Annotated in this window: 39 protein-coding genes; 21 read left to right on the top strand and 18 right to left on the bottom strand. The window is 68.3% G+C overall.

Annotated elements, in window-relative coordinates:
* The 3 genes from ACE3TU_RS01825 to ACE3TU_RS01815 all read left to right on the top strand — a co-directional run.
* On the top strand, positions 1-1,823 hold a 1,823-nt coding region (locus tag ACE3TU_RS01825), incomplete at its 5' end, for an alpha-2-macroglobulin (protein WP_374619455.1).
* Position 1,824: 1 nt separating this feature from the next.
* Entirely contained in the window at positions 1,825-3,954 is a 2,130-nt protein-coding gene (gene pbpC / locus ACE3TU_RS01820) for a penicillin-binding protein 1C (protein ID WP_374619452.1), read from the top strand.
* Between the two features lie 92 nt (positions 3,955-4,046).
* Entirely contained in the window at positions 4,047-5,174 is a 1,128-nt protein-coding gene (locus tag ACE3TU_RS01815) for a glycosyltransferase (protein WP_374619450.1), read from the top strand.
* Between the two features lie 69 nt (positions 5,175-5,243).
* Here ACE3TU_RS01815 and ACE3TU_RS01810 read toward each other — a convergent pair whose 3' ends face one another.
* Positions 5,244-6,290: a cytochrome-c peroxidase gene (locus ACE3TU_RS01810; protein ID WP_374619447.1), complete on the bottom strand. Its 1,047-nt coding sequence runs from the start codon at positions 6,288-6,290 to the stop codon at positions 5,244-5,246.
* Between the two features lie 199 nt (positions 6,291-6,489).
* On the opposite strand from ACE3TU_RS01810, the gene ACE3TU_RS01805 reads away from it, so the two are divergent.
* The 12 genes from ACE3TU_RS01805 (at position 6,490) to ACE3TU_RS01750 (ending at position 15,696) form a co-directional block, all read left to right on the top strand.
* The gene (locus tag ACE3TU_RS01805) at positions 6,490-7,038 is read left to right on the top strand and encodes an SRPBCC domain-containing protein (protein ID WP_374619444.1); all 549 of its coding nucleotides are present in this window, start codon (positions 6,490-6,492) and stop codon (positions 7,036-7,038) included.
* 2 nt (positions 7,039-7,040) lie between these two features.
* Positions 7,041-7,847 carry an alpha/beta fold hydrolase gene (locus ACE3TU_RS01800; RefSeq protein WP_374619441.1) on the top strand — a complete coding sequence of 269 codons (807 nt, stop codon included), beginning with the start codon at positions 7,041-7,043 and terminating at the stop codon, positions 7,845-7,847.
* An 11-nt stretch (positions 7,848-7,858) separates the two neighbouring features.
* The gene (locus tag ACE3TU_RS01795) at positions 7,859-8,203 is read left to right on the top strand and encodes an ArsR/SmtB family transcription factor (RefSeq protein ID WP_374619439.1); all 345 of its coding nucleotides are present in this window, start codon (positions 7,859-7,861) and stop codon (positions 8,201-8,203) included.
* A gap of 29 nt (positions 8,204-8,232) precedes the next feature.
* A complete protein-coding gene (locus ACE3TU_RS01790) occupies positions 8,233-8,877 on the top strand; it encodes an SRPBCC family protein (protein ID WP_374619436.1) in 645 nt (214 codons plus the stop codon).
* Positions 8,878-8,906: 29 nt separating this feature from the next.
* Positions 8,907-9,407, top strand: a complete 501-nt coding sequence (locus ACE3TU_RS01785) for an SRPBCC domain-containing protein (protein ID WP_374619433.1) — start codon at positions 8,907-8,909, stop codon at positions 9,405-9,407.
* Positions 9,404-9,844, top strand: coding sequence for a YdeI/OmpD-associated family protein (locus ACE3TU_RS01780; RefSeq protein ID WP_374619430.1), 441 nt, complete (start codon positions 9,404-9,406; stop codon positions 9,842-9,844). Before ACE3TU_RS01785 ends, ACE3TU_RS01780 begins: the two co-directional genes overlap by 4 nt.
* Positions 9,845-9,950: 106 nt before the next feature.
* Positions 9,951-10,847, top strand: a complete 897-nt coding sequence (locus ACE3TU_RS01775) for an alpha/beta fold hydrolase (protein ID WP_374619427.1) — start codon at positions 9,951-9,953, stop codon at positions 10,845-10,847.
* Between the two features lie 142 nt (positions 10,848-10,989).
* Complete coding sequence (locus tag ACE3TU_RS01770) at positions 10,990-11,349, top strand: GntR family transcriptional regulator (RefSeq protein ID WP_374619424.1); 360 nt, start codon at positions 10,990-10,992, stop codon at positions 11,347-11,349.
* Positions 11,342-12,223, top strand: a complete 882-nt coding sequence (locus ACE3TU_RS01765; RefSeq protein WP_374619422.1) for an ABC transporter ATP-binding protein — start codon at positions 11,342-11,344, stop codon at positions 12,221-12,223. The genes ACE3TU_RS01770 and ACE3TU_RS01765 overlap by 8 nt, the downstream gene beginning before the upstream one ends.
* Positions 12,220-13,101 (top strand): hypothetical protein, encoded by an 882-nt coding sequence (locus ACE3TU_RS01760; protein ID WP_374619419.1) that lies wholly within the window; start codon positions 12,220-12,222, stop codon positions 13,099-13,101. The genes ACE3TU_RS01765 and ACE3TU_RS01760 overlap by 4 nt, the downstream gene beginning before the upstream one ends.
* A gap of 85 nt (positions 13,102-13,186) precedes the next feature.
* Positions 13,187-14,614, top strand: coding sequence for a mannose-1-phosphate guanylyltransferase/mannose-6-phosphate isomerase (locus ACE3TU_RS01755; protein WP_374619416.1), 1,428 nt, complete (start codon positions 13,187-13,189; stop codon positions 14,612-14,614).
* A 164-nt stretch (positions 14,615-14,778) separates the two neighbouring features.
* Positions 14,779-15,696: a VOC family protein gene (locus tag ACE3TU_RS01750; RefSeq protein WP_374619413.1), complete on the top strand. Its 918-nt coding sequence runs from the start codon at positions 14,779-14,781 to the stop codon at positions 15,694-15,696.
* Positions 15,697-15,702: 6 nt separating this feature from the next.
* On the opposite strand, the gene ACE3TU_RS01745 is transcribed toward ACE3TU_RS01750, so the two are convergent.
* The 10 genes from ACE3TU_RS01745 to ACE3TU_RS01700 form a co-directional block, all read right to left on the bottom strand.
* A complete protein-coding gene (locus ACE3TU_RS01745; RefSeq protein WP_374619410.1) occupies positions 15,703-16,548 on the bottom strand; it encodes a sugar phosphate isomerase/epimerase family protein in 846 nt (281 codons plus the stop codon).
* 175 nt (positions 16,549-16,723) lie between these two features.
* Positions 16,724-17,857: a Gfo/Idh/MocA family protein gene (locus tag ACE3TU_RS01740; RefSeq protein ID WP_374619408.1), complete on the bottom strand. Its 1,134-nt coding sequence runs from the start codon at positions 17,855-17,857 to the stop codon at positions 16,724-16,726.
* Between the two features lie 165 nt (positions 17,858-18,022).
* Complete coding sequence (locus tag ACE3TU_RS01735; protein ID WP_374619405.1) at positions 18,023-19,069, bottom strand: TIM barrel protein; 1,047 nt, start codon at positions 19,067-19,069, stop codon at positions 18,023-18,025.
* 193 nt (positions 19,070-19,262) lie between these two features.
* Positions 19,263-20,336: an ABC transporter ATP-binding protein gene (locus tag ACE3TU_RS01730; RefSeq protein WP_374619402.1), complete on the bottom strand. Its 1,074-nt coding sequence runs from the start codon at positions 20,334-20,336 to the stop codon at positions 19,263-19,265.
* A gap of 10 nt (positions 20,337-20,346) precedes the next feature.
* On the bottom strand, positions 20,347-21,453 hold the full coding sequence (locus tag ACE3TU_RS01725; protein ID WP_374619400.1) for an ABC transporter ATP-binding protein: 1,107 nt from the start codon (positions 21,451-21,453) through the stop codon (positions 20,347-20,349).
* Positions 21,446-21,682 carry a hypothetical protein gene (locus ACE3TU_RS01720; RefSeq protein ID WP_374619398.1) on the bottom strand — a complete coding sequence of 79 codons (237 nt, stop codon included), beginning with the start codon at positions 21,680-21,682 and terminating at the stop codon, positions 21,446-21,448. Before ACE3TU_RS01720 ends, ACE3TU_RS01725 begins: the two co-directional genes overlap by 8 nt.
* Positions 21,679-22,635 carry a carbohydrate ABC transporter permease gene (locus ACE3TU_RS01715; RefSeq protein ID WP_374619396.1) on the bottom strand — a complete coding sequence of 319 codons (957 nt, stop codon included), beginning with the start codon at positions 22,633-22,635 and terminating at the stop codon, positions 21,679-21,681. The genes ACE3TU_RS01720 and ACE3TU_RS01715 overlap by 4 nt, the downstream gene beginning before the upstream one ends.
* Positions 22,636-22,836: 201 nt before the next feature.
* Positions 22,837-23,727, bottom strand: coding sequence for a carbohydrate ABC transporter permease (locus ACE3TU_RS01710; RefSeq protein ID WP_374619458.1), 891 nt, complete (start codon positions 23,725-23,727; stop codon positions 22,837-22,839).
* 215 nt (positions 23,728-23,942) lie between these two features.
* Positions 23,943-25,253 carry an ABC transporter substrate-binding protein gene (locus tag ACE3TU_RS01705; RefSeq protein WP_374619394.1) on the bottom strand — a complete coding sequence of 437 codons (1,311 nt, stop codon included), beginning with the start codon at positions 25,251-25,253 and terminating at the stop codon, positions 23,943-23,945.
* Between the two features lie 312 nt (positions 25,254-25,565).
* The gene (locus tag ACE3TU_RS01700; RefSeq protein WP_374619391.1) at positions 25,566-26,237 is read right to left on the bottom strand and encodes a TetR/AcrR family transcriptional regulator; all 672 of its coding nucleotides are present in this window, start codon (positions 26,235-26,237) and stop codon (positions 25,566-25,568) included.
* A gap of 122 nt (positions 26,238-26,359) precedes the next feature.
* On the opposite strand from ACE3TU_RS01700, the gene ACE3TU_RS01695 reads away from it, so the two are divergent.
* The 4 genes from ACE3TU_RS01695 (at position 26,360) to ACE3TU_RS01680 (ending at position 30,750) form a co-directional block, all read left to right on the top strand.
* Entirely contained in the window at positions 26,360-27,550 is a 1,191-nt protein-coding gene (locus ACE3TU_RS01695) for a Tm-1-like ATP-binding domain-containing protein (RefSeq protein WP_374619388.1), read from the top strand.
* Positions 27,551-27,552: 2 nt separating this feature from the next.
* Positions 27,553-28,383 (top strand): phosphoenolpyruvate hydrolase family protein, encoded by an 831-nt coding sequence (locus tag ACE3TU_RS01690; protein ID WP_374619386.1) that lies wholly within the window; start codon positions 27,553-27,555, stop codon positions 28,381-28,383.
* 107 nt (positions 28,384-28,490) lie between these two features.
* On the top strand, positions 28,491-28,901 hold the full coding sequence (locus ACE3TU_RS01685; protein ID WP_374619384.1) for a cupin domain-containing protein: 411 nt from the start codon (positions 28,491-28,493) through the stop codon (positions 28,899-28,901).
* Between the two features lie 79 nt (positions 28,902-28,980).
* Entirely contained in the window at positions 28,981-30,750 is a 1,770-nt protein-coding gene (locus ACE3TU_RS01680) for an adenylate/guanylate cyclase domain-containing protein (protein ID WP_374619381.1), read from the top strand.
* On the opposite strand, the gene hrpB is transcribed toward ACE3TU_RS01680, so the two are convergent.
* The 5 genes from hrpB to recQ form a co-directional block, all read right to left on the bottom strand.
* A complete protein-coding gene (gene hrpB / locus ACE3TU_RS01675; RefSeq protein ID WP_374619378.1) occupies positions 30,751-33,195 on the bottom strand; it encodes an ATP-dependent helicase HrpB in 2,445 nt (814 codons plus the stop codon).
* A 40-nt stretch (positions 33,196-33,235) separates the two neighbouring features.
* Positions 33,236-34,126: a PAS domain-containing protein gene (locus ACE3TU_RS01670; protein ID WP_374619375.1), complete on the bottom strand. Its 891-nt coding sequence runs from the start codon at positions 34,124-34,126 to the stop codon at positions 33,236-33,238.
* Between the two features lie 45 nt (positions 34,127-34,171).
* Positions 34,172-37,018, bottom strand: a complete 2,847-nt coding sequence (locus ACE3TU_RS01665) for an EAL domain-containing protein (RefSeq protein ID WP_374619373.1) — start codon at positions 37,016-37,018, stop codon at positions 34,172-34,174.
* Positions 37,019-37,187: 169 nt separating this feature from the next.
* Entirely contained in the window at positions 37,188-38,426 is a 1,239-nt protein-coding gene (locus tag ACE3TU_RS01660) for an aminopeptidase (RefSeq protein ID WP_374619370.1), read from the bottom strand.
* Between the two features lie 65 nt (positions 38,427-38,491).
* Positions 38,492-40,297, bottom strand: a complete 1,806-nt coding sequence (gene recQ / locus ACE3TU_RS01655; RefSeq protein ID WP_374619368.1) for a DNA helicase RecQ — start codon at positions 40,295-40,297, stop codon at positions 38,492-38,494.
* Between the two features lie 209 nt (positions 40,298-40,506).
* Here recQ and ACE3TU_RS01650 point away from each other — a divergent pair, with 209 nt between their 5' ends.
* The gene (locus ACE3TU_RS01650; protein WP_374619365.1) at positions 40,507-41,709 is read left to right on the top strand and encodes an MFS transporter; all 1,203 of its coding nucleotides are present in this window, start codon (positions 40,507-40,509) and stop codon (positions 41,707-41,709) included.
* A gap of 12 nt (positions 41,710-41,721) precedes the next feature.
* On the opposite strand, the gene ACE3TU_RS01645 is transcribed toward ACE3TU_RS01650, so the two are convergent.
* Together ACE3TU_RS01645 and ACE3TU_RS01640 are read right to left on the bottom strand one after the other, a co-directional pair.
* Positions 41,722-42,735 carry a lactonase family protein gene (locus ACE3TU_RS01645; protein ID WP_374619362.1) on the bottom strand — a complete coding sequence of 338 codons (1,014 nt, stop codon included), beginning with the start codon at positions 42,733-42,735 and terminating at the stop codon, positions 41,722-41,724.
* Between the two features lie 124 nt (positions 42,736-42,859).
* On the bottom strand, positions 42,860-43,906 hold the full coding sequence (locus ACE3TU_RS01640) for a low specificity L-threonine aldolase (RefSeq protein WP_374619359.1): 1,047 nt from the start codon (positions 43,904-43,906) through the stop codon (positions 42,860-42,862).
* 149 nt (positions 43,907-44,055) lie between these two features.
* Here ACE3TU_RS01640 and ACE3TU_RS01635 point away from each other — a divergent pair.
* On the top strand, positions 44,056-44,722 hold a 667-nt coding region (locus tag ACE3TU_RS01635; RefSeq protein WP_374619357.1), incomplete at its 3' end, for an alcohol dehydrogenase catalytic domain-containing protein.

Below are 44,722 nucleotides of genomic sequence, written 5' to 3'. Positions count from 1 at the left end.
TCAACCTGAGCCCGCCGCGCTTCCTGCGGCTCGACGACAGCTCGCGCCTCCTCGTCGAGATCGACAATGTCGGCGGGCCGGCCGGAACCTACGAAGTCGAGCTGCTGCCCGGCACCGGCCTCGAGACCGATGCTCCCCGGACGACGGTCGACCTGGCTGTCGGCGACCGCACCGCGCTCGAGCTCGGCCTCCGTGGCACCGCGCTGGGAGATCAGCCGCTCAAGCTGATCGTCACCGATCCCTCCGGCAATGCCCTGGTCAAGGACCTCACCCTCGGCGTGCGCGCCAGCGCGGCGCCGGAAACGGCGAGCAGGCTGATCCCGCTCGAGCCGGGTGCTTCGGTCACGCTCGACGCGGCCGAGTTCGCGGACATGCTGGCCGGTACCGGCACATTGACCTTCGCCGTCGGCCCCATCGCCCGGCTCGACGTGCCCGGCCTGCTGCTGTCGCTCGATCGCTATCCCTATGGCTGTGCCGAGCAGGTCTCGAGCCGCGCCTTCCCGTTGCTCTATCTCAACGAGGTCGCGCAACTGCTCGGGCTCGGCACCGACGAGGCGCTGGACCAGCGCATCCGGGATGCCATCGCCAACGTGCTCGCCAAGCAGACCTCCGCTGGCAGTTTCGGGCTCTGGGGACCGCTCTCCAGCACCGATCTGTGGCTCGATGCCTATGTGACGGAGTTCCTGCTGCGCGCCGAGGCCGAGGGCTACGCGGTGCCCGACACCGCCATGACCATGGCCCTCGACAACCTCTCCAACCAGCTGGCCTACGCCTCCGATTTCTCGAGCGGCGGCGAGGCAATTGCCTACGCGCTCTACGATCTCGCACGCGCCGGCCGGGCTGCCATCGGTGACTTGCGCTACTACCTCGAGGCCCGCCTCGAGGCTTTCACCACGCCGCTTGGCAAGGCCCAGCTGGGCGCCGCGCTCGCCCTCTATGGCGATCGCACCCGCGCTGCCACCGCGTTCAAGGCGGCGGTCGAGGCCCTCGATGCCGCCGAGGCCCGGCACAGCTACCGGGTCGACTACGGGAGCAAGCTGCGCGACACCGCGGCTGTTCTTGCGCTCGCCGCGGAGTTCAAGCCCTCGGGCGTCGATCTGGCGGCGCTCACCGAGCGGCTCGCCGACCAGCGCGAGCTGGCCCGGTACACCTCGACCCAGGAAGATGCCTGGACGCTGGTCGCCGCGGCCGCCCTCGCCCGCGAGGCCGAAAGCGGTGCCGTCACCATCGATGGCGAGGCCCTCGATGGCACGGTCTATCGGCGCTACCAGCAGGAGTATTTCGACGGCGCCGGGGTCACCATCGCCAATACCGGCAACCAGCCGACCGAGATCAAGCTCTCCGTCACCGGCATCCCGGCAACGCCGCCGCCGGCGCGCAGCGAGGGCTTCACCATCGAGCGTACCTACTACCGGATCGACGGCACGCCGGCCGATCTCGGCCTTGTCGGCCAGAACGACCGCTTCGTCGTCGTGCTCTCCATGTCGGCCACGACGCTCGGCTCCGGCCAGTATGTCGTCGCCGATCCGCTGCCGGCCGGCTTCGAGATCGAGAACCCGGATCTCTCGGCCGCGGGCGGAGTGGGAGAACTCAGCTGGCTCGCGGTCAACGTGCCGGATCACGTCGAATCGCGGACCGACCAGTATGTCGCGGCGTTCCGCTACTACGCCGACACCAGCGCCTTCTCGACCGCCTACATGGTCCGGGCCACCACCCCCGGCAGCTTCGTGATGCCCGGCGCCACGATCGAGGACATGTATCGGCCGGAACTGCGTGCCAACACGGCCTCCGGCACCATCGAGGTCGGCATCCCCGGGCCGTGACATGGGCGGACGCGTTGACGGACCGCCGCCTCGGCCCGGGTGGAACCTCCGCCTGCTGGCCGCGGCGGCCCTGATCGGCCTTTGCGGCGTCGTCGCCGGCGCCGGCAATGCCGGTCTCGGCCGGCTGGCGGCCATCCGGGCCGACCTGCCGCCGACGCCCGACCTCGCGGAGCTGCCGGTTTCGCCGGTGGTCGTCGACCGCGAAGGGCAACTGCTGAGGCCCTTCACCACCGCCGACGGTCGCTGGCGCCTGCCGGTGACGCTGGCCGAGGTGGACCGGCAGTTCGTCGACATGCTGCTGGCCTATGAGGATCGGCACTTCGCCGTCCACCACGGCATTGAATGGCGCTCGATGATGCGGGCCGCCGCCCAGTACGCCCTGGCCGGCCGCATCGTTTCAGGGGGGTCGACGCTGACCATGCAGGTGGCGCGGCTGATCGAGGGCGAACCGACGCGCAACCTCGAGGGCAAGCTGCGCCAGATGGTGCACGCTGATGCGCTCGAGGCCCAGTTGAGCAAGGACGAGATCCTCACCCTCTACCTGGCCCTCGCGCCCTATGGCGGCAATATCGAGGGTGTGCGCGCCGCCAGCCTCGCCTATTTCGGCAAGGAGCCGACCCGTCTCAGCGCTGCCGAGGCGGCCCTGCTCGTCGCCCTGCCGCAATCGCCCGAGGCACGCCGTCCGGATCGGGCGCCGGACGCGGCAAGGGCCGCGCGCGATGCCGTGCTCGACCGCGTCGCGTCCGCCGGGGTGATTTCCGCCGAGGAGGCTGAGCTGGCCAAGCGCGAGCCCGTTCCGCAGCTCCGGCGCGAGTTCCCCAAGCTCGCCGCCCATGTCGCCGACACGGCGGTCCGGATGCATCCGGGGGCGCGCGAAATCGGCCTGACCATCGATCGCCGCCTGCAGGCGGCGCTCGAACGACTCGGCTCGCGGCGGGCCAGGGCTCTCGGCCCCGAGGTTTCGGTCGCCATCGTGGTTGCGGACCAGGCAACCGGCGACATTCTCGCCTCGGTCGGCTCCGCCGGCCTGCTCGAGGCGGCGAGCGACGGCTTCGTCGACATGACCTCGGCCGTCCGCTCGCCAGGCTCGACGCTGAAGCCACTCATCTACGGGCTGGGCTTCGAACTCGGCCTGGCCCATCCGGAGAGCCTGATCGAGGACCGGCCTACCGCCTTTGGCGGCTACGTGCCGGTCAATTTCGACGGGCTTAACCGCGGCACCGTCAGCATCCGGCAGGCCCTCACCGAGTCGCTCAATATCCCGGCGGTTATCGTGCTCGACGCCGTCGGCACCCCCCGCATGATCTCCCGCATGCGGCGTGCCGGCGCCGAGCCGCGCTTGCCGGGCAATACGGCACCGGGTCTCGCCATCGGTCTGGGTGGCGTCGGCGTCACCCTGCGCGATCTCGTTTCGATCTATGCCGCGATCGCCCGCGGCGGCACTCCGGTCCGGCTCCACGACGGCGCCAGTGATGTCCCTGGCCTGTCTGCCGATGCCGCTCCGGTGCTCGATCCGGTGGCGGCCTGGTACATCGCCGACATCCTGGCCGGGGTCCCGCCGCCGCTCAATGGCACGCCGGGGCGCATCGCCTTCAAGACTGGCACCTCCTACGGCTATCGCGACGCCTGGGCCGTCGGCTTCGACGGCAGCACCGTGATCGGCGTCTGGGTGGGGCGTCCCGACGGCGAGCCGGTGCCGGGGATCGCCGGCATGGTGGCGGCCGCACCCATCCTGTTCGAGAGCTTCGATCGCCTGGGCCGGCCGCTGGTCGCACTGCGCGACGCCCCTGCGGGTGTGCTGTTCGCCGCCAATCCCGACCTGCCGGGCCCGCTCCGCCGCTTTCGCCATCCTGATGACATGAAGGTCAAGCGCGACGCCGCGCCCGAGATCGCCTATCCCGTCGATGGCGTCGACGTCGACCTGGGCCTCGCCGCCGGCAGCGAGCGGTCCCTCGTGGTGAAGGTCCGCAACGGGTCGCCACCCTTCACCTTCTTTGCCAACGGCGCCCCCTTCGGACGCACCGCCTTCGCTCGGCAGAACAGCTGGACGCCCGACGGGCCGGGCTATGTCACGCTCTCGGTGGTCGATGCCAGGGGGCGTTCCGACCGGGTGACGGTGTTTCTCGATTGAACCGCCGCCGGGCGTACTGTTCCCGTCTGGAATAAATCAGGCATTCATGGCAAATCCTGCGGTGACCCCGGGGGCGGGTCGGCCGGTGATCGATGCGGGTACTGCACTTCTTCAAGGAATACGCGCCCGACAGCGTGGGCGGGACGCAGAGTGTCATTCGCGATATCGCCTACGCGACTGCCCCGCTCGGCATCGAGACCACCGTCCTGTCGCTGAGCCGCGACCCCGAGCGCAACTCCGTTGTGATCGAGGCGCACCGGGCCGAGAAGGCTCGCCTCGATTTCGAGGTGGCGTCGGCGGGGTTTTCGGCGTCGGTGTTTCCGGCCTTCGCGCGGCTCGCCATGCGCGCCGACCTGGTCCACTACCACTTCCCGTGGCCGACGATGGACCTCGTCCACTTTCTCACCCGGCACCGCCGCCCGAGCGTTGTCACCTATCACTCCGATATCGTCCGGCAGCGCCTGCTGGGCACCGTCTATCGCCCGCTGATGCACGCCTTCCTCGGGTCGGTCGACGCCATCGTTGCCACCTCGCCGCACTACCTCGCCTCGAGCCCGGTGCTGCCGCGCTACCGCACGAGGACCAGCGTCATCCCGCTCGGCGCGCGCGACACCGCCGGGATCGCGGTTCCCGATGCGGCCATTGCCGCCTGGCGCGCCCGGCTCGGCGAGCGCTTCTTCCTGTTCGTCGGCGCGCTGCGCTACTACAAGGGTCTGCCGCATCTTCTCGATGCGGCTGCGGCGACCGGCTATCCTGTGGCCATCGTCGGCACCGGAGTCGAGGCGGCCGCCCTCGCCGATAGCGTCCGTCGTCGCCGGCTGGCCAATGTGCATCTGCTCGGCGCTCTCGGCGATGCCGACAAGCTTGCTCTGCTGCGCGCCGCGTATGGCTTCGTGTTTCCCTCGAACCTGCGCTCGGAGGCGTTCGGGGTCGCCCTGCTCGAGGCGGCGGCCGAGGGCCTGCCGCTCATCAGTTGCGAGATCGGCACCGGCACCAGCTACGTCAATGTCGACGGCGAGACCGGTTTCGTGCTGCCGCCGGATGACGCCGCGGCCCTTGCGGCGGCCATGACGCGGCTGTGGCAGGACCCGGCGCTTGCGACCCGGCTCGGTCGCGGCGCCCGTTCCCGCTACCTCGCCCTGTTTACCGCCGAGGCCATGGGCACGGCCTATGCGCAGCTGTATCGCCGGCTCGTGCCTGTGCCGCCGAACTCCGCCTGAAAGCAAGATGGGCACGACACCCCAGAGTGTCGTGCCCCAGTCGACCGGGTTCGTCGGGCAGCCCGGCCGTTACTTGACCTCGCCCGACGGGCGCGGCGTGGCGTTTGTCTCTGCCGGCAGCACCGGGTAGGTGATCTCCGGCATCGTGCCCGTCAGCGAGTGGAGGAACGCCACGATCGCCTCGGAGTCGGCGTCGGTGAGTTCCTCACCCAGCTGGGCACTGCCCATCACGCTCACCGCTTCACCGAGATCCCAGACCTTGCCCGAGTGGAAGTAGGGCGCGGTCAGCGCGATGTTGCGCAGCGGCGAAGCGCGGAAGACATACGAGTCGTCGGCGGTTGCCGTGACCGCGAAGCGGCCCTTGTCGCCCTCCGGCAGCACGTCGGCACCCGGCTTCTGCACCAGACCGAACGGATAGTAGCCGTTGCCGCCGACATTGATGCCGCTGTGGCACGAGGCACAGCCCTTGTCCATGAACAGCGCCAGCCCGACCTTCTGCTCGTCCGACAAGGCGGCGTCGTCGCCGTTCAGGTAGGCGTCGAACGGCGCCGGGGTGATCAGTGTCGCCTCGAAGGCCTCGATCGCCTTGGCCATGTTGTCGAACGTCACCGGGTCGGCTTCACCGGGGAATGCTGCCTCGAACCAGGCCACATATTGCGGCATCGACTTGAGCGTCGTCACCACCTGGTCGGGGGTGTTGGCCATCTCGACGCCGGCCTGCACCGGGCCCTTGGCCTGTGCCTTCAGGTCTTCCGCCCGGCCGTCCCAGAACTGGGCGATGTTGAACACCGCATTGAGCGCCGTTGGCGCATTGCGCGGCCCCTTCTGCCAGCCATGCCCGATCGATGTCTCGAGGTTGTCGTCGCCGCCTGTCGCGAGGTTGTGGCAGGAATTGCACGAGAATACGCCGGAGGCCGAGAGGCGCGTGTCGAAAAACAGGGCTTTGCCGAGCTCGATCTTCTCCGGGGTGATCGGGTTGTTCTGCACTGCAGGGATTGTAGACGGCAGGGGGCTGAAGATGGACAGCGCCTGATCGCGCAAATCATCGGCAACAACAGGTCCGATTCCGGTGAGCGCCACTGTCGCCATCAACAGTGCATTGATCAAAATCTTCATTGTCATACCTCGAATCTTGCCCCAGCGCGAACGTTCGCGCCACGCTGAATACTAGGATTTCGTCGAGCGCCGCGGCATTGATCTGGATCAACGACAGCCGGGCGGCGCAGGGACGTTCCGATGCCCGGAGCGCGGTTGACACGCCGCCGGCGAGCATGTATTCAACTATCTAGTTGATAACCGAAAGGTTGAATACGAGATGGACTTCCCCCTGCACATCGGGGCCGCTTCGACCGATACCGCAGCGCTGGTCACGCCTGCCGACATGCCGCTGCTCGTCGTTCGCCGTCGCTTCCGTGCGCCGCGCGAGCTCGTCTGGCGCTGCTACACCGATCCGGTCCACCTTGTGCGCTTCTGGGGCCCGAAGGGCGCCACCAACCCGGTGAGCAAGGTCGATCTGCGTGTTGGCGGAGCCTGGCGGCAGGTCATGCGCTTTCCCGCCGGCAACGAGTATGGCTACACCAGCATCTTCCTCGAGATCGTGCCGCCGCGGCGGCTGGTCTGGCGCGACGCCCCGGACGGCAGTCGCTTCGGCGACCCCTTGCCCCCCGCCACCTTCGTCACCAGCCTCGACCTCGACGAGGCCGACGGTCAGACGACCCTGACGGTGCATGTGACCTTCCCGACGCCCGGCGAGCGCGACGCCGCCATGGCTCGCGGCTTCGCCCGAACCATCACCGATTCCTTCGACAAGTTCGCCGCCTACGTCACAACGCTTGCTCCGGCAGCTAGCCGGCAGGAGTCCTGATCATGCCCACCTTCACCTCTGCCGACGGTACCGAGATCGCCTACGATGTGCGCGGCAGCGGCGCCCCGCTGATCCTCGTCGACGGCGCCTTCTGCGGCCGCAACATGGGTCCCATGCCCAAGCTCGCACCCCTGCTGGCGCCGCACTTCACCGTCTACAACTACGATCGGCGGGGTCGCGGCGACAGCGGCGACGCTCCGAACTACAGCGTTGATCGCGAGTACGAGGACCTCGCCGGCCTGATCGCCATCGCCGGCGGCTCGGCCGGCCTCTACGGCACGTCCTCGGGCGCCGGGCTGGCGCTGTTTGCCACGGCGCGCGGCCTGCCCGTCACCCGCCTCGCCATCTTCGAGCCGCCGTTCACCGATGTCCCCGGCGGCAAGCCCATGCCGGCCGGCTATCAGGCCGACCTGGAGGCCCTCGCTGCGGCGGGCCGGCGGGCCGATCTCATCAGGTACTTCCTGGTCCGGATGATCGGCATGCCATCCCTCATGATGCCGATCATGCGGTTCAACCCGGGCTGGAAGGCGATGCTGCACAACGCCCTCAGCCTGCCGCACGACGCCGCTATCATGCAGGGCTACGGTTTCCCGTTCGAGGCCGCCCGTGCCATCCGCGTGCCGACCATCGTCATGGCCGGCGACAAGACCTTCAGGCAGTTGCGCGAACCGGTGCGGCTTGCGCGCGAGACCATCCCCGGCGCCCGCTTCGCTTCTCTCCCGGGGCAGAGCCACGATGCGTCGGCCGAGAGCGTTGCGCCGGTCCTGATCGAGTTCTTCGGCGCCGATGCGGCGCGGGCCGCGGCCTAGGAGGGACCCAGATGACCGACCGGCTTTCCGCCACCTTCTCCGCCCTCGCCGATCCCACCCGCCGCGGCATCCTCGCCCGGCTGGCGCGTGGCGAGGCCACCGTCAGTGAACTGGCCGAGCCCTACGACATGTCGCTGGCCGCCGTGTCCAAGCATCTCAAGGTGCTCGAGGGCGCGGGCCTGGTCAGCCGGGGCAGGGAGGCGCAATGGCGTCCCTGCCGGCTCGAGGCTGCGCCGTTGCGCGATATTTCCGACTGGGTCGAGGCCTATCGGCGCTTCTGGGACGAGAGCCTGGACAAGCTCGACGACTACCTCCGCGCGCTGCAGCAGGGCGATCCGGAGGGCCCGGCCAACTAGCCCAGAGCCGACGGCCCGGAGGGCCGATCATGACCGACAACATCATTCCGTTCCGCCGCCGCGGACGGACACGGCAGAGGCCTGCCCGCCGCAGGCCCGCCGACCGGAGGGTCCTGCGCTGGTTCTGGACCGGCACGATGGACCGATTGACCGACTACCTCGTTGAACTCAAAGCCAAGGAGACTACGATGACCGACCTCGAGATCACCGCCCCGCCGGGCGAGCCCGTCATCTACATGACCCGCACCTTCAATGCGCCCCGCGCCCTCGTCTGGAAGGCCCTGTCCGAGCCCGAGCACGTGGTGCGCTGGTGGGGACCGCATGGTCACAAGAACCGTGCGCTCGAGTTCGATTTCCGCGTCGGCGGCAAGTGGCGGATCGAATCGACCCTGCCGGACGGCCTGGTGATCACGTTCTTCGGTGAGTTCCTCGAGATCGAGAAGCCGGTGAAGGTGACGCAGACCTTCTCGTTCGACGGCCTGCCGGAGGGCGTTCACAGCATCGACACCGTGACGCTCGAGGATCATGGCGACAGGACCGTCTACCGTGCGAAGTCGATCGCGCCCGACCTCGCTGCGCGCGACGGCATGATCGCCTCCGGCATGGAAGTGGGGGTCGTCCAGGGCTTCGAGCGCCTCGATGCGATGCTCGAGGAGTTCAAGGCCGGCGCCTGAGCAGCGCTGCTACCGAGGGAGAAAGCACCATGCTGAGCGATCTCGCAGCCACCCCGGACGACCGCCGGCTCGAACTCTCGCGCGAGTTCGATGCCCCGCGCGACCTCGTCTGGAGGGCCCTTTCCGATCCCTACCACCTGGCGCAGTGGTGGGGACCGAAGGGCTTCACCAACCCCGTCTGCGACATCGATCTGCGGCCCGGCGGCAATTGGCACCACGTCATGCGCGGACCGGACGGGCGCGACTATCCGAGCGACAGCGTCTTCATAGAGGTCAGCCCGCCCGAGCGCATCGTCTATCGCAACGCCGCCTCCACCGACCCGGTGTTCGCGGACAATCCGCCTCCGAGCTTTGTCAGGGTGATCACGCTGATCGATCTAGGTGGGTCCCGCACGAGGCTCACGCTGGAAGCCTTCTTCGACACCGCCGCCAACAGGGACGCGGTGGTCCGCCGTGGCTTCCGCGAGGGCGTCATGCAAAGCTTCGACAAGCTCGCCGATCATCTTGGGACGGAGGGAGGCCCCGCATGAAGTTCACCACGACGCTTGTTCAGATCGGCAACAATACCGGCATCGAGGTTCCGCCCGAAGTGCGCGACGCCCTCGGGGGTGGCAAGACTCCCCTGGTACAGGTCACCCTCAACGGCTTCGGCTACAAGAGCAAGATCGCCGCGATGGGCGGCCGGCTGCTGGTGTCGGTCAGCGCCGAGGTGCGGCAGAAGGCCGGCGTAAAGGGCGGCGAGACGCACGAGGTCGAACTGGTGCTCGATACGGCGCCGCGCGTCTACGAAGCGCCCGCTGACCTGCAGTCGGCAATCGACGACAGGCCGGCAGCACAGGCGGCATGGGACCGTATAGCGCCCAGCCAGCGCAAGGCGCACATCACCTCCGTCGAGGGGGCCAAATCGGCGGAGACCCGCTCGCGTCGCATCGAGAAGGTGATCGAGATGCTGCTCGCGCCGAAATAGCCGTCTCGCCGGTCACCGGTTCGCCGGGCCACCTCCCGCTTCCCTCCTCCTCGCCGGTGCAATCGCTGTTGCACCGAAGGGCTTCGCTCACCCCCAGGAGACGCGCATGAACAGACGAACATTGCTTGCCTCCGCCTTCGCCGCCAGCTTCATACCGGCCCTGCCGTTCACCTCTGCCCTCGCCCAACAAGGAAGTTCGATCATGACAGCACCTGCCAGTTCCGGCTTCGCCCCCGTCAACGGCGTCGAGGTCTACTATGCCACCTACGGCTCCGGGGAGCCGCTGGTGCTGCTGCATGGCGGCCTCGGGCAGATCGAGATGTTCGGGGCGCTGATCGATCGGTTCGCTGCGACGCGCACCGTCATCGGCATCGACCTGCAGGCCCACGGCCGCACCCCCGCCATGGCGCGCCCGATGTCCTTCGCCGCCATGGCGACCGATGTCGCCGGAATCATCCGCCATCTCGGCTACGAACGGGCCGATATCGTCGGTTACTCGATGGGTGGTGGCGTGGCGCTGACCCTCGGGCTCGATCATCCCGAGGTGGTCGACCGTCTGGTGGTGCTCTCCGCACCCTTCGCCTATGCCGGCTGGCACAACTACAACCGCGACGGCATGCGGGCCATCAGTTCGGCCCTGACCGAACAGATGAAGCCCTCGCCGATGTACCAGATGTTCGCCGCCGTGAATCCGGATCCCGAGCGGAACTTCCCGATCCTGCTCGACAAGATGGGCGCCTTCATCGGCAATGACTACGACTATTCCGGCCGCATCCCGTCCCTCGCCGCGCCGACCATGCTCGTCTACGGCGACTGGGACGCGGTGCGCACCGCCCATGTCGCGCAGTTCTTCGAACTCCTCGGCGGCGGCCGGCAGGACGCGCTCTGGGACGGTTCGGGGATGAACCGCAACCGCCTCGCCATCCTGCCCAGCGTCACCCACTATACCATGCTCGAGGCGCCCGGACTCGCCGAGATCGTGCTGCGCTTCCTCACCCGCTAGCCGTCGCTTCGCCAGCTGTCGTTTGCGCCTCTTCCGCCCGCCGGCGGGAGAGGCGCAATGACATTGTCCGCTGGCATCACGGGTGCTCTTGACAATCCGTCTTAGTGTGTTAGATATGTAGCACACCAGCAAGGCGTCTTGCATGACACAGTTCAACGATAGCCAACCGATCTTCCTCCAGATCAGCCAGAGGATTGCAGAAATGATACTCAACCAGGCCGCCCGGGAGGGCGAGGCACTCCCCTCCGTGCGGCAGATTTCCGCCGACCTGTCGGTCAATCCGCTGACTGTCACCCGGGCCTACCAGTCGCTGGTCGACCTGGGCGTGGTCGAGTCCCGCCGCGGCATGGGCATGTTCGTGCAGCAGGGCGCCCGGGAGCGGCTGCTCGCCCACGAGCGCGACAAGTTCCTCACCGAGGAATGGCCGCGCATCCGCGCCCGCATCTCGGCGCTCGAACTCGATCCCCAGCAACTCCTCGCCAAGGGCGGTAGCGATGAATGATCTGGCTCAATCCACGGCTGCTCCGATCGTCACGGCGCGCGGCCTCCGCAAGCGCTTCGGCAATGCCGAAATCCTCCACGGGCTCGATTTCGATATCCCGCCAGGCCGCATCTACGGCCTGGTCGGCCACAACGGCGCCGGCAAGACCACCACGCTGAACGCCATTCTCGGCCTCACCTCCTACGAGGGCACCGTGCGCGTTCTCGGCGAGGATCCGTTCGAGAAGCGCGCCCGCCTGATGCAGAACGTCGCCTTCATCTCCGATGTGGCGAGCCTGCCGCGCTTCCTCAGGGTGCGCGAGCTGTTCGCGCTGCTCACCAACATCCATCCCAACTTCAGCCAGGAGAAGGCCCGCGGTTTTCTCGAGGGCACCGACGTCAAGATGGACGCGCGGATCAAGAACCTCTCCAAGGGCATGATCGCCCAGCTGCACCTCGCCGTGGTCATGGCGATCGATGCTAGGCTCCTCGTTCTCGACGAGCCGACGCTCGGCCTCGACATCACCTACCGCAAGCGCTTCTACCGGCGCCTGCTGGAAGACTACATGACCGAGGAGCGGACCCTGCTCATCACCACCCATCAGGTGGACGAGATCGAGTTCATGCTCAGCGACATCATGTTCATCCGCGAGGGCGAACTGATCCTGCACATGCAGATGGAGACGGTCTCGACCCGTTATACCCAGCTGATCGTCGATCCGGCCCATGCTGCCCAGGCTCGCGCGCTCGGCCCGATCTACGAAGAGACCCGCTTCGGCCAGACGGCCATGGTGTTCGACGGCGTCGATCGCGAACGGCTCGCCATCCTCGGCACCGTTTCCACCCCGACGCTCTCCGACCTCTTCGTCGCCCTCATGCAACGCGGTGAGAAATGAAAACCCTGACGGCCCTCATTCGCCGCGAGTATCTGGAGCACCGGGGAGCCTTCCTCTACGCTCCGACCCTGATCCTCGTCGTGCTCCTTGTCATCACCGCCTCCGGCGTCGCCTTCGGCCGCTTCCAGCTGGATGAGCGCATGGCCCTCCTGCCGGCGCTCAAGGTCTTCGAGTTCGGTACGCTGGCGCTCAGCGCGCTCTGGGCGTTCTACCTGATGGTGGCGCTGTTCTTCTACTATGCCGATGCGTTCAGCGCCGACCTGCGCAACAATGCCATGCTGTTCTGGAAGTCCATGCCGGTCAGCGATTTCGGCATGATGGCGAGCAAGATGCTGACCGGGCTCAGCCTGTTCCCGCTGCTCATCCTCGCCGCCATGCTGATGACCGCGCTGATCGTCTTCGGCGGCACGACGCTGTCGGCTCTGACCCTGGGAAGCCCGGTGCCGTCGCTCCTCGCCTACCTGTCGAGCCTCGTGCAGATCGGTGGCTTCGTTGTCGTCGCCCTCGCCCTCGCCCTGCTCTGGTACGCCCCGTTCTTCGCCTGGGTGGGGCTGCTCTCGACCCTGTTCCGGCGCTGGTCGATCCCGCTGGCCTTCCTGATCCCGGGCCTCGCCGGTCTCGCCGAGAACCTGCTGTTCCGTAATGCCGGCCCCGAGGGCGGGTATCTGCTGAGCTACCTGCAGCGTCGCATGCAGTTCGGCGACAGCCGCATGGAGGTCGGCGACGGCTTCCTCGCCGCCGGTCCGTTCGACTCCGGCCAGATGCTGGGCCGGCTCGTCTCCAGCATCGACTGGACGCAGTTTGCCGGAGGGCTGATCGTCACCGCGCTGCTGGTCTTTGTCGCAAGCGAGTACCGGCGGCGGTCGGTCGCCAGCTGAATCGTGTTCACCGCTTTCGGGGTTGGCGCTGGCAACGCCAACCCCTTCTGCTAGATAGATTCCCGGAGTGAACGGAGGACTTGGCATGGCGACGACGATCGTCCCGGTGATCCTGGCGGGCGGGCAGGGGACGCGCCTGTGGCCGATGTCGCGCGCGGCGCGGCCCAAGCAGTTCCTGCCGCTGGTCGGCGCCACCTCGCTCTACCAGCGCACCCTCGAGCGGGTCTCCGATCCGGCCCGCTATGCCCCGGCGGTGATCGTCACCAATGCCGAGTACCGCTTCCTCGTCGCCGAGCAGGCAGAGGAGGTGGGCGTTGCCACCTCCGCGGTGCTGCTCGAGCCGGTGGCCCGCAACACCGCCGCCGCCATCGCCGCCGCCGCCCTGTTCGTCGCCGACAGGTTCGGTCGCGATGCCGTCATCCACGTGCTCGCCTCCGATCATGCCGTCGAGGTCGATGACAACTATCGCTGGAGCCTCGAGGTCGCCGCCGCCGCCGCCCGCGCCGGCCGCCTCGTCACCTTCGGCATCGCGCCCGGCGCCCCCGAGACCGGCTACGGCTATATCGAGGCCGGCGCCCCGCGCGAGGGCGGTGCCGTCGAGGTCGCCCGCTTCGTCGAAAAGCCGGATCGGACCCGCGCCGCCGAGATGCTGGCGAAGGGCGGCTACTACTGGAATTCGGGCACCTTCATGCTCGGCGTCGACAGTTTCCTCGCCGAAGTCGGCCGCCTCGCCCCCGAGACGCTCGCCGCCGCCTCCACCGCGGTCGAGGCCGCACGAGCGGACCTCGACTTCATCCGTCTCGATGTCGAGGGCTTCTCGAGGGCCCCCAATATCTCGGTCGACTACGCCATCTTCGAGAAGTCCGATCGCGTCGTCATGGTCCCGGTCAGCTACGCCTGGTCGGACCTCGGCTCCTGGGACGCCGTCTGGAAGGCCTCGCCGCGCGATGCCGGCGGCAATGTCAGCCGCGGCGACGCCACGCTCTCCAACACCACCAACAGCCTCGTCGTCACCGAGAAGGCGCATGTCGCCGTCGAGGGCCTCGACGATGTCGCCGTCATCGCTTCGGAAGACGCCATCTATGTCGGGCGCCTGTCGGACGCCCAGAAAGTCGGCCCGATGGTCAAGGCGCTGCGGGCCAATCCGCAGACCACCGGCCTCACCGAAATCCATCGCACCGCCTACCGGCCGTGGGGCGGCTACTCCTCGATCCTGAGCGGCGACCGCTTCCAGGTGAAGCGGCTGTTCGTCAAGCCGGGCAAGAAGCTCAGCCTGCAGAAGCACCACCATCGGGCCGAGCACTGGATCGTCGTCACCGGCACCGCCGAGGTGACCATCGATGGCACCGTGACCATGCTCACCGAGAACCAGTCGATCTACCTGCCGCTCGGTTGCGTGCACCGGCTCGCCAACCCGGGCAAGATCACCCTCGAACTGATCGAGGTGCAGACCGGCTCCTACCTCGGCGAGGACGACATCATCCGCATCGAGGACGAGTTCGGGCGGGCCTGAGGGCCGGACTGCCGCGGGCGGGGCCCGGTTCCCGAACCGGCATTGTCGCACATTGTCGAACGATCCCTTCGCTGCTTCGCCCCGGCCGGAGCCATGTTCGCGCGCCGCGTTCGGCCCTATATGAACTGCACCGCAGGGCCGCAGCGCCTCGCCGAAAGGACACCATGATCACCGTCGAATCGCAGCGCGCCGTCCGCTCCGCCCCCATGCTTCCGGTCGCCACCCGCCTCGGTGCCGTCCGCATCGCGGTCACCGACCGGAACAGGGCCCTGGCCATCTGGCGCGACGTGGTCGGGCTCGAGCTGCTCGCCGAGGATGCCGAGGCGTTGCACCTGGGGGTCGGCACCGACGAACTGATCACGCTCGAACTCGGGGCCGCCCATCCGGTGCTCGACCGGAGCCTGGGGCTCTACCACGTCGCCATCCATGTCCCCACCCGTGCCGCGCTCGCCCAGATGGTGGTGCGCGCCCTGCAGCGCCGCGTCCGCATCTCGCCCACCGATCACCTGGTGTCCGAGGCGGTCTATCTGTGGGACACCGACAACAACGGCATCGAGATCACCTTCGAGACGCCCGGGCGCGGTACGATCGGCGACGGCGAGGACGGCTTCTACGTCCGCACCCGCGACGGCACGCCCCATTCCGGCCGCGAGGCAATCGACCTCGACGACCTGCTCGGCGAACTCGGCGAGGCGCCTGTGCTCGAGCCCACGGTTCGGCCCGGCACGCGCATCGGTCACATCCACCTGCACGTCAACGACCTCGACCAGGCGATGCGCTACTATCGCGACGGCATCGGCTATGGCGGGCTGTTCATCATGCGCCGCTTCGGCATGGGCGATCTCGGGCTCGACTATCCGCCGCACACCATTGCCTTCAACATCTGGTCCGGCCCCAGCGCCACCCAGCAGCCGCCCGGTCATGCCGGCCTGCGCCACTTCCACGTCGTCGTTCCCGATGCCGCGACCCTCGAGCAGGTCCGCACCCGACTGCGCGCCATCGGCGCCGAAGCGACCGACGACAACGAGGGTCTGCGGTCCCGCGATCCCGCCGGCAATCTCGTGCGGATCGTCCTCGGCTGAGGCCCGTCAGCCTGCCCGGTCCCAGCCCTGGCGCATCAGCGTGAAGCCCTTCTCGTAGACGTCGGATTCGGCGGCAAACAGCGGGCGCCAGATCTTGGTGGCCGCCGCGAGGTCGGGCAGGGCGGAGCCGAAGGCTTCGATGGTCATCCAGCCATCGTAGCCGCACCGCTTGAGCGCGGTGAACACCGAGCCGAAGTCGATGTGGCCGGCGCCCGGAACGCCGCGGTTGTTCTCCGAGATGTGCACATGGGCGATCTGCTCGATCGTCTCGGGGATCACCGCGGTGATCGAGTTCTCCTCGATATTGAAGTGGAACGTATCGTAGAGATAGCCGTAATTGGGCGCACCGACGCGCCGCACCAGGTCCGCCGCCTGCGCCGCGCTGTTGAGGAAGTAGCACTCGAACCGGTTCAGCGGCTCGACGGCCAGGGTGATGCCGAACCTGGCGGCATACTCGGCCGCCGCCCGGTGCACCTCGACGCAGCGGGAGATCTCGTCGCCGGTCGGTCCCCGGCCCGAGAACTCGCCCAGCGGCTGGTGGAAGGGGCCGGCGCAGATGTCGCCACCCAGCGCCGCCGTGCAGTCGATCAGCCAGCGGATGTGGGCGAGTGCCGCATCGCGGGCTGCCTTGTCGGGCGAAAGTGCATTGCCGCCGGCCATCACGCCGATGCCGCTGACCCCCAGTCCCGCTTCCGCGAGCCGCCGTCCGAGCCGCTCATAGTGGCCGACATCGCCCTCGAACAGCGGGATTTCGACGCCGTCATAGCCGGTGGCCTTGAGCTGCTCGACGATGGGCCAGTGCGCGTCGGTGACGTGGGTGGTCCAGAGCAGGAGGTTGAAGCCGAGTTTCATGTCTGTTGTCCCGTTTGCCTGGCAACCCCTCTCCCCGCCCCCCCCGGAGGGGCGAGGGGCGAGGGGCGATTGAGCCGCTACTGCAGAATCCCGCTGTCAGCGCCGGCCGAGCCACAAGTGTCCCCTCGCCCCTCCGGGGAGAGGGCTAGGGTGAGGGGCGCCCCACGCACCACCGTTACACGTTCACCCACTGTCCCGACTTGCCCGAGGCGATGATCGCGTCGCAGACCCGGTTGGTCTCGAGCGCGTCGCGGAAGCTCGGCGCGGCCGGCTTGCCGGTCTTCAGGCCTTCGAGGAAGTCAGCGACCTGGTGGGTGAAGCTGTGCTCGTAGCCGATGATCAGGCCGGGCACCCACCACTTGCCGAGGTAGGGGTGGTCGCCGTCGGTCACGAGGATGTTCGTCCAGCCGCGCAGCTGCCCCTCGACCGAATGGTCGAAGAACTGCACGCGGTTGAGATCGTGCAGGTCCCAGCTCAGCGAGCCCTTCTCGCCATTGATCTCGAGCGTATAGGCCGCCTTGTGGCCGCGTGCGTAGCGGGTGGATTCGAACGTGCCGAGCGAGCCGTTGGCAAAGCGCGTCAGCACCGCGGCAGCATCATCGATGCCCACCGGCTGCGCCTTGCCGGTGAGGGCGTGCTTGCGCTCCTTGATGAAGGTCTCGGTCATCGCCGAGAGCGAGGCGATCGAGCCGTTGATCCAGATCGCCGTATCGAGGCAATGGGCCAGCAGGTCGCCGGTGACGCCGGACCCGGCGGCATCGACATCGAGGCGCCAGGTGGCGGCGCCGCCCTGCGGCACGTCGGGCGAGATCGTCCAGTCCTGCAGGAACTTGGCCCGGTAGTGGAAGATCTTTCCCAGCTTGCCGGAGGCGACGAGGTTCCGGATCAGCATGACGGCGGGGACGCGGCGGTAATTGTACCAGACCATGTTCGGCACGCCGGCCTTTTCCACCGCCTCGACCATGGGCAGGCCCTCGGCCTCGGTGCGGGCCAGCGGCTTTTCGGTCAGCACCATCTTGCCGGCCCTGGCGGCGGCGATGGCTATCTCGGCATGCAGGTCGTTGGGCACGCAGATATCGATCGCATCGATGTCCTTGCGCTCGATCAGAGCGCGCCAGTCGCTCTCGACACTCTCGTAGCCCCACATGTCGGCGAAATGGCGCAGCTTGCTCGCATTGCGCGCCGCGGCGGCCTTCAGCACCGGCCGGTAGCCGGTCTCGAAGAAGTGGCTGACGGACGACCAGGCATTGGAATGGGCGCGGGCCATGAAGCCGTAGCCGACCATGCCGATATTGAGGAGTTTGGTCATTGTTGTTTCCCTGGGCTTTCGTCATCCACCGGGTCACCCCGGCGGAGGCCGGGGCCCATCTTGAGATTGTTCCACGCACTGTGATGGCGGAGACACCTCAGGATGGGTCCCGGCCTTCGCCGGGATGACATCGTGGTGGGGGTGAGAGTGGTACAAACGCGCCGCCTACTCCGTCCAGCCATGCGCCTCGCGGACCTTGAGCATCGCCCCGAGGATCTTGTTCCAGGTCGATTGCTGCTCCATCACCGCATTGGGGAACATGCAGCCGTCCCAGCAGATGTGGCGCATCGTCCGCGTGAGCTTGCCGCTCTCGTCGCGCAGCCAGTAGCCGGCGTGCTTGCTGACGTCGAGCCGGCCGTTCGGGTCGTCGATCTGGCAGTGCCGGCCGGTCTTCTCGTGGTCGCCCGATCCGAAGGTCGTGCCGTCGTTCTGGGCGACATGGAAATCCAGCGTCCAGGGACGCAGCGCATCGGCGACCTTGTGATAGGCCGCATCGAGCGCCGCCTTGTCGGACCACTGGAAGTCGGGCGGCAGGATGCGGTCCTTCTCGGCATTGGCGCCGAGTACGAACAGCATCGAATGCGCCATGTCGGCCTGATAGCCGACCACCCCCGGCATCCCGACCATCTCGAGCAGCTTGACGTTCTCGCGCCACGAATGCATGCCGCCCCAGCAGATCTCGCCTTCGGCGACGATGAACTCGCCATGGTCCTGCGCGATCTTGCCCGCTTCGCGGAAGGTCGCGGCGATCTTCTTGGTGTTGCCCTCGGGGTCCTTGTCCCAGGCTTCGACCCCCACCGAGGAGTCGACCCGGATGCCGCCGCTGGGCCGGATGCCCAGTTCGCGCATCTGCCTGCCGATGGCGCAGGCCTTCCTGACCTGGCTGAGGAAGCGCTTGACGTCGTCGGCATCGCCCATCGCCGAGCCGCCGCCGGCGCCGCCCCAGATCGGCGCGACGAAGGAGCCCACCTTGAGCCCGTATGAGGCGATGTGATCGGTCATCTTGCGCACCGCGCCGGCATCGGAATCGATGTCGAAATGCGGGGCGGTGATGAACAGGTCGATGCCGTCGAACTTCTGCCCGTCCACTTCGGCATTGGCGGTGAGCTTCAGCAGGGTGTCGAGCGCGATGATCGGCTCGGAATCCGGGGAGCCCTTGCCGACGATGCCGGGCCAGGCGGCGTTGTGGAGCTTCGGATAGTTGTTTGCCATGGTCCCCTCCTCCCCGAGGGCTCAGTTTGTTCCGTTGGGCCGGGGCGTGGGATGCCCCCACCCTTGATCCCTCCCCACAAGGGGGAGGGAGACGACTTTGACATCACGCTCCCCGAGGCTCGACTCCATCGCCTCCCTCCCCCTTGTGGGGAGGGAATGAGGGTGGGGGTGGGGAGCCACGGCGCGCATCGTCTCATGCCGCCTTGTGCTTGAGGTTCACGCCGGTCGCCGCATCGAACAGCATCACCTTCTCGGCATTCCAGCCAAAGCGCACCACCTCTTCGAGCCTGATGTCGATGCGTGCCGGCACCGTGGCGCGTACGTGGTGGTCGGCGACCCTGAGGGTCACCACCTTCTCGATCCCGTGGTTCTCGATATCGTGGACATGCGCCTCGACCGGCGCGCCGGCCTCGACATGCACGTCCTCGGGGCGGATGCCGAACGTATAGGCTCCCTCGCCGGCGGCAGCGCCGGCGACCGGCAGCTCGAAGCTGCCCGGGGTGATGACCGCGGCGCCGGCACCCAGCCGGCCCGCCATGAGGTTGATCGCCGGCGAGCCGACGAAGCTCGCGACGAACGTATTGCGCGGGTTCGTGTAGACATCCTGCGGCCGGCCGACCTGGACGATCCTGCCATGGTTGAGCACGGCAATGCGGTCGCCCATCGTCATCGCCTCGACCTGGTCGTGGGTGACGAAGATGAAGGTCGCGCCGAGCCGCATCTGCAGGTCCTTCAACTCGGAGCGCAGCGCCTCGCGCAGCTTGGCGTCGAGCGCCGAGAGCGGCTCGTCCATCAGGAACACCTGCGGTTCGCGCACGATGGCGCGGCCGATCGAGACGCGCTGCATCTCGCCGCCCGACAGCCGGTCGGTCTTTCGTTCGAGCAGATGTCCGATGCGCAGCGTCTTGCTCGCGTACTCGATCCGCTTGTCGATGTCCGCCTCGCTCATCCGGCGGATGCGCGAGCGCAGCGGAAAGCTCAGGTTCTCGCGCACGGTGAGCCGGGGGTAGAGCGAGTACTGCTGCAGCACCAGCGCCACGTCGCGCTCCGCCGGACCCCAGTCGTTGACGTCGGTCTCGTTGATGTAGACGCGGCCTACGGTGGGCTTCTCGAGTCCGGCGATCATCCGCAGCGTGGTGGTCTTGCCGGCGCCGGTCGGGCCCAGCAGGACGAAGAACTCGCCATCGGCGACGTCGAGGTCGAGGTCCTCGACCGCCGCGTGCGTGCCGAACGTCTTGGAGATGTTCTCGAGGCGTATGCGGGCCATGAACCTTCCCTCAGCCGGCGAGGCGAATGTCGAGCGAGGCGCCCGAGCGGGTATCGAAGAAATGCGCCTGCGCCGGGTCGAGGCGGGCAAACACCCTGTCGCCCGCCTTGTCGACGTAGCCCGAGCTGGTGCGGGCCCGGAGCGTGCGCGAGCCGACCCTGAGGTCGACGATGTCGAAGCCGCCGAACGGCTGGATGAGGTGCGCCTCTGCCGGTCGATAGCCGGGCCGCGCCTCGTGGCTCACCAGCACGCCCTCCGGACGGACGCCCAGCGACAGGTCGCCGGCAGCGTGCTTCTGTTCCAGCATGCCGAGCAGTTCGCGCGGCAGTTCGAAGTTCGCGTCCTCGAGGCTGACCTGTGCCAGGCCATCGGCCTCGGAGACCGTCGCGGCAGCGATGTTCATGACCGGCGAGCCGATGAACTGGGCCACGAACAGGTTGGCCGGGTGCAGGTAGACCTCGGTGGGCGTTCCCACCTGCTGCAGCACGCCGTCGTTCATCACCACGATGCGATCGGCGAGCGACATCGCCTCGACCTGGTCGTGCGTGACATAGATCGAGGTCGAGCCGTTCTCGTAGTGGAGCCGCTTCAGTTCGATCCGCATCTGTTCGCGCAGCTTGGCATCGAGCGAACCGATCGGTTCGTCGAGCAGCAGCGCCTTGGGCCGGCGGACAAGGGCCCGTCCGATGGCGACGCGCTGCATGTCGCCGCCCGACAGGGCCGAGGGGCGGGCCCTGAGCAGGTGCGAAATGCCCAGTGAGCGGCCGACGGAGCGCACGGTGCTGTCCACCGCGTCGCGGCTCGTCCCCACCGCCCTGAGCGGAAAGGCGAGGTTCTCGTAGACGGTGAAATGCGGGTAGAGCGCGTAGTTCTGGAACACGAAGGCGATGTCGCGGTCGGCGGCCCTCAGGTTCTGGATCGGCCTTCCGTCGAGCAGGATGTCGCCCGAGTCGATCTCCTCGAGACCGGCAATGGCCCTGAGCGTCGTGGTCTTGCCGCAGCCAGAGGGACCGAGGAAGACGACGAATTCCTTGTCCTTGACCGTCAGGTTCACGTCCCGGATGACGTGGACGGGTCCGAAATGCTTGTCGATGTGCCTGAGTTCGATCTCAGCCATGCCCGCCTCCATGCGCGGCGGGGTTGGCCTCGTCCTCGTCGATCACCGATTTCTCCGGGGGCGGGATATGGACGGCGACGTTGAAGCCGATCAGCCCGATCAGCATGATGGTCACCGAATACTGGTGCAGCACCTCGATCCACGGCTGGCACAGGAAGATGATGCCGAGGATCATCAGCGTCTGCGAGCCGGGTTCGAGGAACGTCTGGTTGAAGACGCGCAGGTTCATTTGCGGATCGCTCCGAAGCTCATGCCGCGCAGCAGGTGGTTGCGCAGCAGGAAGGTGAAGATCGCGACCGGCAGCAGGAACAGGAACGTGCCGGCGGCGATCACCGTCCAGTCGGGCAGGCCCGAGCCGATCTGGCTGGGGATGAAGGGCGGCGCGGTCTGGGCGCGGCGGTTGGTCATGATCAGCGCGAACGCATACTCGTTCCACGCCGTGATGAAGCAGAACACGGCGGTCGCGGCGATGCCGGTGGCCGCCTCGGGGAGCACGATCCGGAAGAAGGCCTGGATGCGCGTGTAGCCGTCGACCAGCGCCGCCTCCTCGTACTCCTTGGGGATCTCGTCGATGAAGCCCTTCATCAGCCAGACCGCGAAGCTGACGTTGAAGGCGGTGTAGAGGATGATCAGGCCCAGGTGGGAGTCGTTGAGCCCCACCGCCCGGTACATCAGGAACATCGGGATGGCGACGACGATGGGCGGCAGCATGCGCGTACTGAGCACGAAGAACAGCAAGTCCGCCTCGCCCTTCACCTTGAAACGCGAAAAGCCGTAGGCGGTGATCGTCCCCATCGACACCGCCAGCACGGTGGAGGTGATGGCGATGATCAGCGAGTTGATGAAGCGGTCGGGATAGCCCGAAAGCTGGATTTCGCCCTTGCCCGAGCGGGTGATGCGCTCGCCGCCGTCGAATACCAGCTTCTCGAACCACGGGGCGTTCTCGTAGTCCACGACCTCCTTGGGTTTGAGCTGCACGCGCTTGGTGAACAGCTTCACGAAGGGCGAGACCTCGGGCTGGAACACGATGGTCGGCGGATTGGTCGTCGCCAGGTTGCGCGGCTTGAACGAGGTCGAGATGATCCAGTAGATCGGCGCCAGCATGATGAAGGTGACGACGACCACCGCGGCAATCGCGATGGTGTTGCCCAGACGCTGGCCGCGGGATGAGACGACGGCCATTTCAGAAGTTCTCCCGCGGGTTCAGCGAAGTCATCGGGGGTATTGGCGCAAGCCGCACCCCCCTCCCGGCCTCCCCCAAACGGGGGGAGGTGTGGACCGGTGTGTGGGGCACGGTCGAGTCAAATGAACCGGCGGGCACCTCCCCCCTTGTGGGGGAGGTTGGGAGGGGGGTGCGCCCCTCCTGGAAGGACAGGTTCATCATCACCGCTCCTTCGCCTTGTTGAGGTACTTGACGTAGACGTTGGTGATGCACAGCACCATGATCAGCACGATGTAGGCCAGCGCGCAGCTCTTGCCCGTCTGCCACTCCTGGAACGCCATCTTGTACAGCCGTATCGACACCACCTCGGTGGTCGGCTGGCCGCTCATCACATAGGCGAGGTCGAAGGTCTTGAAGGCCTCCATGGTGCGGAAGATGATGGCGATCAGCAGGATCGGCGCCACCAGCGGCAGCGTGATGCGAAAGAAGGTGTAGAGGCGTCCCGCGCGGTCGATCGAAGCCGCCTCGTACAGGTGCTTGGGCACCGCCGAGAGGCCGGCGAGCGACAGCAGCATCACGAAGGGCGACCACATCCAGATGTCGGTCAGCGCCACGGCGTAGAGCGCGATGTTGGGATCGCCGAGCCACTCGAGCTTGCCCAGCCCCAGCGTGTGGTTGATGATGCCGAAATTCGGATCGTAGAGCAGTTTCCAGAACAGCCCGACCACGGCCATCGACAGCATCATCGGCAGCAGCAGCAGCGTGGTCACGAGGCCCTTGAGCGGAAAGCTCCGGTTGAGCAGCAGCGCCAGCCCGAATCCGACCACCACCTGGCCCACCACCGAGACGATCACGTACTGCGCCGTGATCGTGAAGTTCGACCAGATATTGGGATCGCTGAGCAGATCCATGTAGTTCTTGAGGCCGACGAAGTTGACCGGGTCCTTCGTCGAGGCGCGGAAATCGGTGAACGAGTAGCCGAGCGAATAGAGCAGCGGGAAGATGTTGAAGACGATCAGGAACAGGATCGTCGGGATGACGAACAGGTTGCGGATGGTCAGGTCGCTCCAGCCGCGGTAGGCGGCCCGCGAACGCGGATCGAGCGTTGTCATCAGGCTGGTCAAGGCGGTCTTCCCCTTGGCGTCTTGGAATGGTCCCACCCCTCATCCGTCTCGGCCTTCGGCCGATCCACCTTCTCCCTCAAGGGGAGAAGGGGGCCCGGCCGAAATGTCCGGGCGGTCGTCCTTCTCCCCTTGAGGGAGAAGGTGCCCGAAGGGCGGATGAGGGGTGGAAAGCCCGGGCCCTGCGGCCCCGGCACGCGTTTCAGCTACATGCCGCGGCCATACTTGGCGAACGTCGCCTTCCAGTCGGCAGCCAGCGCGTCGAGCGTCTCCTGAGAGGTGCCCTCGCCGGCCACGATCGCCGGGTAGATGCGCTGGTTCAACTGGGTCAGCAGTTCGGCATATTCCGGCACCGCCCAGAAGTCCTTCACCTTGAACATGGTCTGGTAGAAGGCCTCGTTGTACGGGGTGGCGTTGCGGAACTCGGCCGATTCAAGCACTGCCGCCGAGCAGGTGTAGCCACCCAGGTCGGCCCAACGCTTCTGGGTCTCGTCCTTGATGAACCACTGCAGGAACTTGAACGCCTCTTCCTTGTTCTGGCTGTACGAGACGATCGAGATACCCTGGCCGCCGAGCGCCGCGTACTGGTCGCCATCCGGGCCTGCCGGGTTGGCGAAGAAGCCCGTGCCGGCGGCATTCGGGTTCGAGGCCTCGTTGATCAGCGCCGGGAAGAAGGCGAAGTAGTTCATCGACATCGCCGCGAGATTCTCGGTGATGGCCTGGTTGTTCTCGACGAAGAAGGTCTTGGCCCAGCCCGGAGGCGTGAAGCTGTAGAGCTTCTTGTAGGCGTCGAGCGCGGCGACGGCCTTGGGCCCGTTGATGATGCCCTCGACCTTGTAGGTCGCCATGTCGCCCAGTTCGCCGCCATAGGAGAACAGGGCGTTCTCGAAGCCCATGGCCATGGCGTCGTAGGAGTTGTCGGTGTAGATCGCCACGCCGTAGCGGTTCTGGTCCGGACGGTGGAAGAACTCGGCGATGTCGGTCAGCTGCTGCCAGTTGGCCGGCGGCGCCAGGTCGTAGCCGTACTTGGCCTTGAAGTTGGCCATCTCGGTCGGATCTTCGAACCAGTCCTTGCGGTAGGCCCAGCCGACCGCGTCGCCCTCGGCGGGGATCGACCAGTACTTGCCGGAATTGCCCGGATACTCGGAATAGAACTTCATGGTCGCCGGAGCCATCAGGTCCAGCACCTTGTTCTCGTTCACGAAGTCGGTGAGATCGACATAGTGGCCGGCGGTCGAGGCGGCGCCCAGCCACTGGCTGTCGCCGACGATCATGTCGTAGGCCGAGCCCTGGGCGTTGAACTCGGTGAAGGCCTTGGTCTGGAAGTCACCCCACGGGGTGGTCTCCACCGTGACCTTGACGCCGGTCTCGGCCTCGTACTCGTTCACCAGTTCCTGCAGGTAGTTGGCCGGATCCCATTCGGCCCAGAAGATGGTCAGTTCCTGCGCGAGCACGGACGTGCTCGACGCCAGCATCAGGCCCATGCCGGCCAGTATGCCCTTGGTGACAGTGCGCATTGTGGTCCTCCCTCTAGCGCTTCGACACAACCGGTTCCCATGGAACCGGCCGAAGCCCCTCCTCCGTGCCGGGGGCATTTCAGCAGCAAACCGGACGCGAGCCCCTCAGCCCATGACCGGCGCGTTCCTCGCAACGCGGGGGCCGCTCCCCCTCTTCCGACGTCGATCCCTGGCGGGGACCGCAGCTGTCGAAGCGGCGCCCAGTCGGCGCCCGTCGCGTCCTTTGTTCTCCGTCGTGACTTGCGTACGTCACGCTAAATTCACCGTTTTGCCACTTGCCGTCAAGCTAACATGCTAGCATTTCGAGAAGTTCTAAGTCGCCAGGGCGGCCTCGTTTCCCGCTTGTTTCCCGCCCGCGGACTCGGCGATCGCCGTCCTCACCAGCGCCGATGCCGTCCAGTTGGCGACATCGCGCATCTCGTCGAACTCCAGTCCCCACAGGTCCTTCAGCACGATCAGCACCTCGAGCCCGTAGACCAGCGACAATGCCTTGGCCAGCCGCTGGTAGCCGAACTCGCCGAGGCTTCCGCGCAGCGGGGCGATCGCCTTCTGCAGCAGGTCGACGCGATGCCCGCGCTTGAACGGCGGCTCGGTCCCCAGCGTTCCGGCCTGGCGTTGCGCCCACTGCTCGAGCGAGAGCTTGAGCGCGGCCTTGAAGGTGGCCTCGAACTCGAGGATGCGCGGCATCGACAAGGCAAACAGGTCCAGCACCCGCGCTTCCGCATCCGCACTGCTCGACGACCAGTCGAGGATCGGCCCGAGGCCCTCGTCGACCACGGCCTGCACCAGCGCGGCCTGGCTGGGAAAGTAGCGGTAGGCGGTGGCGCGGGACACCTCCGCTGCCTCCGCCACGGCGCTGACGGATGGTGTTTCGCCGCGCTGCATCAGCGCTATGGCGGTTTCCAGCATGAGCTTGCGGGTTCGCGCCCGCGCCCCCCGCGGCTCCGCCCCCGTCGCCCCTGCACTTGGTTCTGAGACTTCCATATCGAAATGATACGCACATCTCAAAATGCTTTGCAACGACGGCCTTGCTCTGCTTTGATGGTCGCGAGGGAGGCGCCCGGGCGGCGGCGACGAGCCGCCGGACAAGGGCGCGGGAGGACGGGATGCGGCGCATCTATGTTGTCGGCACCGCCGACACCAAGGGTGAGGAACTGTCGTTTCTCGCCGCGCGGATTCGCGCCGCCGGCGGCACGCCGTGGATCGTCGACGTCGGCATCCGCGAGCCCGCCGCATCGGTTGACGTGTCGGCGGACGAGGTGGCCGCATTCGGCCGGTCCGGCCTGCGCTCCGGCACCGACCGCGGCACCGCGGTCGCCGCCATGGCCGAGGCCTTTGCCGCCTTCGCCGCCAGTCGCGACGACGTCGCCGGAATGATCGGCATCGGCGGCGGCGGTGGCACCTCGATCGTCACCGCCGGCATGCGCAGGCTGCCGATCGGCCTGCCCAAGCTGATGGTGTCCACCCTCGCCTCGGGAGATGTCGCGCCCTATGTCGGGCTGTCCGACATCGTCATGATGCCCTCGATCACCGACATGGCCGGGCTCAACCGCATCAGCCGGGTGATCCTCGAGAACGCCGCGCAGGCGATCACCGCCATGAGCGCTCACCCCCCCGCCATCGCGACCGGACGGCCGGCGATCGGCCTCACCATGTTCGGCGTGACCACCGCGGCAGTGACGCAGATCGTCGAGCAACTCGGCGCGGCGGTGGAGCCGGTCGTCTTCCACGCCACCGGGACCGGCGGCCGGACCATGGAGATGCTGGTCGATTCCGGCCTTCTCGGCGGCGTCATCGACATCACCACCACCGAGGTCGCCGACTACCTCTTCGGCGGCGTGCTGCCGGCCGGGCCGGAGCGGCTCGACTGCATCGCCCGAACCGGCGTCCCCTATGTCGGCTCGGTCGGGGCCTGCGACATGATCAACTTCTGGGCCCGCGACACCGTGCCCGAGCGCTTCGCCGGACGGCTGTTCTACCAGCACAATGCCAATGTGACGCTGATGCGGACGACCCCCGAGGAAAACCGGGCGATCGGCGAGTGGATCGGCGGCAAGCTCAATCTCTGCGAGGGGCCGGTACGCGTGCTGCTTCCGGAGAAGGGAGTCTCGGCGCTCGACATCGCGGGCGGGGCATTCTGGGACCCCGAGGCCGATCGGGCCCTGTTCGAAGCGATCGAGACCACCGTGCAATGGACCGCGCGGCGCCGGCTGATCCGGCTGCCGCACCACATCAACGACCCCGCCTTCGCGGCCGCCGCAGTGGCCGCCTTTCGCGACATCACCGCACAGGAGTGAGCATGGCTGCCATCGCGCGCGCCGAAATCCTCAGGAAATTCCGCGACATGGTGGCGCGCGGCGTGCCGATCGTCGGCGGCGGCGCCGGCACCGGCATCTCCGCCAAGGCGGAGGAGGCGGGCGGGATCGACCTGATCATCATCTACAATTCCGGACGCTATCGCATGGCCGGGCGCGGCTCTGCGGCAGGCCTGCTCGCCTATGGCAATGCCAACGAGATCGTCAGGCAGATGGCGCTCGAGGTATTGCCGGTGGTCAGGCGAACCCCGGTCCTCGCCGGGGTCAACGGCACCGACCCGTTCGTGTTGATGCCGCAATTCCTCGCCGAACTGAAGGCGATGGGGTTTTCCGGCGTGCAGAACTTTCCCACCATCGGGCTGTTCGACGGCGTCATGCGGGTGAGCTTTGAGGAAACCGGCATGGGCTACGGCCTCGAGGTCGACATGATCGCCGAGGCCCACCGGCAGGACCTGCTCACCACGCCCTACGTGTTCAACCCCGATGAGGCCGCGGCGATGACGCGGGCCGGCGCCGACATCATCGTCGCCCACATGGGCGTGACCACCGGCGGCGCCATCGGCGCCCGCGCGGCCAAGTCGCTCGACGCCTGCGCCGGCGAGATCGAGGCCATCGCGGCGGCCGCGCGGGCGGTGCGCGACGACGTGATCGTCCTCTGCCACGGCGGCCCGATCGCCATGCCGGAGGATGCGCGCTTCATCCTCGATCGGGTGCAGGGCTGCCACGGCTTCTACGGCGCCAGTTCCATGGAGCGGCTGCCGGTCGAAGTGGCGATCAAGGCACAGGTGGAGAGCTTCAAGGGGCTGAAGAGGTGAATGGTCAATGGTGAATGGTGAATGGGAGTGCAGCACCCCTCCTGCCATCCACCTTCCACCATTCACCATTGACCATTCACCATTGACCATTCTCCCGGAGGACACACATGACCGAGAACAACTTCGTCTATCCGCGCGACGTCGACGCCTTCGGCTTCGACTGGGGCCGCCTGGCGCTGACCGTCGCCCCGGAGGTCAACGGCGCGCAGAAGTTCTCCGGCGGCGTCGTCGACCTGCCGCCGGGCCAGGGTCACGCGCGGCACAATCACCCCGGCGCCGAGGAGATCATCTTCGTCATCTCCGGCGAGGGTGAGCAGATGGTGGAGACGCCGGACGGCACCCCCGAAGTCCGCAAGGTCGGGCCGGGCTGCACCGTGTTCGTGCCGGAGAGCCGCTTCCACTCGACGCTCAATACCGGCTCCGCCCCGATGCAGCTCTTCGTCGTCTATTCGCCCGCCGGACCGGAGCGGGTGCTGCGCGATCTGCCCGATTTCCGGATCATTCCCCGGGGGCAGTGAGCGCGCCTTTCCGCTTCCACACGAGGCTGGCGCACTTTACCCTTGCGCCTCGGGTATGGAGGCCGGCTCGGTAGCGGGCATGGAACAGATTCTGTCGCGACGCCTGGCCGCCGTGCTGTGCGCCGACATTGCGGGCTACAGCGCGCTCGTCGGTGCCGACGAGGCCGGCACCGTCGCGGCGCTCAAGGGCCACCAGGCGGCCGTGATCGACGTGCTGACCCGGCATGGCGGGCGCGTCGTGAACATCGCCGGCGACGGGCTGGTGGCCGAGTTCGCCAGTTCGGTCGCCGCGCTCGAGGCCGGCCTCGCCATGCAGTCAACGATGGCGGCCCGCAATGCCTCCGTCCCCGAAGGCCGGCGCATGATGTTCCGCGTCGGCATCAACCAGGGCGATGTGGTGCACGACGAGGAGCAGATCTACGGCGACGGCATCAACGTCGCGGCCCGCCTGCAGACCATCGCCGAGCCGGGCGAGATCTGCGTTTCGGGCAAGGTCTATGACGAGGTCCGCGACCGCACCAGGGCGACGTTCCGCGATCTGGGGGAGCGCAAGCTCAAGAACATCGCCCGTCCGGTCCGGGTCTTCGAGGTGTCCCCGGCCGAGGCCCGCGCGCGCCGGGCGCGCCTGCCGGACGGGGTGGCGGTGGAGCCGCGGCGGCCCTCGGTCGCCGTCCTGCCGTTCGACAACATGGGTGGCGACAGCGAGCAGGAGTACTTCGCCGACGGCGTGGTGGAGGACATCATCACCGCCCTCAGCCGCTTCAAGGATTTCGCCGTCATCGCCCGCAACTCGAGCTTCGTCTACAAGGGGCGGGCGGTGGACGTGCGCGAGGTGGCGCGCGAGCTGGGCGTGCGCTACCTGCTCGAAGGCAGCGTCCGCCGCGCCGGCACCCGGCTTCGCATCACCGCGCAGCTGATCGATGCCGCGACCGGCGCGCATCTGTGGGCCGACAAGTTCGACGGCACGCTCGAGGACGTGTTCGATTTTCAGGATCGGATCACCGGCACCGTCGCTTCGCTGGTCGAGCCGACCATCCGCTGGGCCGAGATCGAGCGTTCGCGCCGCGAGCGGCCGGACAGCATCGAGGCCTACGATCTCTACCTGCGCGCCCTGCCGATGCACCTGTCGCAGACCGAGGCGGCCAATGCCGAGGCCATTGCCCTGCTGCTGCGCGCGATCGAGTTCGAGCCGCACAATCCCACCTACCTGGTCTATGCCGGCAACGCGCTGCTGCACCGCTCCGCCCAGGGCTGGCCGGCGATCGGCGCCGAGGACCACCAGCGCGGCATTGCCCTGGTCGAGCAGGCCCTGGCCCATGCGCGCGACGATGCGGTGGTCCTCAGCCTCGCCGCCATGATGCTGATCCACAACCTCAAGGACTATGATCGCGGGCTGGAACTCAGCCGGCGCGCGGTGACGCTCAATCCCAACAACCTCAGCGTCATGATGTTCGCCGGCATCGCGCAGCTGCACCTGGGCGATCTCGACGAGGCCATCGCCTGCAGCGAGCACGCCATCCGGCTGAGTCCGGCCGTCGACGGGGCGCACTGGCCGCTGACGGCCATCGCGCATGCCCATCTGATCCGCGGCGACCATGAGAGGGCCATCGCCTGGGCCAAGCGCTCCATCTCGTCCAACCCCAGCTATGTCTGCACCTACTGGATGCTCGCCGCGGCCAACGCCCATCTGGGGCGCCTCGACGAGGCGCGCCGCCACGTCGAGGCGCTCAAGCGCCTGGCGCCCGAGACCAGCATCGCACGCATCTGGGCAGGGCAGCCGCAGAAGCTGCCCGGGCGGCTGTCGGCCGTGCTCGACGGTCTGCGCCTCGCCGGCCTCGAGGAAGCCTGATCAGGTCCCCCGCGGCTTGGCGCGTGCGGTGGCGGCGGCATTGAGCGGATCGTCCGGCCAGAAGTGGCGCGGATAGCGGCCCCTGAGATCCTTGGCCACGTCCTTCCAGCTGCCGCGCCAGAAGCCGGGCAGGTCGCGCGTCGTCTGGATCGGCCGATGCGCCGGCGAAAGCAGCACGAGCAGCAGCGGCACCCGTCCGCCGGCGACGGCCGGATGCCGATCGAGCCCGAACAGTTCCTGCACGCGCACTTCGAGCGCCGGACCGTTCTCGGCCGCATAGTCGATCGGCAGCCGCGAGCCCGAAGGGGCATCGAAATGGCTGGGCAGCAGCCGCTCGATCTCCTGCCGGCGCGACCAGGGCAGCAGCGGCTCGAGCGCGTTTCCCAGGTCGTCGGGACTGATCTCGGCCAGCGCCGTGCGGCCGACGAGCGCTGAAGCGAGCCAGCCGATATCTGCGGCCAGTCCCGCGTCGGACAGGTCCGGCCAGTCCGCGCCGATCGTCGCCCTGAGGTAGGATGAGCGGGCGCGCAGCGCCAGCTGCTCGCGACTCCACGGCAATTGTCCGAGGCCGGTCTCCGCGATGCCGCGCGCCAGCAGTTCGGCCGCCGCGACCGGGTCCGGCACCGCCATCGGCGCCTCGTCGAGGCGCAGCGAACCCAGGCGTCGCACCCGGCGCGCCCGCACCGATTTCGAGCCGCGCTCGAAGGTCTGTGCCACATCCTCGACGATCTCGGCCCCGAACAGCTCCTCGATCTCGTCGCGCCCGATCGGTGCGGCGGCGCGGATACGGCCGGTCGCTGCGGCGCCGGTCAGCTCGGCCACCACCAGGTACGGTACCGCGGCGAGGGCCTCGGTCTCCTCGAGGCTGGCGCCGCGGCCGTTGGCGAGCCGGAACCGGCCCCTCGCGCCGGCCGCTTGCGCCACCCGGTCGGGATAGGCGCGGGCGAGGTGGCGACCGACGCCGCCGCCGGTGCCGGTATTGCCGACCAGGCCGGCCCAGCGGCGGGCCAGTCCGCGCGCCTCCTCGGCGCGCCGGCCGCGATCGCGGCGGAACCGCTCGAGCCGCTGGCCGATGTCGATATCCTCGCCGCCGAGCCCCCGTTCGGTGAGAAGCACCGCGATCTCGGCGGCCGTGCGGGCCTCATCCTCTGTCGCCGCGGCGTGCACCATGTGCGCGAGCCGCGGATGCAGCGGCAGGCGCGACAGCGCCTTGCCCTCCGCCGTGAGGCGCAGGGCGGCGTCGAGCGCCCCCAGTCCCTTGAGCAGGCCCACCGCCTCGGACCAGGCCGGTGCCGGCGGCGGGTCGAGAAAGCGCAGCTGTCCCGGATCGGTGACGCCCCAGCCGGCGAGATCGAGGACGAGGCCGGCGAGGTCGGCCGCGAGGATCTCCGGGGTATCGAACGGCGCAAGGGCCGCGTTCTGCCCCTCGTTCCACAGCCGGTAGCAGACGCCCGGCGCCGTGCGGCCGGCGCGACCGCGGCGCTGGTCGGCCGCCGCCCGGGAAACCCGCCGGGTTTCCAGCACCGTGAGTCCGGTCCCCGGCTCGTAGGCAGGGACCCGGCGGTACCCCGAATCGATCACCACACGGACGCCCTCGATGGTCAGCGAGGTCTCCGCGATCGAGGTCGCCAACACCACCTTTCGGCGACCCGCCGCGGCCGGCAGCACGGCGCGATCCTGCGCCTCGGGCGACAGCTGTCCGAACAGCGGGGCGATGTCGGTGTCGCCGCCCACCCGCCCCTCGAGCCGTTCGGCCACGCGCGTGATCTCGGCCTGCCCGGGCAGGAACACCAGCAGCGAACCGGGCTCGCTGCGCAGCGCCTCCAGCGTCGCCGCCACCACCTGGTCCTCGAGCCGCAGCGCCGGGTCCGGATCGCGATGGCGGGTTTCGACCGGAAAGGCGCGTCCGGCGCTCTCGATCAGCGGCGCGTCGCCCATCAGGGCGCCGACCCGTGCCCCGTCGATGGTCGCCGACATGACGACAAGCCGCAGGTCGTCCCGCAGCGCCGCCGCGTCGAGGGCGAGCGCCAGTCCCAGGTCGGCGTCGAGGCTGCGCTCGTGGAACTCGTCGAACAGCACCGCGGCAATGCCGCTGAGTTCGGGATCGTCGAGCAGCATGCGGGTGAACACGCCCTCCGTCACCACCTCGATGCGGGTGCGCGCCGAAACCCGCGCGTCGAGCCGCACCCGGTAGCCGACCGTCGCCCCCACCTCCTCGCCGAGGCTGTGTGCCATCCGGCGCGCCGCGGCCCGTGCCGCCAGCCGGCGCGGTTCGAGCATGACGATGCGGCCGTCCCCGCGCCAGGGCGCGGCCAGCAGGCTGAGCGGCACGCGGGTAGTCTTGCCGGCCCCGGGCGGGGCGACGAGCACGGCGGAGCGGTGCGCCGCCAGCGCCTGATGGAGCGCCGGCAGGGCCTCGTCGATGGGCAGCGAAATCGGCGTCATGGCCGCTACATCGGCCAGAACGGGCGCGTCGGCAAGCCGGTCAGATGACGGTCTTCAGCATGTCGAGCAGCGAGCCGTCGAAATTCTCGTCGGCGACGGGTTCGGGTGGCGCGCCGGCCTTGCTCACCGCGACCTCCGACCAGCCGATGACGATGGTGAAGCCGCCCACCTTGCGGTCCGCCACGAACCACGGAACCATCACCGTATTGAAGGCGACCGGGGCGTTGCTCGACGGGCTGATGTAGTTGCGCTTGGTCTTGACGGTCTGTCCCTTCAGCGCCCGCTCGTACTCTTCCCGGCACTCGGCCGGCAGGTCCGGGAACACCTGCGCCAGCGTCTTGCCCACCACTTCGCGTCGTTCGACGAAGCGGTGCGCCTTGAGCCACATCACCGAGCAGTCGACGATCCGGAGCTTGTCGTCGACGATGGCGACGGGGGAGGGCATGTCGGCGACGAGGTCCTGGATGATCCGCAGCCGGCCCTGCAGCTGCAGGTCGCGTTCCACGTCGGCGGTCACATCGCGGCTGGCGCCGAACAGTTCGGTCACCTTGCCGTTGCGAACTCTGAGATCGGCGATGGTCTCCACCATCCGCACCGGTCCGTCGGCGCGACCGACGCGCAGCCGGCAGTGGAAGCCGCGCCGACCCTCGAGCGACTGGGCGATCAGCGTCAGCAGCTTGCCGCGATCCTCCGGATGATAGGCCTTGACCATGTCCTGCAGCGGCAATGCCTCGCCGCCGAGCGGCAGGCCGAGCAGCTGCGCGACCTTGTCGGACAGGATGACGCTGCCCGGGAACACCACCTTCCACTGGCCGTAGCCGGATTGCTGCTCGTACAGCTGCAGGGCGCGGTCCGCCTCGACGATCGAGGGGTCCGGTTCGACCAAGGCGAACGAGTCCGATGCGGTGGCGATCAGCTGCTTGGCGAACATGGCAACGTCATCAAATTCGGGTGACGAACGCTAAGGCCTGTTCGGTTAACCAATCGTTCGCTGGCGGCTCGACTGCATCGGCTGCGCCACGAGGCCACCGCGCGTCTGGGCGAGCGCACGCGCCTGCCGCGCCGGCAGCGGCTGGCTGAAGAGGTACCCCTGCGCCTCGTTGCACCCCTCGGTGGCAAGGAACATCAGCTGCTCGAAGGTTTCGACGCCCTCTGCCGTGACGCGCGAACCGATCGAGCGGCCGAGCCCGATGATGGCCCGCACGATGGCGACGGAGTCGGCCGCCTGCGGCAGGTCGGCGACGAACGAACGGTCGATCTTGATCTTGTCGAAGGGAAACCGCCGCAGGTAGCTCAGCGAGGAGTAGCCGGTGCCGAAATCGTCGAGCGCCACCCGGACACCCGCCTGGTGCAGGGCCCGCAGTTCGTCGATGGCGCCCGTGCTGTCGTCGAGCAGCACCGACTCGGTGATCTCCAGTTCGAGCCGCGCCGGCGCCAGTCCGCTGCGCTCCAGCGCCGTGTTGACCGCGCCGCGGACCGCCTTGGAGCGGAACTGGGCCGGCGACAGGTTGACGGCGACCGACAGCTCGCCGGGCCAGCGCGCGGCCTCCCGGCAGGCCTGTTCGAGCACGTAGGCGCCGATATCCTCGATCAGTCCGGATTCCTCGGCCAGCGGGATGAACACCGAGGGGGCGACCGGTCCGCGCGACGGCGAGTCCCAGCGCAGCAGGGCCTCGAAGCCGGTCAGCCGGTTGCTGCCGATCTCGATCTGCGGCTGGTAGACGAGGTGCAGTTCGTGCCGCGACAGGGCCAGCGCCAGGTCGCGCTTCATCTCGCGCCGCTCGCGCAGCTGCCGGTCCATTTCCGGCTCGAAGAAGCGGTAGTCCCGGCCCTTGTCGGCCTTCACCCGGTAGAGCGCCAGGTCGGCGCAGTGCAGTATGGCATCCGAGCCGCGTCCGTCGCGTGGCGCGATGGCGATGCCGATGCTGGCCCCGATCGCCACCTCCTCGCCCTCGAGGTCGTAGGGCGCGGCGATCGCGTCGAGCAACTGCTGGGCCGCGCTGCCGGCCTGCTCGGGCCGGTCGACCCGCAGCAATACGGCGAACTCGTCGCCACCGAGCCGGGCGGCCAGGCAATTGTCGCCGACGGCGCGGCGCAGGCGATCGGCGACCTGGGTCAGCAGTACGTCGCCGGCGCGGTGTCCCATCGTGTCGTTGATCAGCTTGAAGTCGTCGAGGTCGAGCGAGAACACCGCCAGGTGCCCGCCGGCGCGCAACTCCTGCAGCGCACTCACCAGCCGTTCGTGGAACTGCACCCGGTTGGGCAGGCCGGTGAGGGCGTCGTGGCGGGCGAGGTGGGCAATCTGCTCCTGCGCGAGGCGCCGCTCCGTGACGTCGCGGAAGAAGATGATCAGCCCGGCGGAGCTGCCATAGGCCTGAACCTCGAACCAGGCCCCGGCACTCGGCAGGTAGTCCTCGAAGGCGATCGATCGTTGCTCGGCCATGGCCTGCCGGTAGCGCACGAAGAAGGGCTCCGCCTCCACCGGGTCGAACAGGTCCCGGATGTCTCGGCCGATGAAGGGGGCGCCGCTCTGCGGAAACACCGACATGGCGCGCCGGTTCATGTAGGTCACGCGCCACTCGGCATCGACGCTGATGACGCTGTCCATAGTGCTCTCGAGCACATTGGCCAGCCGGCGCGCGGAGGCGCCGACTTCCACCTCGTTGCGCTTGGCCTCGGTCACGTCGCGCGACAGGGCGAGGACGCGCCTGACCCGGCCTTCGCCATCGAGGATGGGCGACAGCGACAGGTCCCACCAGCGCGGCGAACCCTTGGCGGTCGGACCGAACAGGGTCTGGCGCGTCGCATCGCCGCGCAGCGCCAGCTGGATGGCGCCCTGGACCACCGGCGCGACGTCCTCCGGCCAGAAGCTGGCGAAGGGCCTGCCGACGACCGCGGCGGGATCGTCCACCTCCATGATCCGCACGCCGGGGCCGTTGATGAAGATCAGCCGCCCCGCGTCATCGAGCACCTCGATCGCCACGGCGCTGGCCTCGAGGATCGACCGGGCGAACTCCTCGCTGTCCCTGAGCGCGGCCTCGACCTGCCGCCTGTCGTGGATGTCCTCGAGCGTGCCGTACCAGCGAACGATCCGACCCTCTGCGTCGCGTCGCGCCGCGGCGCGGGCGCGCATCCAGCGATAGTCGCCCGACTTGACGCGGACACGATACTCGACGTCGACCGGTTCGCCCGTTTCGAGGCAGCGCGACCAGAGCTCGACGGTCCCCGGCACATCGTCGGGATGCAATGCGCTCAGCCAGCCCCGGCCGAGTGCCTCGGACTGCGACAGCCCGACGCTGTCCAGCCAGCGCGGGCCCACTTCGATGATCGTGCCGTCGGGCGCCGCCAGCCAGGGGATCTCGGGGTTCAGTTCCACCGCGGTGCGGTAGTGGTCGATGCTCTCGCGCAGCGCCTGGTCGGTCTGGCGGGCCCGGGTCACGTCCTGCACGATGATCTGGACGAGTTGCGACGGCCGGGCGTCGTCGCCGGGAAAGGCGGTCGCGCTGTAGACGCGCGACGCGCGGCCGGGGATGTCGATGCCGAACTGGAAGCTCGACACGCTGCGCCGGCGCGCCACGGCACGCAGTCGCCGCTTCACCAGCGCGCGGTCGGCCGGACGAATCCGCTCCAGCACCGCTTCGAGCGGCAGACCCTGCGCAATCGGCTCGGTCCCCGACACCGTGATGGCATGGTGGACGCGGTTCTGCTCGGGCCGCCACATCCAGATGGAAATGCCGGCCGTCTCCTGCAGGCGGCGCAACGTATCGGGCGAAAGCTCCAGCCCCGAGATTGCTCCCGGTTCGCCCGTTTGCGGTGACTGCACTTGGTGGTCTTTGCTCGGCATACCGTCCTCGACGAGAGGTGATGCTAAGCAACAGGCACAGCGAAACTGTTAATTGCCGCGTCGCCGGTTCAATGCTGCCGCGGCGACGCGACTTGTTCTTTGAGCTTGGTTAAGTGTTGGTGAGCGGTCCTCTGCGGGTTTGCTTGGCTCAGGCCCACTCGCCACGGCGCATCACCGGCACCCGTGTGCCATCCGACTTGATGCCGTCGATATCGATCTGGTCCGAGCCGATCATCCAGTCGATATGGATGAGGCTCTTGTTGCCGCCGCGCGCCGCGATCTCGTCGGGGGTCAGCTTGGTCCCGCCCACGAAACAGTCGGCATAGCACTGGCCGAGCGCGATGTGGCTCGCCGCATTCTCGTCGAACAGCGTGTTGTAGAACAGGATACCGCTCTTCGAGATCGGCGAGGAGTGCGGCACCAGCGCCACCTCGCCGAGCCGCCGCGCCCCCTCGTCGGTGTCGAGGACCTTGTTGAGCACGGCCTCGCCCTTGCTGGCGCGCGCCTCGACGATTCTCCCGGCGGCAAAGCGCACCTCGATGTTCTCGATCAGCGTGCCCTGGTGGCTGAGCGGCTTGGTCGAACGCACGAAGCCCTCGACGCGCTGTGCGTGCGGGGTGGTGAACACTTCCTCGGTGGGGATGTTGGGGTTGCAGGTGATGCCGTTCTTGGCCTCCGAAGCCCCGCCCTTCCAGCGATGCCCGTCGGCGAGCCCGATTGTCAGGTCGGTCCCGGGACCCGTGTAGTGCAGGGCCGAGAAGGCATGCCCATTGAGCCAGGTCCAGCGATCCTTGAGATGGGCATTGTGCGCCGCCCAGGCCGCGATCGGGTCCTCGACATCCACCCGGCTCGCCGCAAAGATCGCGTCGGCGAGCTTGCGCACGGCGTCGTCCTCGGCGTCGTCGGGGAACACCAGCCTGGCCCAGCTCGGGTTGGGATAGGAGACGATGTTCCAGTTGATGTCGAACCCGGTGATCTTCTCGAGCGCCGGGCGGTAGGCGAGCGAGGTGGCGCGGTTGGCCCGCGCGACCTTGTCGGGATCCTCCTTGCTGAGCAGCATCGGGTTGTCGCCGGAGATCGCCATGCGGGCGGCATTGCGCGAGAACGCCGCCGCCATGCCCTCGAACAGCCAGGCGGGCGCCCGGTCGAAGCTCTCCGAGGGGGCGTTGCGGTAGCGCGCGAGGGTGATCTCCTCGTCCGAAAAGATCGGCTGCACGACGCCGGCGCCGGCCTTGTAGGCATGGTGGGCAATGCGGCGCACCAGCGGCAGCGCGGCGATCGGGGCGGTCAGCACCAGGTCCTGGCCCGCCTTGAGCTGCAGGCCGACCTTGATCGCCACCTCGGCGAGCTTGTCGAGTTTGACGGGATCGATGGAGGGGAGGGCCATGGCGTGACTTTCTGGGGTAATCGGGAGCGACAGTGGTAGCCGGGGATGTGCCTCGAAGCCAGCCCTCAGGCGGCGCGCAGCACGGCGAGGAACTCGGCGCCATAGCGCCTGAGCTTGCTTTCGCCGATGCCCGCAATCGTCCCCAGTTCGGCAAGGGTCTGCGGCTTCTCGAGCGCCATGGCGCGCAGCGTGGTGTCGTGGAACACCACATAGGGCGGGACGCCCTGCGATTTGGCGATCGCGGCGCGCTCGGCCCTCAGCGCATCGAACAGGGCCTGCGCTTGGCCGGGCAGCTGAACCGCGTTCTGCAGGGCCCGCCGGGTCTCGGTCGCCTTGCGCGGCCGGTCGCGGCGCAGGGTGATGCGCCGCTCGCCCCGGAACACCGGGCGGGCCTCGGCCGAGAGCTGCAGCGCGCCGTAGGCGTGGTCGACGATCACCAGCCCCATGGCCGTCAGCTGCCGGATCACCGATTGCCAGGAGCGGCTGTCGAGGTCCCGGCCCTGGCCGAAGACCGGCTGGCTCTCGTGCCCGAACTGGGTGACCTTCTCGGTGACCCTGCCCACCAGCACGTCGACGATATGCCCCGCCCCGAAGCGCTGGCCGGTGCGGTAGATGGCGGCCAGCGCCTTGACGGCCGCCTCGGTGCCGTCCCACGTCGCGACGGGCGCAAGGCAGGTATCGCAATTGCCGCACCGGCCGGCATGCGCCTCGCCGAAATGGGCGAGGATGGCTTTCCGCCGGCACTCGGCGGTCTCGCACAGCGCCAAGAGCGCATTGAGCTTCAGCCGCTCGACGCGCTTCACCTCGTCGGGGGCATTGCCCTCGTCGATCATCCGCGAGCGCTGCGCCACGTCGGCCATGCCGTAGCACATCCAGGCCTCCGCCGGCAGGCCGTCGCGACCGGCGCGTCCGGTCTCCTGGTAGTAGGCCTCGATCGATGCGGGCAGGTCGAGATGGGCGACATAGCGCACGTCGGGCTTGTCGATGCCCATGCCGAACGCCACCGTCGCCACGAGGCAGAGTGCCTCTTCCTTGAGGAAGGCGTCCTGGTTGGCGCTGCGCTCGGCCCCCGACATGCCGGCATGGTAGGGCAGGGCCCGGATCCCCTGCTTGTTGAGCCACTCGGCGGTGTCGTCGACCTTGTTGCGGCTGAGGCAGTAGACGATGCCGGAACTGCCGTTGTGCCGCGCGAGGAAGCTCTTCAGCTGTGCCCGCGCATTGTCGCGCTCGACGATCGAGTAGCTGATATTGGGCCGGTCGAAGCTCGAGGTGAAGATGCGCGCCCCCGAGAGGCCCAGCCGCTCGATGATGTCGTCGCGCGTCACCGGGTCGGCGGTGGCGGTCAGCGCGATGCGCGGCACCCCCGGATAGTCCTCGACGAGGCTCGACAGCTGCCGGTACTCGGGGCGGAAATCGTGGCCCCACTGGCTGACGCAATGCGCTTCGTCGATGGCGATGAGCGCGATCGGCACCCCCTGCATCATCGCCTTGAAGCCGGGCAGCACCAGGCGCTCCGGAGCGACGTACAGCAGGTCGAGGCTCCCCGCCTTCAGCTCGCGCAGGGTGCGCGACGTGTCCTCGCCCGAAATCGAGGAGTTGAGCGTCGCGGCATTGACCCCGGCCTGCCGCAGCGCTTCCACCTGGTCGCGCATCAGCGCGATCAGCGGCGACACGACGATGCCGACGCCGGGCCGCGCCAGCGCCGGCAGCTGGTAGCACATCGATTTGCCCGCCCCGGTCGGGAACAGCACCACGGCGTCGCCGCCGGCCGCGACGTGACGCACCACGTCCTCCTGCTGGCCGCGGAAGTGCTGGTGGCCGAACACGGTGCGGAGGATGTCGAGGGGATCGCGCGGGGTCGACTCAGGCATGGCGACAAGAGTCGGAAGATGCGGGATGCGGTCAAGGGGGCCGGCGATCCCCTCGGGGGATCGGTCGGCGAGGCCAGGGAGGCGAAATTGCCGGCGATGGAGACGCTTTGACCTCGATCAGTCGGGACGGCGGCGGGCTGACATGTTACCACTGGCGCCAATCCTCCCGCCGGCCTCGCTCCGGCTGCATCGATTTGCCGGACCGCCAATTGACCGACGCCAGCACGGCGGCGCGCAGCGCCGCGACCACCACCACCCTTTCGATCATCCTCGCGGTCAGCTTCGGCCACCTCGTCAACGACGTGATGCAGTCGCTGCTGTCGGCGATCTACCCCATCCTCAAGCAGAACTACGGGCTCGACTATGTGCAGATCGGGCTGCTGACCTTCACCTTCCAGGTCACCGCCTCGCTGCTGCAGCCGGCCATCGGCATGTACACCGACAAGCGGCCGATGCCCTATTCGCTCCCCGTCGGCATGGGCTCCAGCCTCGTCGGCCTCGTCATCCTGGGCTTTGCCAACAGCTATTGGCTGCTGCTGCTCGGTTCGGCCTTTGTCGGGCTCGGCTCGGCGATCTTCCACCCCGAGTCGAGCCGGGTGGCGCGGCTTGCCTCGGGCGGGCGGCACGGCCTCGCGCAATCGCTGTTCCAGGTCGGCGGCAATGCCGGTTCGGCGCTCGGGCCGCTGCTCGCCGCCTTCATCGTCGTGCCGCGCGGGCAGTGGAGCGTCAGCCTGTTCGCGCTCGGCTCCCTCGTCGGCATCTTCGTGTTGTGGCGCGTCGGGCGCTGGTATGCCGAGCACCGGCGGGCCAATGCCGGCCGCACGCCGCCCAGTACGGCGCTGCTGTTCGATCGGCGTACCACCACCGTCGCGCTGATCGTGCTCACCGTGCTCACGCTGACCAAGAACGCCTACATGGCGAGCCTGTCGAGCTACTATACGTTCTTCCTCATCGACAAGTTCTCGGTCGGCGTGCAGGACGCGCAACTGCTGCTCTTCGTCTATCTCGGCGCCTCGGCGCTGGGCGTCTTCCTCGGCGGCCCGATCGGCGATCGCTTCGGCGCCAAGTTCGTGATCTGGTTCTCGATCCTGGGCGTGCTGCCGTTCACCCTGGCGCTGCCCTATGCCGATCTCACCTGGACCGTGGTGCTGACCGTCGTCATCGGGTTGATCCTCTCGTCGGCTTTTTCTGCCATCGTGGTGTTCGCGCAGGAACTGATGCCGGGCCGGGTCGGGATGATCGCGGGCATCTTCTTCGGCTTCGCCTTCGGGGCGGGCGGCATCGCCGCTGCCGCGCTCGGTGCGCTCGCCGACGTCACCAGCATCGAGTACGTCTACTGGCTGTGCTCGTTCATGCCGCTCGCCGGCCTGCTGACGGTGTTCCTGCCCCGGATGCACCACAAGGTGCGCTGACCGGCATCGCGGTCAGATCGGCAGCAGGCAGACCGGCTTTTCGAGCGCGAACACCCGTCCGTTCGGGGCCAGCGTGCCGTCGGCCGCGACATCGAAGCTAACGAGGCTGTCGGACTTCTGGTTGGCGACGACGAGGTGCGTGCCGATCAGGATGAAGAAGCGCGGCCAGTCGCCGCCGCACGAGACGATCTGCCTGAGGCCGATGCTGCCGTCACCGGCGATCGAGAACACCGCGATCGAGTTGTGGCCGCGGTTCGACACATAGACCGTGTCGCCCGCCGGGTTGACGGCGATGTGGGCGCCGTAGGAGGTGCCCGAGAACCCCTCCGGCAGCGCCGAAAGCGCATTGATGCGGGTCAGCGTGCCGTCCGCCTCGCGCCTCAGCGCCGTGAGGAGATTGGCGTACTCGGTCCACAGGTAGGCGAAGCGGCCGCCGGGGTGGAAGGCGAGATGCCGGGGGCCGGACCCTGCCGGCATGGCATAGGCCGTCTCCGGCCCGCCGGTGAATGCGCCGCCGGCATAGGGGAAGCTGCGCACCTCGTTGTGGCCGAGATCGACGGCATAGAGCCGGTCGCCCTCGGGCGACCACTGCGTCCAGTGGGCGTGCCCCAACTCGTGCGGCTGCGTGCCGCGCAGCACCGTCGGGTCGGCCTTGAGCGCGCCGGTCGCTCCGTCGATGGCAAAGACAGGCACCGAATCATCGCCGTAGTTCGCCACGGCGAGCTTGCTGCCCTTGGGGCTGAGGCGGATGTAGCAGGGGTAGTTCGCGCCCGTCGGCTGGTAGCCGAGCGGCGTGGCGCTGCCGAGATCGGCGGCAAGGGCGAAGGCGCCGACCCTGGCGGCCATCTCGTCGGTGACATAGGCGGTGCGCGAACTCGGCGAGAACGCGATCCAGGACACGTCCGGGGTTCCGCCATAGGCGCACACCAGCTCGAAGGCGCCACTGGCGGTATCGAAGCTCAGCAGCTTGAGCCCGGCGCCCGCGCCCTCGGTGTAGGAACCGGACAGCAGATTGAGCCTGGTCATGGTGATGCGCCTCCTCGCTTGGCCGGCGATGTCATAGAGCGCTTGCGGCCGACCCCGCAATGGGTTTCGGCCCCGACGACCGACGCATCGGGGACAGGCCGCGCCCGACCGGCTCCCGCCTCGCCTAGAGCATCGACAGCAGTCGCCCGACCTCGTCCGCCGAACTCGCCCAGCTGGTCACGAGCCGCACGAGCGTCTCCCCCGCTTCTGGCCGCTGCCCCACCGGCAGCGAGTCGGCGGGCCACTCGTGAAGCGATCCGCCGGCCGCCCGGATCGCCGCGACGCTGGTTCCGGGCAGCACAGCGAACACCTCGTTGGCCTCGCTCTCCCAGCCGAGTCGCGCCCGGTTCGATGCCCTGAGCCCGGCCCTGAGCCGCTCCGCCATCGCATTGGCGTGTCTCGCCCAGCGCAGCCAGTTGCCGTCGTCCAGGTAGGCCTCGAACTGCGCCGCGACGAACCGCGCCTTGGAGAAGGTCTGCCCCGCCCGCTGCCGCCGCGCCGCGAGGTCGCGCATCCTGTCGGGCGCAAACACCACGATCGCCTCGGCCGCCCAGCAGCCGTTCTTGGTGCCGCCGAAGCTCATCAGGTCCACCCCGCTGCGCCAGGTGAGGTCGGCCGGGCTCGCCCCCGTCGCGACGACCGCATTGCCGAAGCGGGCGCCGTCGAGATGCACCGCCAGCCCGGCGGCGCGCGCCGGTGCGGTCAGCGCCGCGATGTCGGCGGGGCGATAGACCGTGCCCAGTTCGGTCGCGTTGGTGAGGCTCAGCGCCACCGGCGTGCCGAACCTGCCTGCGGCGGGATAGCGGCCCAGGGCGTCGACCACGTCTTGGGGCTGCAGTTTTCCGGCCACCTGCGGCAGCGCGATCAGCTTCATGCCGCCCGACTGGAATTCGGTCGCTCCCCACTCGTCGGTGGTGATATGCGCCTCGCTCGAGCACAGCACCAGTCCGCCCGGCCGGCTGAGCGCGGCGAGCCCCAGCGAGTTCGACGCGGTGCCGGTGGCGGTGAACCACACCTCCACCTCGCGCTCGAACAGCGCGGCGAAGCGGGCCGTGACCCGCTGCGTCAGTGCGTCGTTCCCATAGGCCGGGGCAAACCCGTCATTGGCGCGCCCCAGCGCCGCCATTACTTCGGGCGTCGCTCCGGCCCAGTTGTCGCTCGCAAAATTCACCCTGTCGCTCCGCTCTCTGGCGGCTCGCTCCTAGCACGCGGCCGGGCATCGCAGTAGGCCCGGCCGGAGGCCCGCGTCGGTCCGCCGCGTGCTGCCCCCTAGCGCCGAATCCACGGCCGGCTATGATCAGGCGCAGGAGACCCCCACCCATGCGAGCCATATCCTGTACCGCGCCCGAGCAACTGGCGCTGATCGACATCGACCGCCCCGAGCTCCGGCCCGGCTGGGTGCGCGTCGCCGTGCGCCACATCGGCATCTGCGGCACCGACTACCACATCTTCGAAGGCAACTTCCCCTACTTCGAGTATCCGCGCGTCATCGGTCACGAGCTGAGCGGCACCGTCGTCGATCCCAATGGCAGCGATTTCGCCATCGGCGATCCGGTGGTGGTCAACCCCTACCTCACCTGCGGCACCTGTCCCGCCTGCCGCGAGAACCGCGCCAATTGCTGCGAGACGCTCAAGGTGATCGGCGTCCACGCCGCCGGCGGCATGACCGAGGAGATCGTCATGCCCGCCGGCAACCTCTACCGGGCCGACGGCATCTCGCTGCGCGACGCCGCCATGGTCGAGTTCCTCGCCATCGGCGCCCACGCCATCCGGCGCACCGCCGAGCTGAAATCGGGCAGCCGCGCCATCGTCGTCGGCTCCGGCCCGATCGGGCTCGGCGTCGCCTTCTTCGCCCGCATTGCCGGGGCCGACGTGACGGTCGTCGATGCGGCGCCGGACAAGATCGAGGCCACCCGCGCGCTCGGCTTCCGCACCTTCTCGGTCGCCGAGACCGAGGGGAGCGCATTCGCCGCCATCCGCGGCACCG

Origin of the sequence: Devosia sp. (assembly GCF_041917035.1) — a bacterium.
GTDB lineage: Bacteria > Pseudomonadota > Alphaproteobacteria > Rhizobiales > Devosiaceae > Devosia_A.
Note: the sequence above shows the minus strand (reverse complement) of the source record. Positions and strands in the feature narration are given on the sequence as shown.

What these genes read in the sequence shown, in the direction of transcription:
- pbpC (WP_374619452.1), top strand. Translation starts at nt 1,825, where the DNA reads ATGGGCGGACGCGTTGACGGACCGCCGCCTCGGCCCGGGTGGAACCTC.
- ACE3TU_RS01815 (WP_374619450.1), top strand. Translation starts at nt 4,047, where the DNA reads ATGCGGGTACTGCACTTCTTCAAGGAATACGCGCCCGACAGCGTGGGC.
- ACE3TU_RS01810 (WP_374619447.1), bottom strand. Translation starts at nt 6,290, where the DNA reads ATGAAGATTTTGATCAATGCACTGTTGATGGCGACAGTGGCGCTCACC.
- ACE3TU_RS01805 (WP_374619444.1), top strand. Translation starts at nt 6,490, where the DNA reads ATGGACTTCCCCCTGCACATCGGGGCCGCTTCGACCGATACCGCAGCG.
- ACE3TU_RS01800 (WP_374619441.1), top strand. Translation starts at nt 7,041, where the DNA reads ATGCCCACCTTCACCTCTGCCGACGGTACCGAGATCGCCTACGATGTG.
- ACE3TU_RS01795 (WP_374619439.1), top strand. Translation starts at nt 7,859, where the DNA reads ATGACCGACCGGCTTTCCGCCACCTTCTCCGCCCTCGCCGATCCCACC.
- ACE3TU_RS01790 (WP_374619436.1), top strand. Translation starts at nt 8,233, where the DNA reads ATGACCGACAACATCATTCCGTTCCGCCGCCGCGGACGGACACGGCAG.
- ACE3TU_RS01785 (WP_374619433.1), top strand. Translation starts at nt 8,907, where the DNA reads ATGCTGAGCGATCTCGCAGCCACCCCGGACGACCGCCGGCTCGAACTC.
- ACE3TU_RS01780 (WP_374619430.1), top strand. Translation starts at nt 9,404, where the DNA reads ATGAAGTTCACCACGACGCTTGTTCAGATCGGCAACAATACCGGCATC.
- ACE3TU_RS01775 (WP_374619427.1), top strand. Translation starts at nt 9,951, where the DNA reads ATGAACAGACGAACATTGCTTGCCTCCGCCTTCGCCGCCAGCTTCATA.
- ACE3TU_RS01770 (WP_374619424.1), top strand. Translation starts at nt 10,990, where the DNA reads ATGACACAGTTCAACGATAGCCAACCGATCTTCCTCCAGATCAGCCAG.
- ACE3TU_RS01765 (WP_374619422.1), top strand. Translation starts at nt 11,342, where the DNA reads ATGAATGATCTGGCTCAATCCACGGCTGCTCCGATCGTCACGGCGCGC.
- ACE3TU_RS01760 (WP_374619419.1), top strand. Translation starts at nt 12,220, where the DNA reads ATGAAAACCCTGACGGCCCTCATTCGCCGCGAGTATCTGGAGCACCGG.
- ACE3TU_RS01755 (WP_374619416.1), top strand. Translation starts at nt 13,187, where the DNA reads ATGGCGACGACGATCGTCCCGGTGATCCTGGCGGGCGGGCAGGGGACG.
- ACE3TU_RS01750 (WP_374619413.1), top strand. Translation starts at nt 14,779, where the DNA reads ATGATCACCGTCGAATCGCAGCGCGCCGTCCGCTCCGCCCCCATGCTT.
- ACE3TU_RS01745 (WP_374619410.1), bottom strand. Translation starts at nt 16,548, where the DNA reads ATGAAACTCGGCTTCAACCTCCTGCTCTGGACCACCCACGTCACCGAC.
- ACE3TU_RS01740 (WP_374619408.1), bottom strand. Translation starts at nt 17,857, where the DNA reads ATGACCAAACTCCTCAATATCGGCATGGTCGGCTACGGCTTCATGGCC.
- ACE3TU_RS01735 (WP_374619405.1), bottom strand. Translation starts at nt 19,069, where the DNA reads ATGGCAAACAACTATCCGAAGCTCCACAACGCCGCCTGGCCCGGCATC.
- ACE3TU_RS01730 (WP_374619402.1), bottom strand. Translation starts at nt 20,336, where the DNA reads ATGGCCCGCATACGCCTCGAGAACATCTCCAAGACGTTCGGCACGCAC.
- ACE3TU_RS01725 (WP_374619400.1), bottom strand. Translation starts at nt 21,453, where the DNA reads ATGGCTGAGATCGAACTCAGGCACATCGACAAGCATTTCGGACCCGTC.
- ACE3TU_RS01720 (WP_374619398.1), bottom strand. Translation starts at nt 21,682, where the DNA reads ATGAACCTGCGCGTCTTCAACCAGACGTTCCTCGAACCCGGCTCGCAG.
- ACE3TU_RS01715 (WP_374619396.1), bottom strand. Translation starts at nt 22,635, where the DNA reads ATGGCCGTCGTCTCATCCCGCGGCCAGCGTCTGGGCAACACCATCGCG.
- ACE3TU_RS01710 (WP_374619458.1), bottom strand. Translation starts at nt 23,727, where the DNA reads ATGACAACGCTCGATCCGCGTTCGCGGGCCGCCTACCGCGGCTGGAGC.
- ACE3TU_RS01705 (WP_374619394.1), bottom strand. Translation starts at nt 25,253, where the DNA reads ATGCGCACTGTCACCAAGGGCATACTGGCCGGCATGGGCCTGATGCTG.
- ACE3TU_RS01700 (WP_374619391.1), bottom strand. Translation starts at nt 26,237, where the DNA reads ATGGAAGTCTCAGAACCAAGTGCAGGGGCGACGGGGGCGGAGCCGCGG.
- ACE3TU_RS01695 (WP_374619388.1), top strand. Translation starts at nt 26,360, where the DNA reads ATGCGGCGCATCTATGTTGTCGGCACCGCCGACACCAAGGGTGAGGAA.
- ACE3TU_RS01690 (WP_374619386.1), top strand. Translation starts at nt 27,553, where the DNA reads ATGGCTGCCATCGCGCGCGCCGAAATCCTCAGGAAATTCCGCGACATG.
- ACE3TU_RS01685 (WP_374619384.1), top strand. Translation starts at nt 28,491, where the DNA reads ATGACCGAGAACAACTTCGTCTATCCGCGCGACGTCGACGCCTTCGGC.
- ACE3TU_RS01680 (WP_374619381.1), top strand. Translation starts at nt 28,981, where the DNA reads ATGGAACAGATTCTGTCGCGACGCCTGGCCGCCGTGCTGTGCGCCGAC.
- hrpB (WP_374619378.1), bottom strand. Translation starts at nt 33,195, where the DNA reads ATGACGCCGATTTCGCTGCCCATCGACGAGGCCCTGCCGGCGCTCCAT.
- ACE3TU_RS01670 (WP_374619375.1), bottom strand. Translation starts at nt 34,126, where the DNA reads ATGTTCGCCAAGCAGCTGATCGCCACCGCATCGGACTCGTTCGCCTTG.
- ACE3TU_RS01660 (WP_374619370.1), bottom strand. Translation starts at nt 38,426, where the DNA reads ATGGCCCTCCCCTCCATCGATCCCGTCAAACTCGACAAGCTCGCCGAG.
- recQ (WP_374619368.1), bottom strand. Translation starts at nt 40,297, where the DNA reads ATGCCTGAGTCGACCCCGCGCGATCCCCTCGACATCCTCCGCACCGTG.
- ACE3TU_RS01645 (WP_374619362.1), bottom strand. Translation starts at nt 42,735, where the DNA reads ATGACCAGGCTCAATCTGCTGTCCGGTTCCTACACCGAGGGCGCGGGC.